General features: G+C 37.3%; 55 protein-coding genes and 1 pseudogene (2 of these 56 running past the window's edge). 49 read left to right on the forward strand and 7 right to left on the reverse strand.

All coding sequences use genetic code 11. The features are described from left to right. The 14 genes from ileS2 to pyrE all read left to right on the forward strand — a co-directional run. A protein-coding gene (gene ileS2, locus ABH961_RS13005; RefSeq protein ID WP_098079052.1) for an isoleucine--tRNA ligase crosses the window boundary here: on the forward strand, positions 1-1,479 show its 3' portion. It extends 1,287 nt beyond the left edge of the window; only the last 1,479 of its 2,766 coding nucleotides appear in the window; its start codon lies beyond the left edge, outside the window; its stop codon occupies positions 1,477-1,479. 157 nt (positions 1,480-1,636) lie between these two features. Then, positions 1,637-1,966 carry a TraR/DksA C4-type zinc finger protein gene (locus ABH961_RS13010; protein WP_001004658.1) on the forward strand — a complete coding sequence of 110 codons (330 nt, stop codon included), beginning with the start codon at positions 1,637-1,639 and terminating at the stop codon, positions 1,964-1,966. A gap of 124 nt (positions 1,967-2,090) precedes the next feature. After that, positions 2,091-2,549: a lipoprotein signal peptidase LspA gene (lspA, locus tag ABH961_RS13015; RefSeq protein ID WP_000642186.1), complete on the forward strand. Its 459-nt coding sequence runs from the start codon at positions 2,091-2,093 to the stop codon at positions 2,547-2,549. 4 nt (positions 2,550-2,553) lie between these two features. Continuing rightward, positions 2,554-3,462 carry an RluA family pseudouridine synthase gene (locus ABH961_RS13020; RefSeq protein ID WP_000005846.1) on the forward strand — a complete coding sequence of 303 codons (909 nt, stop codon included), beginning with the start codon at positions 2,554-2,556 and terminating at the stop codon, positions 3,460-3,462. 203 nt (positions 3,463-3,665) lie between these two features. After that, positions 3,666-4,208 (forward strand): bifunctional pyrimidine operon transcriptional regulator/uracil phosphoribosyltransferase, encoded by a 543-nt coding sequence (pyrR, locus tag ABH961_RS13025; RefSeq protein WP_001156490.1) that lies wholly within the window; start codon positions 3,666-3,668, stop codon positions 4,206-4,208. A 146-nt stretch (positions 4,209-4,354) separates the two neighbouring features. After that, positions 4,355-5,638, forward strand: a complete 1,284-nt coding sequence (gene uraA, locus ABH961_RS13030; RefSeq protein ID WP_141499128.1) for a uracil permease — start codon at positions 4,355-4,357, stop codon at positions 5,636-5,638. Between the two features lie 148 nt (positions 5,639-5,786). After that, the gene (gene pyrB / locus ABH961_RS13035) at positions 5,787-6,701 is read left to right on the forward strand and encodes an aspartate carbamoyltransferase (protein WP_098642758.1); all 915 of its coding nucleotides are present in this window, start codon (positions 5,787-5,789) and stop codon (positions 6,699-6,701) included. Further along, the gene (gene pyrC / locus ABH961_RS13040; RefSeq protein ID WP_001108374.1) at positions 6,685-7,971 is read left to right on the forward strand and encodes a dihydroorotase; all 1,287 of its coding nucleotides are present in this window, start codon (positions 6,685-6,687) and stop codon (positions 7,969-7,971) included. The genes pyrB and pyrC overlap by 17 nt, the downstream gene beginning before the upstream one ends. Further along, on the forward strand, positions 7,968-9,065 hold the full coding sequence (locus ABH961_RS13045; protein ID WP_098047865.1) for a carbamoyl phosphate synthase small subunit: 1,098 nt from the start codon (positions 7,968-7,970) through the stop codon (positions 9,063-9,065). Before pyrC ends, ABH961_RS13045 begins: the two co-directional genes overlap by 4 nt. After that, the gene (gene carB, locus ABH961_RS13050; RefSeq protein WP_098642756.1) at positions 9,050-12,268 is read left to right on the forward strand and encodes a carbamoyl-phosphate synthase large subunit; all 3,219 of its coding nucleotides are present in this window, start codon (positions 9,050-9,052) and stop codon (positions 12,266-12,268) included. Before ABH961_RS13045 ends, carB begins: the two co-directional genes overlap by 16 nt. Continuing rightward, a complete protein-coding gene (gene pyrK / locus ABH961_RS13055) occupies positions 12,265-13,044 on the forward strand; it encodes a dihydroorotate oxidase B electron transfer subunit (RefSeq protein WP_000983346.1) in 780 nt (259 codons plus the stop codon). Before carB ends, pyrK begins: the two co-directional genes overlap by 4 nt. Beyond that, positions 13,041-13,970 (forward strand): dihydroorotate oxidase B catalytic subunit, encoded by a 930-nt coding sequence (gene pyrD, locus ABH961_RS13060; RefSeq protein ID WP_001081053.1) that lies wholly within the window; start codon positions 13,041-13,043, stop codon positions 13,968-13,970. The genes pyrK and pyrD overlap by 4 nt, the downstream gene beginning before the upstream one ends. Then, positions 13,955-14,671: an orotidine-5'-phosphate decarboxylase gene (pyrF, locus tag ABH961_RS13065; RefSeq protein ID WP_048546062.1), complete on the forward strand. Its 717-nt coding sequence runs from the start codon at positions 13,955-13,957 to the stop codon at positions 14,669-14,671. The genes pyrD and pyrF overlap by 16 nt, the downstream gene beginning before the upstream one ends. After that, positions 14,668-15,300 (forward strand): orotate phosphoribosyltransferase, encoded by a 633-nt coding sequence (pyrE, locus tag ABH961_RS13070; protein ID WP_000711449.1) that lies wholly within the window; start codon positions 14,668-14,670, stop codon positions 15,298-15,300. Before pyrF ends, pyrE begins: the two co-directional genes overlap by 4 nt. A gap of 39 nt (positions 15,301-15,339) precedes the next feature. On the opposite strand, the pseudogene ABH961_RS13075 reads toward pyrE, so the two are convergent. The 3 genes and pseudogenes from ABH961_RS13075 to ABH961_RS13085 all read right to left on the reverse strand — a co-directional run bounded on the left by ABH961_RS13075 (position 15,340) and on the right by ABH961_RS13085 (position 17,846). Continuing rightward, positions 15,340-16,016: pseudogene (locus tag ABH961_RS13075) on the reverse strand (HAD family hydrolase). 22 nt (positions 16,017-16,038) lie between these two features. Continuing rightward, positions 16,039-16,293, reverse strand: a complete 255-nt coding sequence (locus ABH961_RS13080; protein WP_048546061.1) for a YbeF family protein — start codon at positions 16,291-16,293, stop codon at positions 16,039-16,041. Positions 16,294-16,460: 167 nt separating this feature from the next. Next, positions 16,461-17,846, reverse strand: coding sequence for a membrane protein (locus ABH961_RS13085; protein WP_048546056.1), 1,386 nt, complete (start codon positions 17,844-17,846; stop codon positions 16,461-16,463). 100 nt (positions 17,847-17,946) lie between these two features. Between ABH961_RS13085 and ABH961_RS13090 the strand changes: the two genes are divergently transcribed. Then, on the forward strand, positions 17,947-18,378 hold the full coding sequence (locus ABH961_RS13090) for a YoqO family protein (protein WP_176374054.1): 432 nt from the start codon (positions 17,947-17,949) through the stop codon (positions 18,376-18,378). A 15-nt stretch (positions 18,379-18,393) separates the two neighbouring features. Then, a complete protein-coding gene (locus ABH961_RS13095; RefSeq protein WP_048546051.1) occupies positions 18,394-18,762 on the forward strand; it encodes a YoqO family protein in 369 nt (122 codons plus the stop codon). A 33-nt stretch (positions 18,763-18,795) separates the two neighbouring features. On the opposite strand, the gene ABH961_RS13100 is transcribed toward ABH961_RS13095, so the two are convergent. The 3 genes from ABH961_RS13100 to ABH961_RS13110 all read right to left on the reverse strand — a co-directional run bounded on the left by ABH961_RS13100 (position 18,796) and on the right by ABH961_RS13110 (position 22,525). Next, entirely contained in the window at positions 18,796-19,320 is a 525-nt protein-coding gene (locus tag ABH961_RS13100; RefSeq protein ID WP_048546049.1) for a DinB family protein, read from the reverse strand. 82 nt (positions 19,321-19,402) lie between these two features. Beyond that, the gene (locus tag ABH961_RS13105) at positions 19,403-20,473 is read right to left on the reverse strand and encodes a M24 family metallopeptidase (protein WP_048546047.1); all 1,071 of its coding nucleotides are present in this window, start codon (positions 20,471-20,473) and stop codon (positions 19,403-19,405) included. A 342-nt stretch (positions 20,474-20,815) separates the two neighbouring features. Then, positions 20,816-22,525, reverse strand: a complete 1,710-nt coding sequence (locus ABH961_RS13110) for an Rqc2 family fibronectin-binding protein (RefSeq protein WP_048546045.1) — start codon at positions 22,523-22,525, stop codon at positions 20,816-20,818. 105 nt (positions 22,526-22,630) lie between these two features. On the opposite strand from ABH961_RS13110, the gene ABH961_RS13115 reads away from it, so the two are divergent. The 17 genes from ABH961_RS13115 to spoVM all read left to right on the forward strand — a co-directional run bounded on the left by ABH961_RS13115 (position 22,631) and on the right by spoVM (position 40,623). Continuing rightward, positions 22,631-25,354, forward strand: a complete 2,724-nt coding sequence (locus tag ABH961_RS13115) for a calcium-translocating P-type ATPase, SERCA-type (protein WP_048546043.1) — start codon at positions 22,631-22,633, stop codon at positions 25,352-25,354. Positions 25,355-25,453: 99 nt separating this feature from the next. Continuing rightward, the gene (locus ABH961_RS13120; RefSeq protein WP_048546041.1) at positions 25,454-26,329 is read left to right on the forward strand and encodes a YicC/YloC family endoribonuclease; all 876 of its coding nucleotides are present in this window, start codon (positions 25,454-25,456) and stop codon (positions 26,327-26,329) included. A 67-nt stretch (positions 26,330-26,396) separates the two neighbouring features. Beyond that, positions 26,397-26,660: an extracellular matrix/biofilm regulator RemA gene (remA, locus tag ABH961_RS13125; RefSeq protein ID WP_001251456.1), complete on the forward strand. Its 264-nt coding sequence runs from the start codon at positions 26,397-26,399 to the stop codon at positions 26,658-26,660. 13 nt (positions 26,661-26,673) lie between these two features. Beyond that, on the forward strand, positions 26,674-27,291 hold the full coding sequence (gmk, locus tag ABH961_RS13130) for a guanylate kinase (protein ID WP_001257740.1): 618 nt from the start codon (positions 26,674-26,676) through the stop codon (positions 27,289-27,291). A 2-nt stretch (positions 27,292-27,293) separates the two neighbouring features. After that, positions 27,294-27,506, forward strand: a complete 213-nt coding sequence (rpoZ, locus tag ABH961_RS13135) for a DNA-directed RNA polymerase subunit omega (RefSeq protein ID WP_000933965.1) — start codon at positions 27,294-27,296, stop codon at positions 27,504-27,506. A gap of 172 nt (positions 27,507-27,678) precedes the next feature. Continuing rightward, a complete protein-coding gene (coaBC, locus tag ABH961_RS13140) occupies positions 27,679-28,884 on the forward strand; it encodes a bifunctional phosphopantothenoylcysteine decarboxylase/phosphopantothenate--cysteine ligase CoaBC (protein ID WP_048546039.1) in 1,206 nt (401 codons plus the stop codon). Continuing rightward, the gene (gene priA, locus ABH961_RS13145; RefSeq protein WP_048546037.1) at positions 28,881-31,286 is read left to right on the forward strand and encodes a primosomal protein N'; all 2,406 of its coding nucleotides are present in this window, start codon (positions 28,881-28,883) and stop codon (positions 31,284-31,286) included. The genes coaBC and priA overlap by 4 nt, the downstream gene beginning before the upstream one ends. 11 nt (positions 31,287-31,297) lie before the next feature. Further along, positions 31,298-31,768 carry a peptide deformylase gene (gene def / locus ABH961_RS13150; RefSeq protein ID WP_000279468.1) on the forward strand — a complete coding sequence of 157 codons (471 nt, stop codon included), beginning with the start codon at positions 31,298-31,300 and terminating at the stop codon, positions 31,766-31,768. A gap of 23 nt (positions 31,769-31,791) precedes the next feature. Beyond that, positions 31,792-32,736: a methionyl-tRNA formyltransferase gene (gene fmt, locus ABH961_RS13155; protein ID WP_098047857.1), complete on the forward strand. Its 945-nt coding sequence runs from the start codon at positions 31,792-31,794 to the stop codon at positions 32,734-32,736. Continuing rightward, positions 32,733-34,067 (forward strand): 16S rRNA (cytosine(967)-C(5))-methyltransferase RsmB, encoded by a 1,335-nt coding sequence (rsmB, locus tag ABH961_RS13160; protein WP_001249653.1) that lies wholly within the window; start codon positions 32,733-32,735, stop codon positions 34,065-34,067. Before fmt ends, rsmB begins: the two co-directional genes overlap by 4 nt. A gap of 4 nt (positions 34,068-34,071) precedes the next feature. After that, a complete protein-coding gene (gene rlmN / locus ABH961_RS13165) occupies positions 34,072-35,160 on the forward strand; it encodes a dual-specificity RNA methyltransferase RlmN (protein ID WP_000450539.1) in 1,089 nt (362 codons plus the stop codon). Between the two features lie 4 nt (positions 35,161-35,164). Beyond that, positions 35,165-35,917: a Stp1/IreP family PP2C-type Ser/Thr phosphatase gene (locus ABH961_RS13170; RefSeq protein ID WP_000648694.1), complete on the forward strand. Its 753-nt coding sequence runs from the start codon at positions 35,165-35,167 to the stop codon at positions 35,915-35,917. 8 nt (positions 35,918-35,925) lie between these two features. Further along, entirely contained in the window at positions 35,926-37,899 is a 1,974-nt protein-coding gene (gene prkC, locus ABH961_RS13175) for a serine/threonine protein kinase PrkC (protein ID WP_048546028.1), read from the forward strand. A gap of 268 nt (positions 37,900-38,167) precedes the next feature. Next, complete coding sequence (gene rsgA / locus ABH961_RS13180; RefSeq protein ID WP_001113945.1) at positions 38,168-39,049, forward strand: ribosome small subunit-dependent GTPase A; 882 nt, start codon at positions 38,168-38,170, stop codon at positions 39,047-39,049. Positions 39,050-39,051: 2 nt separating this feature from the next. Further along, a complete protein-coding gene (gene rpe, locus ABH961_RS13185) occupies positions 39,052-39,696 on the forward strand; it encodes a ribulose-phosphate 3-epimerase (RefSeq protein ID WP_000589963.1) in 645 nt (214 codons plus the stop codon). Positions 39,697-39,795: 99 nt separating this feature from the next. Next, positions 39,796-40,476: a thiamine diphosphokinase gene (locus ABH961_RS13190; RefSeq protein ID WP_048546025.1), complete on the forward strand. Its 681-nt coding sequence runs from the start codon at positions 39,796-39,798 to the stop codon at positions 40,474-40,476. A 66-nt stretch (positions 40,477-40,542) separates the two neighbouring features. After that, complete coding sequence (spoVM, locus tag ABH961_RS13195) at positions 40,543-40,623, forward strand: stage V sporulation protein SpoVM (RefSeq protein ID WP_001213599.1); 81 nt, start codon at positions 40,543-40,545, stop codon at positions 40,621-40,623. A 73-nt stretch (positions 40,624-40,696) separates the two neighbouring features. On the opposite strand, the gene rpmB is transcribed toward spoVM, so the two are convergent. Next, on the reverse strand, positions 40,697-40,885 hold the full coding sequence (gene rpmB, locus ABH961_RS13200; RefSeq protein ID WP_000124776.1) for a 50S ribosomal protein L28: 189 nt from the start codon (positions 40,883-40,885) through the stop codon (positions 40,697-40,699). 375 nt (positions 40,886-41,260) lie between these two features. Between rpmB and ABH961_RS13205 the strand changes: the two genes are divergently transcribed. From ABH961_RS13205 to rimM, 16 genes are all read left to right on the forward strand, one after another. Continuing rightward, the gene (locus tag ABH961_RS13205) at positions 41,261-41,623 is read left to right on the forward strand and encodes an Asp23/Gls24 family envelope stress response protein (protein WP_000021109.1); all 363 of its coding nucleotides are present in this window, start codon (positions 41,261-41,263) and stop codon (positions 41,621-41,623) included. Positions 41,624-41,645: 22 nt separating this feature from the next. Next, positions 41,646-43,322 (forward strand): DAK2 domain-containing protein, encoded by a 1,677-nt coding sequence (locus ABH961_RS13210; RefSeq protein ID WP_000027123.1) that lies wholly within the window; start codon positions 41,646-41,648, stop codon positions 43,320-43,322. 287 nt (positions 43,323-43,609) lie between these two features. Then, positions 43,610-45,658 carry an ATP-dependent DNA helicase RecG gene (gene recG, locus ABH961_RS13215; protein WP_001006889.1) on the forward strand — a complete coding sequence of 683 codons (2,049 nt, stop codon included), beginning with the start codon at positions 43,610-43,612 and terminating at the stop codon, positions 45,656-45,658. Between the two features lie 88 nt (positions 45,659-45,746). Continuing rightward, positions 45,747-46,340 carry a transcription factor FapR gene (gene fapR, locus ABH961_RS13220; RefSeq protein ID WP_048546022.1) on the forward strand — a complete coding sequence of 198 codons (594 nt, stop codon included), beginning with the start codon at positions 45,747-45,749 and terminating at the stop codon, positions 46,338-46,340. Then, positions 46,337-47,329, forward strand: coding sequence for a phosphate acyltransferase PlsX (plsX, locus tag ABH961_RS13225; protein ID WP_098047855.1), 993 nt, complete (start codon positions 46,337-46,339; stop codon positions 47,327-47,329). Before fapR ends, plsX begins: the two co-directional genes overlap by 4 nt. 14 nt (positions 47,330-47,343) lie before the next feature. Further along, positions 47,344-48,288 (forward strand): ACP S-malonyltransferase, encoded by a 945-nt coding sequence (fabD, locus tag ABH961_RS13230; protein ID WP_098079060.1) that lies wholly within the window; start codon positions 47,344-47,346, stop codon positions 48,286-48,288. Continuing rightward, complete coding sequence (gene fabG / locus ABH961_RS13235) at positions 48,288-49,028, forward strand: 3-oxoacyl-[acyl-carrier-protein] reductase (RefSeq protein WP_048546017.1); 741 nt, start codon at positions 48,288-48,290, stop codon at positions 49,026-49,028. The genes fabD and fabG overlap by 1 nt, the downstream gene beginning before the upstream one ends. A 69-nt stretch (positions 49,029-49,097) precedes the next feature. After that, the gene (acpP, locus tag ABH961_RS13240) at positions 49,098-49,331 is read left to right on the forward strand and encodes an acyl carrier protein (protein ID WP_000786062.1); all 234 of its coding nucleotides are present in this window, start codon (positions 49,098-49,100) and stop codon (positions 49,329-49,331) included. 59 nt (positions 49,332-49,390) lie between these two features. Beyond that, on the forward strand, positions 49,391-50,128 hold the full coding sequence (gene rncS / locus ABH961_RS13245) for a ribonuclease III (RefSeq protein ID WP_001146867.1): 738 nt from the start codon (positions 49,391-49,393) through the stop codon (positions 50,126-50,128). A gap of 147 nt (positions 50,129-50,275) precedes the next feature. After that, the gene (smc, locus tag ABH961_RS13250; protein WP_404519491.1) at positions 50,276-53,845 is read left to right on the forward strand and encodes a chromosome segregation protein SMC; all 3,570 of its coding nucleotides are present in this window, start codon (positions 50,276-50,278) and stop codon (positions 53,843-53,845) included. Positions 53,846-53,860: 15 nt separating this feature from the next. Further along, the gene (gene ftsY, locus ABH961_RS13255; protein ID WP_404519493.1) at positions 53,861-54,844 is read left to right on the forward strand and encodes a signal recognition particle-docking protein FtsY; all 984 of its coding nucleotides are present in this window, start codon (positions 53,861-53,863) and stop codon (positions 54,842-54,844) included. 139 nt (positions 54,845-54,983) lie between these two features. Then, positions 54,984-55,316, forward strand: a complete 333-nt coding sequence (locus tag ABH961_RS13260; RefSeq protein WP_000891061.1) for a putative DNA-binding protein — start codon at positions 54,984-54,986, stop codon at positions 55,314-55,316. 12 nt (positions 55,317-55,328) lie between these two features. Continuing rightward, positions 55,329-56,678 (forward strand): signal recognition particle protein, encoded by a 1,350-nt coding sequence (ffh, locus tag ABH961_RS13265; RefSeq protein WP_048546014.1) that lies wholly within the window; start codon positions 55,329-55,331, stop codon positions 56,676-56,678. A 100-nt stretch (positions 56,679-56,778) separates the two neighbouring features. After that, entirely contained in the window at positions 56,779-57,051 is a 273-nt protein-coding gene (gene rpsP / locus ABH961_RS13270) for a 30S ribosomal protein S16 (protein WP_000268750.1), read from the forward strand. Positions 57,052-57,065: 14 nt separating this feature from the next. Continuing rightward, the gene (locus tag ABH961_RS13275) at positions 57,066-57,293 is read left to right on the forward strand and encodes a KH domain-containing protein (protein WP_000737397.1); all 228 of its coding nucleotides are present in this window, start codon (positions 57,066-57,068) and stop codon (positions 57,291-57,293) included. 121 nt (positions 57,294-57,414) lie between these two features. Further along, on the forward strand, positions 57,415-57,671 hold the beginning of the coding sequence (rimM, locus tag ABH961_RS13280) for a ribosome maturation factor RimM (RefSeq protein ID WP_048546010.1). It continues 259 nt past the right edge of the window; 257 of the gene's 516 nt are visible here — the first part of the coding sequence; it begins with the start codon at positions 57,415-57,417; its stop codon lies beyond the right edge, outside the window.

Genomic DNA, 57,671 nt, shown 5'->3' on the forward strand with positions numbered 1-57,671 from the left:
TGGGTACCAGCATGGGGAGAAACTCGTCTTCATAATATGGTTCGTGACCGTGGTGACTGGTGTATTTCTCGTCAGCGTGCATGGGGTGTGCCAATCCCTGTATTCTATGCAGAGAATGGTGATCCAATTATTACAGATGAAACAATTAACCATGTAGCAGATTTATTCCGTGAGCACGGTTCTAACGTATGGTTTGAGCGTGAAGCGAGAGATCTATTACCAGAAGGATTTACACATACAGGTAGCCCAAATGGTGAATTCCGTAAAGAAACAGACATCATGGATGTATGGTTCGATTCAGGTTCTTCTCACCAAGCAGTATTAGAAGAGCGCGAAGACTTACAACGTCCAGCTGATTTATATTTAGAAGGATCGGACCAGTATCGTGGTTGGTTTAACTCTTCATTATCAACAGCAGTTGCTGTAACAGGTAAAGCTCCATATAAAGGCGTACTAAGCCATGGTTTCGTATTAGATGGTGAAGGGCGTAAAATGAGTAAGTCGATTGGAAACATCGTCGTACCGAAGAAAATTATGGATCAATTAGGTGGAGATATTTTACGCTTATGGGTATCTTCTGTTGACTATCAATCTGATGTACGTATTTCAGATGATATTTTAAAACAAGTAGCAGAAGTGTATCGTAAAATCCGTAACACATTCCGTTTCTTATTAGGAAACTTAGATGACTTTAAGCCAAGTGAAAATACAGTAGCTGTAGCTGAACTTCGTGAAGTAGATCGTTATATGTTAGTGAAATTAAATGACTTAATTACAAAAGTAAAAGAAGCATATAAAACATACGACTTCGCTGCTGTGTATCATGCAATTCATAACTTCTGTACAATTGATTTAAGTTCATTCTACTTAGACTTTGCAAAAGACATTTTATACATTGAAGGTGCAAACCATGAAGATCGTCGTGCAATTCAAACTGTATTATATGATGTTCTTGTTGCATTGACGAAACTTGTAACACCAATCTTACCGCATACAGCTGATGAAGTATGGCCATACATTCCGGGTGTAACAGAAGAAAGTGTACAATTAACTAATATGCCAGAAGCTGTACAATTAGATGGTGCGGAAGCATTAAAAACAAAATGGGATGCATTTATGACGCTGCGTGATGACGTATTAAAAGCGTTAGAAGTAGCTCGTAATGAGAAAGTAATCGGTAAGTCATTAAATGCAAGTATTACGCTATATCCGACTGTAGAAATGAAAACTATGTTAGAGTCTATTAGCGAAGACTTAAAGCAATTATTCATCGTTTCTGAGTATAAACTTGGTGGTATGATGGAAGAAGCGCCAGCAGATGCGCCGAAGTATGAGCATACAGCGGTTGTTGTTGCTCAAGCAACTGGTGAAACATGTGAACGTTGTTGGGTAGTTTCAGAAACAATTGGTAAAGACGCTGAACATGAAACATTATGTGAGCGTTGTGCAACAGTTGTTAAAGAAAACTATGTAAAATAATAAAAAAACTGACTGTGCGTAAGTACAGTCAGTTTTTTTATTGATGATATATTAAAATAACTTTCACTCTCTTTCCTATGAAGGAAAAATGTGTGTGAGGTAAGCATAGAAATTTCGGACACACTAATCGTACATTGCAGCTGGGAGGAATGTACACGTGAATGAAATGTATATGGAAATCAAAGAAGAATTGCAATTGATGCGAAAAGAGTTACAAGAGAGGCTAGCTAAAGAGGTCATGCACAAATATGATACAGAGTTTAGCGAAGAGCTTGGATATGAAATTAAGGAAGAGATAAAGAAAAAACTCCTATTACATGATATAAAAGAGGACTTAAAAGATGTAGAACGTGCATTATTTAAAATGGAAATAGATATGTATGGTATTTGTGAAGAAACGGGGAGAGCAATTTCGGTAAAACAAATGAAGACGATGCCGACTGCCCGTACCATTCATGAATTTTTCTATGAAAAAGTAAATGTATGAATGCGCACAACGATATTATATTACCTTTTTTTAATTTATTTTATTCTTCTATAAAGGTTCATTGTGAAAAGGTTGCAGCTATGCTAAAATTTTGAGGTACACTGTCTTTGTGGGGGAAATGAAAATGATATATTATGTAATAGCGTTATTTGTCATTGCCATCGATCAAATATCGAAATGGCTAATTGTAAAGAACATGGAATTGGGTACGAGCATTCCGATTATCGATAATGTATTATACATAACATCACATCGAAATAGAGGAGCTGCCTGGGGGATTTTAGAAAATAAAATGTGGTTTTTCTACATTATTACAGTCGTTTTTGTAGTATTTATCGTAATTTATATGCAAAAATATGCGAAAACAGACAAACTTCTAGGGATTTCATTAGGTCTAATATTAGGCGGAGCAATTGGTAATTTCATTGATCGTGTATTTAGACAAGAAGTAGTGGATTTCATTCACGTGTATATTTTCTCGTACAACTATCCAGTATTCAATATAGCTGATTCAGCATTATGTATTGGTGTTGTATTAATTATTATTCAAACATTATTAGAAGGCAAGAAAACGAAGGAGTAATTGAATGAGTGAAGTAGTACAAGTAACAGTTGCAGAAGAACAAAAAAGTGAGCGAATTGATAAATTCGTTGCAGAAATAAACAGTGAATGGTCACGTTCACAAGTACAACAATGGATTAAAGATGATGTCGTTACAGTTAATGGAAAATCGGTAAAAGTGAATTATAAAGTTAAAGAAAACGATGAAATTACAGTAACGATTCCTGATCCAGAAGAGTTAGATATCCAAGCAGAAGATATGGGCTTAGAAATTTATTATGAAGATGCAGATGTACTCGTTGTAAATAAGCCACGTGGTATGGTTGTACATCCAGCTCCAGGGCATACAAGCGGTACGCTTGTAAACGGACTTATGCACCATTGTACAGACCTGTCAGGTATTAACGGTGTAATGCGTCCTGGTATTGTGCATCGTATTGATAAAGATACATCTGGACTATTAATGGTTGCTAAAAATGATGTGGCGCATGAGTCACTTGTAAATCAACTTGTAGCAAAAACAGTAACAAGACGTTACAAAGCGATTGTACACGGTGTGATTCCGCATGATAAAGGAACGATCGATGCGCCAATTGGTCGCGATAAGAAAGAACGTCAAAGCATGACAGTTGATGAAAATGGTAAGAATGCTGTTACACACTTCCAGGTGTTAGAACGCTTTAAAGATTTTACACTTGTAGAATGTCGCTTAGAAACGGGACGTACGCACCAAATTCGTGTTCATATGAAATATATTGGCTATCCACTTGCAGGAGATCCGAAGTATGGTCCGAAGAAAACATTAGACATGAATGGACAAGCACTTCACGCAGGTATTTTAGGGTTTGACCATCCTCGTACTGGTGAATATATTCAGTTTGAGGCACCGATTCCAGAAGTGTTTGAAGACGCATTAAATATTTTACGGAAATAGTATTGACAAATCATAAGAAAACTGAGATACTGACAACAGTTAAATAATGATCCTTTAACACAGCCCCGTGAGGTTGAGAAGGTAACGGTTTGAAATACATAGGGTATGCTGTACCCTTTTTTCAAAAGTCCTCTCGCACACGCTGAGAGGACTTTTTTTATACCATTACTCTCACGCAAGAAAAAAGCTTGGAGGTGTAGAGCATGCAAGAGAAAGCTGTTGTTTTAGATGACCAAATGATTCGCCGCGCTTTAACACGAATTAGTCATGAAATCGTGGAACGAAATAAAGGTGTCGATAATTGTGTTCTTGTCGGAATTAAAACTCGTGGAATTTTTATTGCACAACGTTTGGCAGAACGAATTGGTCAAATTGAAGGAAAAGAAATGGAAGTTGGAGAGCTAGATATTACGTTATATCGTGATGATCTAACACTACAATCGAAAAATGAAGAACCACTTGTAAAAGGTTCTGATATCCCTGTAGATATTACGAAGAAAAAAGTTATCCTTGTGGATGATGTATTATATACAGGAAGAACAGTTCGAGCAGCAATGGATGCTCTTATGGATTTAGGTAGACCATCACAAATCCAACTGGCGGTTCTTGTTGATAGAGGTCATCGTGAACTACCAATTCGCGCTGATTATGTAGGAAAGAACATTCCAACATCAAGTGAAGAGCGTATCGAAGTTGATTTGCAAGAGACAGATCAACAAGATCGAGTAAGCATATACGATAAGTAAAGCCCTTTTAAATGTAGTCCTGTGAGGCTGCCAAAGGGTCTTGGCTTTCATATGTCAAATTTGGCATACGAAAGTGTAGGACTCTTTGTGCACAGGCACAAAGAGTTTTTTTATTGCAAAGATTTAAACTGAAGGAGGATGTAACAATGGAACAAAAGCCAGTGTTAGACGTTAATGAAGTACCGAAACCGGGAAAATGGTTATTTTTAAGTATACAACATTTGTTCGCGATGTTTGGATCAACAGTGCTTGTTCCGTTTTTAACAGGATTGAATCCGTCAGTAGCATTAATATCAAGTGGATTAGGAACGCTAGCGTTTCTTCTTATAACGAAAGGTCAAGTACCTGCCTATCTAGGATCATCATTCGCCTTTATCGCACCGATTATAACAGCGAAAACAGCAGGTGGACCTGGAGCAGCAATGCTTGGTGGTTTGTTTGCAGGACTTGTGTACATCTTAATCTCACTCGGAATTAAGAAGTCAGGATCAGAGTGGATTATGAAATTACTTCCGCCAATCGTAGTTGGTCCAGTCGTAATGGTAATCGGTCTAGCTTTAGCACATACAGCAGTTAACATGGCGATGAACGGTGCGGATGGCAAATATAGCTTTACACACTTTTCAGTAGCATTAGTAACATTAGCAATTACAATTATCTGCTCTATATTCGGAAGAGGGTTTTTCAGTATCATACCAGTGTTACTGGGCATTGTCGGCGGATATATCTTTGCTTACTTCCAAGGGCTAGTAAACTTAAAGCCGGTAGCTGAGGCAAAATGGTTTGTTGTACCAGATTTCACAGTACCATTTGTAACATATACTCCGGAGTTTTCGTGGAAGATTGTACTCTTGATGGTACCAGTAGCATTAGTAACAATTTCAGAACATATCGGACATCAAATTGTACTAGGAAATGTTATTAAAAGAGATTTAATTGAAAAACCAGGTTTACATCGCTCAATCTTCGGTGATGGAATAGCAACATTGATTGCATCACTAATAGGTGGACCACCGAATACAACGTATGGTGAAAACATCGGTGTGTTAGCAATTACGAGAGCATACAGTGTATACTTATTCATCGGCTCAGCGGTGTTTGCAATCATGTTCGGATTTATCGGTAAGATTTCTGCACTGATTCATTCGATCCCAACACCAGTTATGGGTGGTGTATCAATCTTACTATTCGGTGTAATTGCATCAAGCGGATTACGCATGATGGTAGATGATAAAACAGACCTAAGTGACAAACGAAACTTAATGATTGCATCAGTAATACTAGTAATCGGTATTGGTGGAGCGGTACTCCACGTAGGAGAATCGTTCCAAGTAGAAGGAATGGCACTAGCAGCAATTGTAGGTGTACTATTAAATCTACTACTACCAGAAACGAAACAAATAAAACAATCTAAGCAGATTGCTTCATAATAATAACCTTTTAATTCAGTCCTGTGAGACCGGAAAGGGTGGCTTCTTCCTTGCACCCTAGTCTCAAATGACTAGGGTATTTTTATACAAAAGTTGTTATAAAAATACAAAAGTGGTAACATAAAAATCAGAAAGATGAGGGATGACGATGAGCCATTTGTTAACGATGAGTGAATTATCGGAAGTAGAAATTTCAGAAATCCTAAAAGACGCAGAAGATTTCGCGAATGGAAAAGAGAGCAAAACGACAGAGCAAACTTTTGTTGCGAACTTGTTCTTTGAGAATAGTACGAGAACGAGATTTAGCTTTGAAGTTGCTGAGAAGAGATTAGGAATTGAAGTTTTAAACTTTTCAGCGGATGCATCAAGCGTACAAAAAGGAGAAACTTTATACGATACGATAAGAACACTAGAATCAATCGGAACAAAAGCGGTGATCGTCCGCCATGAGCAAGATCGCTACTTCGATGAACTAAAAGAACAGGTAAATATCCCAATCTTAAACGCTGGAGATGGATGTGGAAATCATCCAACGCAGTGCCTACTCGATCTTCTTACAATTAAACAAGAGTTTGGAAGATTTGAAGGATTAAAGATTGCGATAGTAGGAGATATTCGTCATAGCCGAGTAGCACGTTCTAATGCAGAAGCATTAACGAAACTGGGTGCAACAATTTACTTTGCAAGTCCAGAAGAGTGGAAAGATGAAGACAGCACGTTTGGAACATACAAACCATTAGATGAACTTGTTCCAGAAGTGGATGTAATGATGTTACTTCGTGTACAACATGAGCGTCATGATCATTATGAAACAGACATTATGAAAGAGTATCATGAGAAACACGGATTAACAGTGGAAAGAGAAAAGCGTATGAAAGAAGGAAGCATTATTATGCATCCAGCTCCTGTAAACCGTGATGTTGAAATTGCAAGTGAACTTGTTGAGTGTGAGCGTTCACGCATATTTAAACAAATGGAAAATGGAGTTTACGTAAGAATGGCTGTACTAAAACGCGCCTTACCAAATGTATTAGGAGGAATGAAACATGAATTACTTGTTTAAAAATGGTCGTTATATGAATGAAGAAGGAAAAATCGTAGCAACAGATCTTCTCGTACAAGACGGTAAAATCGCTAAGGTAGCAGAAAATATTACGGCAGATAATGCTGAAGTAATCGATGTGAACGGAAAGTTAATCGCACCTGGATTAGTAGATGTACACGTACATCTTCGTGAACCAGGTGGTGAACATAAAGAAACAATTGAAACAGGTACACTAGCAGCGGCAAAAGGTGGGTTCACTACAATTTGTGCAATGCCAAATACACGCCCAGTACCAGATTGCAGAGAACATATGGAAGACTTGCAAAATCGTATTAAAGAAAAAGCGCATGTCAACGTACTACCATACGGAGCAATTACAGTACGCCAAGCTGGTTCTGAAATGACAGATTTCGAAACATTAAAAGAACTTGGAGCATTTGCTTTCACTGATGACGGTGTAGGCGTACAAGATGCTAGCATGATGTTAGCTGCTATGAAGCGTGCAGCGAAATTAAATATGGCAGTAGTTGCGCATTGTGAAGAGAATACTCTTATTAATAAAGGTTGTGTACATGAAGGGAAGTTTTCTGAGAAACACGGATTAAACGGTATCCCATCAGTATGTGAATCTGTACATATTGCAAGGGATATACTGCTTGCTGAAGCGGCAGATTGTCACTATCACGTATGTCACGTAAGTACGAAAGGTTCTGTACGCGTAATTCGAGATGCGAAACGCGCTGGAATTAAAGTAACAGCAGAAGTAACACCTCATCATTTAGTGTTATGTGAAGATGATATCCCATCAGCTGATCCTAACTTTAAAATGAACCCGCCGCTTCGTGGAAAAGAAGATCACGCAGCACTAATTGAAGGTTTATTAGATGGAACAATTGATATGATCGCAACTGATCATGCACCGCATACAGCGGAAGAGAAAGCGCAAGGAATTGAAAGAGCACCATTCGGAATTACTGGTTTTGAAACAGCATTCCCACTTCTATACACAAACCTTGTGAAAAAAGGAATTATTACATTAGAGCAGTTAATTCAATTCTTAACAGAAAAACCAGCTGATACATTCGGCTTAGAAGCAGGTCGCCTGAAAGAAGGTAGAACAGCTGATATTACAATCATTGATTTAGAACAAGAAGAAGAGATTGACCCAACAACATTCTTATCAAAAGGAAAAAATACACCATTCGCAGGTTGGAAATGCCAAGGATGGCCGGTAATGACAATCGTTGGTGGTAAGATCGCATGGCAAAAGGAGAGTGCATTAGTATGAAAAGACAACTTATCTTAGAAGATGGAACAGTATTAATTGGAAAAGGTTTCGGAGGAGAAATCGAAAAGTCAGGTGAGGTTGTATTTACAACAGGAATGACTGGATATCAAGAAACATTATCTGATCCATCATATTGCGGTCAAATCGTAACATTCACGTACCCATTAATCGGAAACTACGGCATTAACCGTGATGATTTTGAATCAATTCACCCATCTGTAAATGGTTTAATCGTAAACGAAATTTGTGATCATCCATCAAACTTCCGTAATGAAATTTCGTTAAATGATTACTTAAAAGAAAGAAATATCCCAGGGTTAGCAGGAATTGATACAAGAAAATTAACGAGAAAAATTCGTCAATACGGTACATTACGTGGACGTATATGTAACATGGATGCAGATGTAGAATACATCGTGAGCCAATTAAAAGCGACAGTATTTACAGATCACGTGAAACGCGTATCAACGAAAGATCCATACCCAAGCCCAGGCCGTGGACACCGAGTTGTACTTGTAGACTTCGGAATGAAACATGGTATTTTACGAGAATTAAATAAACGTGACTGTGATGTAATTGTAGTACCTTACAATACAACAGCAGAAGAAATTTTACGTCTTAGCCCAGATGGAATTATGTTAAGTAACGGACCTGGAGATCCAAAAGATGTACCAGAAGCAATTGAAATGTTAAAAGACATTATCGGTAAAGTTCCTTTATTCGGAATTTGCTTAGGACATCAACTATTCGCTCTAGCATCTGGTGCGAATACAAGTAAGTTAAAATTCGGTCACCGTGGTTTAAACCATCCGGTAAAACATCTTGCAACTGGAAAAGTAGCAATTACATCTCAAAATCATGGTTACGCAGTAGAAGAAGAATCAGTTAAAAATACAGAACTTGAAATTACACATGTTGCTTTAAATGATGGAACAGTAGAAGGTCTTCGTCATACGAAGTTCCCAGCATTTACAGTGCAATACCATCCAGAAGCTTCTGCAGGACCAGAAGATGCAAACGATTTGTTCGAAGATTTCTTAGCAATGATTGAAAACTTCAAGAAAGAAGGGGAAGAGTTATGCCAAAACGCCTAGACATTAACACAATTTTAGTAATCGGATCAGGACCAATTGTAATTGGGCAAGCAGCAGAGTTTGACTACTCTGGTACACAAGCTTGTCAATCTCTTAGAGAAGAAGGTTACAAAGTAATCCTTGTTAACTCTAACCCAGCAACAATTATGACAGATACTGCAACGGCAGATAAAGTATATATAGAACCATTAACACTAGAATTTGTAAGCCGTATCATTCGTAAAGAACGTCCAGATGCAATCTTACCAACATTAGGTGGTCAAACAGGCCTGAATATGGCTGTTGAACTTGCGAAATCAGGCATACTTGAAGAGTGCGGAGTTGAAATTTTAGGAACAAAATTATCAGCAATCGAGCAAGCGGAGGATCGTGATTTATTCCGTACCTTAATGCAGGAATTAAATGAACCAATTCCATCTAGTACCATTATTCATACGCTAGAAGAAGCACATGAATTTGTAAAAGAAATTGGATATCCAGTTATTGTTCGCCCAGCATTTACAATGGGGGGAACAGGTGGCGGAATCTGTAGTAATGAAGAAGAACTAGTTGAAATCGTATCAGGTGGATTAAAACATAGTCCGGTAACACAATGTTTATTAGAAAAGAGCATTGCTGGTTGTAAGGAAATTGAATATGAAGTAATGCGTGATTCAAATGATAACGCGATTGTAGTATGTAACATGGAAAATATCGATCCAGTTGGGGTTCACACAGGTGATTCTATCGTTGTAGCACCGAGCCAAACATTAAGTGACCGTGAATATCAAATGTTACGAAACACTTCATTACGAATTATTCGTGCATTAGGAATTGAAGGTGGATGTAACGTTCAGCTTGCACTTGATCCATATAGCTTCCAATATTATGTAATCGAAGTAAACCCGCGTGTAAGTCGTTCATCTGCACTAGCATCTAAAGCAACTGGATATCCAATTGCGAAGCTAGCGGCAAAAATTGCAGTCGGTTTAACATTAGATGAAATTATAAATCCAGTAACACAAAAAACATATGCTTGTTTCGAACCAGCATTAGACTATGTTGTTTCAAAAATTCCACGCTGGCCATTTGATAAGTTTGAATCAGCAAACAGAACACTGGGTACACAAATGAAGGCAACTGGTGAAGTTATGTCAATCGGACGTAACTTAGAGCAATCATTATTAAAAGCGATTCGTTCTTTAGAACTTGGTGTTTATCACTTAGAGTTAGAGCATTTAAAAGAGCTTGATAAAGAGACAATGAAAAAACGCATTATAAAAGCTGATGATGAGCGACTGTTTATTGTAGCAGAAGCAATTCGTCAAGGTGTAACGAAAGAAGAAATCAACAATTGGTGTGAAATGGACTTCTTCTTCTTACAAAAAGTTGAAAATATCGTAAACATGGAACGCGAAGTAAAAGCAAATGTAGGAAATATGGAAGTATTACAATCAGCGAAAGAAATGGGCTTCAGTGACCATTACATCGCCAATGCTTGGAACAAAACAGAGCGTGAAATTTACGATATGCGTAAAGAAAGCAACATAACTCCTGTTTATAAAATGGTAGATACTTGTGCGGCAGAGTTTGAATCTGCAACACCCTACTACTACAGCACATATGGTGACGAGAATGAATCAGTTAGAACAGATCGTAAGAGTGTTGTCGTACTAGGATCTGGTCCAATCCGTATCGGTCAAGGTGTTGAGTTTGACTATGCAACAGTTCACTCTGTATGGGCAATTAAAGAAGCGGGATATGAGGCAATCATTGTTAATAACAATCCAGAAACAGTTTCAACAGACTTCAGTATTTCTGACAAATTATACTTTGAACCATTAACAATTGAAGATGTAATGCACATTATCGATTTAGAAAAACCAGAAGGTGTTATCGTCCAATTCGGTGGACAAACGGCAATTAACTTAGCTGCTAAATTAGAGGCTCACGGTGTGAAAATCTTAGGAACATCACTTGAAGATTTAGACCGTGCAGAAGATCGTGATAAGTTTGAAGCAGCTCTAACACAACTTGGTATTCCGCAGCCAGTTGGTAAAACAGCAACGACTGTAGAGCAAGCGGTAGCAATCGCTGACAAAATTGGTTACCCAGTATTAGTAAGACCATCTTACGTACTAGGTGGACGCGCGATGGAAATCGTATATCGTCAAGAAGAACTGCTGCACTACATGAAAAATGCGGTTAAAGTTCACGCAGATCATCCAGTATTAATCGATCGTTACATGGTTGGTAAAGAAATTGAAGTAGATGCAATTTCAGACGGTGAGAATGTATTCATTCCAGGTATTATGGAACATATTGAACGCGCTGGAGTTCACTCTGGTGACTCAATCGGAGTATATCCACCGCAAAGCTTATCTGCAAAACTGAAAGAACAAATTATTGAACATACAATTGCACTTGGAAAAGGTTTAAACATTGTTGGATTACTAAACATTCAGTTTGTAGTATTCAAAGATGAAGTGTATGTAATTGAAGTAAATCCACGTGCGAGCCGTACAGTACCATTCTTAAGTAAAATTACAGGCGTACCGATGGCGAATGTTGCAACGAAAGTTATTTTAGGTCAAGATCTTGTAGAACAAGGATATGGAACTGGTTATCACCCAGAAGAGAAAGAAGTGTATGTAAAAGCACCGGTATTCTCATTTGCGAAGCTACGTTCAGTTGATACAACATTAGGACCTGAAATGAAATCAACAGGGGAAGTAATGGGTAAAGACTTAACACTTGAAAAAGCATTATACAAAGGGTTAGTTGCTTCAGGAATTAACATCCCAACGCACGGATCAGTAATCATCACTGTAGCGGATAAAGATAAAGAAGAAGCAATGGAAATTGCAAAACGTTTCCACGAAATCGGCTATAACTTATTAGCAACAGCTGGAACAGCACAATCGTTAGCAGAGCAAAACATTCCAGTGCAAGTTGTAAATAAAATTGATTCTGAAGAATACAACTTACTTGATATTATCCGTCAAGGAAAAGCACAGTTTGTAATCAATACATTAACAAAAGGCAAACAACCAGCGCGTGATGGTTTCCGCATTCGCCGTGAATCAGTAGAAAATGGTGTGGCTTGCTTAACATCACTTGATACAACGAGAGCAATCTTACGAGTATTAGAATCTATGACATTCTCAGCTCATTCAATGAAAGAAATTACGCAAACGAAGCGTCACGAGGTGGTACATGCATGATGCAAAAGCAAAATATGATCGTCGTTAACCAAAAAGAAATCGCAAAAAACATTTACGAATTAGTGCTTCAAGGGGATCTAGTGCAGCAAATGAACGATCCAGGGCAGTTTGTACACATTAAGGTAGCAGAGGGCATTACGCCCCTTCTGCGCCGCCCAATTAGTATTTGTAATGTCGATCAAGACAAGAACGAATTTACAATGCTATATCGTGCGGAAGGACAAGGAACAAAAACATTAGCGAAAAGAAAACAAGGCGAACTTGTAGATGTGTTAGGACCACTTGGACATGGTTTTCCTGTAGAAGAAGCGGAAGCTGGACAAACGGCTCTATTAGTTGGAGGGGGAATTGGTGTACCACCACTATATGAATTGTCACAGCGTCTTGTAGCAAAGGGAGTACGCGTTATTCACATCTTAGGTTTCCAAACGAAAGATGTTGTCTTCTATGAAGAGAAATTCGCAGAGCTTGGTGATACGTATGTTGCAACAGTTGATGGTACGCATGGTACAGAAGGCTTTGTAACAGATGTAATTGATAGCTATGGAATCGACTTTGACATTCTATACTCATGTGGACCTTTAGCGATGCTTCGTGCATTAGAAGGACGCTATAAAGAGAGAAAAGCCTACATTTCATTAGAAGAGCGTATGGGCTGTGGCATTGGAGCATGTTTTGCATGTGTATGCCATTTACAAGCAGATCCGAGTGGACATTCTTACAAGAAGGTGTGTAGTGACGGACCAGTATTTCCAATCGGGGAGGTTGTACTATGAACAGATTGCAAGTTGAATTACCAGGGTTATCATTAAAAAATCCAATCATCCCAGCATCTGGTTGCTTCGGATTTGGTCGTGAGTATGCACAGTTCTATGATTTAAGTGTACTTGGATCAATTATGATTAAAGCGACAACAGAACAGCCTCGTTACGGAAACCCAACGCCTCGTGTTGCGGAAACACCAGGCGGAATGCTAAATGCAATCGGGCTTCAAAATCCTGGATTAGAAAAGGTAATGAATTCTGAATTACCTTTTCTCGAGCAATTTGATCTTCCGATTATTGCGAATGTTGCTGGCTCACAAGCTGAGGATTATGTAGCAGTTGCGAAAGAAATTTCAAAGGCACCTAATGTTCATGCGCTAGAATTAAATATTTCTTGTCCAAACGTAAAAACGGGTGGTATCGCTTTTGGTACGAATCCTGAAATTGCTGCTGATTTAACGAAGCGAGTAAAAGAGGTTTCTGAAGTACCGGTATATGTGAAATTGTCACCGAACGTGGCAAACATTGTGGAGATTGCAAAAGCAATTGAAAATGCGGGTGCGGACGGTTTAACGATGATTAATACATTGCTTGGTATGCGTCTAGATTTAAAAACAGCTAAACCAATTTTAGCAAACCGTACAGGCGGATTATCAGGTCCTGCGATTAAGCCAGTAGCAATTCGTATGGTACATGAAGTAAGTCAAGCGGTTAACATTCCGATTATCGGAATGGGTGGTATTGAAACTGCGGAAGATGTAATTGAATTCTTCTATGCTGGCGCAAGCGCGGTTGCAGTTGGAACAGCGAACTTTATCGATCCGTTCGTATGTCCGACAATTATTGAAGAATTACCAGCATTACTAGATGAATTAGGATTTGATCACATTTCGGAATGTCAAGGAAGGAGCTGGAAACAAACATGTCACAGTCGTTAATCGTTGCACTAGATTTTCCAGGGAAACAAGATGTAGAACAATTCTTACACCACTTTGAAGGGGAAGAGCTATTTGTCAAAGTAGGTATGGAGTTATTTTACAAAGAAGGCCCTGCGATTATTACGTACTTAAAAGAAAAAGGGCATAAGATCTTCCTAGATTTAAAACTTCATGATATTCCGAATACAGTAAAAAGCGCTATGCGTAGCCTAGCTAGTCTAGATGTTGATATGGTAAATGTTCATGCTGCTGGGGGAAGCAGTATGATGAAAGCTGCGATTGAGGGATTAGAGGAAGGTACGCAAGAAGGAAAAGAGAGACCGATTTGTATTGCAGTTACACAACTAACAAGCACTTCGGAAGCTATGATGAAAAAAGAGATTGGCATTGAGAAAACGTTAGAAGAAGCGGTTGCTCATTATGCAAAACTAACGAAAGAAAGTGGACTTGATGGTGTTGTTTGTTCAACACTTGAAGTTCCGAAATTACGTGAAGTATGCGGAAATGAATTTGTAACAGTAACACCGGGGATTCGTCTTGCAAGCGATGATATAAATGACCAGGTGCGCGTAGCAACACCGAAACGTGCGAGGGAACTTGGCTCAAGCTACATCGTAGTTGGACGTAGTATTACAAAAGCGGAAAATCCGCTTGAAGCGTATAAAACAGTAAAACAACAGTGGGAAGGTGTAACAGTATGAAAAAAGAAATCGCATCGCATTTATTAGAAATTGGAGCAGTATTTTTACAACCGAATGATCCATTCACTTGGTCCTCAGGTATGAAATCACCAATTTATTGTGATAATCGTTTAACTTTATCTTATCCAAAAGTACGTCAAGCGATTGCAGCTGGATTAGAAGAGTTAATTAAAGAGCACTTCCCAACTGTAGAAGTTATTGCAGGAACAGCAACGGCTGGTATTGCGCACGCTGCATGGGTAAGCGATCGTATGGATTTACCAATGTGCTACGTACGTAGTAAAGCAAAAGGTCACGGTAAAGGGAACCAAATTGAAGGAAAAGCTGAAAAAGGTCAAAAAGTAGTAGTAGTAGAAGACTTAATTTCAACTGGCGGTAGTGCAATTACATGTGTAGAAGCACTTCGCGAAGCTGGATGTGAAGTATTAGGAATCGTATCAATCTTCACATACGAGCTAGAAGCAGGAAAAGAAAAACTAGAGGCAGCTAACGTAGCATCATACTCTTTAAGCGACTACAGTGCATTAACTGAAGTAGCAGCAGAAAAAGGTATGATCGGACAAGCTGAAACGAAAAAATTACAAGAGTGGCGTAAAAATCCAGCAAACGAAGCTTGGATTACAGCGTAACACGAAAAAAACGACCGCGGGGGAACGCGGTCGTTTTTTTTATATTATTGTTATAATTTCATGTAAAGAACAGATAGTAGGAACATCACATTTGAGTTGCAAGTTATCACGATTTAACCATATCCCTTGCATTCCAGCTGCTGTACTACTAATTGCATCTGTTTCTAATCGATCACCAATATAATAGCAATCTTTCATTGCAAGACTAGATTGTAATACAGCTCTTTGAAAAATTTCAGGGTCTGGTTTCGATTTCCCAATTTCACTAGAAGTAAATATATATTTAAAATATTGTAGAATGTTTAGAGTAGTTAACTTTTCGATTTGTTGTTCATAGTCACCATTGCTAATGATACCTAATGTGTGCCCTTCTTGCTGCAAGGCATGTAATGTATAGTGTACATCTTCAAACACGGCCCAGTTGTTCTTGTATAGTTCTATATATTGATTGAATCTGTGCTGAGATTCCTCGGGTGATAAGTTTACTCCATATGCTTTAAATAAATGATACATTCGCATCCTTTGTTGTTCTTGAAAAGATAATTCCTTGGATAAAAATTTGTTGAAATATACCTCTGATAATTCATGCCAGACTTCTGTTGCTTCTAATTCATTGCCTAAAAAATAGTATTATATATTTGAAAAAAATCTATAATACCATGTCTTTCAGCAGTCTCATAATCAAGTAAAGTTCCATCAATATCAAAGAAAATCATATTCTAATCTCCTTGCTAACAACTATTTAGCGTTTTCCGCAACTTCATATCCTCTTACAAACAATAGAGTCATATAAGAAACAATGAACGAGAAGATGCTGTACATGCCAACCCAAAAGAAAAATTTTGGAGTAAAGGCGATAACACCTATTATTAAAAAACTAGCAAACGTTACAATTGGCATTACGTAATACGTTTTCGTCTTGCGTGTTCCAATAACAGAAATGATAAAGATAAGTAATGGACAAATTAATAAGACGAAAATCAATTCATTCATAGTTATGTCCCCTTTTCTAATGGAAGTAATCTGTTTCTCGTAAACGTTTTGGAATAAATACTCTCTTAATATAATTTCGCTAACATATACATAACTCCTTTTGAAAGCCAGTAATTCATGATGAAATTTACAATAAAAAAACATAAGCAAGAGAACACTTGCTTATGTTATAGAATAAACATCGCAACGATTGTGGTGACTATTAAGCCAATCACAACCGGTAAAAAATTTCGGCGTGCAAGTTCAAATGGATCCACTTTACAAATGGCAGCGGCAGGAATAAGCGCCCAAGGAATTAAAGTCCCGCCTCCGGTCCAGATTGCAGCAATTTGCCCGAGAGCTGTTAATGTAGCTGTTCCATGCCCAAGTGCTGCTCCGAAAAGATTGGCAATCGAACCAGCAAGCGATATACCAGAAAAGCCAGATCCATCTAAACCTGTTATGACACCAACGATAGTTAATGTTCCCGCCGATACATATTGATTTAAAGGAACTGTTTGAGACAAAGCGATTCCTAAGTCGTTAATGATTCCGTGTGAACCTTTCGGTAAATAGTCCCCGATAATTTTTACAAAACCGCTATCCCCTAAATAAAAGAGTGCAGCAATTGGGATAACTGGACCAAAGATTTTAAATCCGAATTGGAGCCCTTCTATAAAATAATCGGTCGTTTTATTTAGTCCATTACCTTTGTAGGCGATGAGAGAAATGATGATAATTATAATAACAGTCGTCCCGCCGATAAGTGCAGTTGCGTCGCTTCCTTGTAGTTTAAATTGAATCATGCAAAGGATATCGATGGCATATACGATCGGAATGCAAATAGCGAGCCATTTTTTTGTCCGAGGAGATAATGAAGTGAGCGTTTTAGAAGACGCAGTTGATGGAATAGATTCTTGTATGGATAAGCCTGTATGAAATTCTTTTCGTAAGAAGAAAAACGCGACGGAAGTTGTCACAATGCCCATAACAATTACGAGAGGAACACTGGCAGAAACAACGCTGGAAACAGGAAGACCAGCAGCGTCTGCAGTTAATTTTGGTGCACCTTGAATAACGAAGTCACCAGATAAGGCGATGCCGTGTCCGAATAAATTCATAGCAATTGCCACTCCGATTGGAGGAAGACCAACGCGTACAGCGACCGGTAATAAAATAGCTCCCATTAAGGCGACAGCGGGAGAAGGCCAAAAGAAGAAAGAAATTGTCATCATTAAAAGGCCGATCATCCAATAGGCGAGGGTAGGTGTACGAATCATCTTTGTAAATGGTGAAATCATCGTGTCATTTATGCCAGTATGAACGAGTAGATTACTCATTGATACGATAATGGAGATGATTAATATAGTTGGTAATAGTTCAGTAATAGCGTAAATGAAACTTTGAAAAATACCGCTAATGGCAAGAGGGATAGAACTTGTAGCAGTTAATGCTAACAAAAAGATAAAAACGATACAAATAATCGTCGTATCTTTCCGGAGAATAAAAAAAGTAATAATAGTGAGTAAACAAAGAATATAGAGAGCGTGTAACAGCGTTAATTCAACTCCCATAACATTCACATCCTTTAGGCGTTCGTGTAGTTTATTGTATGAAAGCAGTGAAAGTATGTGAGTATAGGAAAAAGAAAAAAGTGAAATTTCATGTACTGTAATGGTAAGAACAACAAATGGATGTTACAATACAATTAATCCTAAAAATGGAATTAAAGGAGGGCTTATGCACAAAAAAATTGGATTTTGGGGATTCGTTATATCTTGTAGTCTATTAATCATTTTAAACTTGTTTACAAACAATGAATGGATCAGTATCATACCTGTTTTCGGGTTTGTATTTATCCTTTTATATAACTGGGATGATATGAAACAATATAGTAAGAAAAGTATCGGAATTATGATAGGTATCATTGTTATTTGCGCATTTTTCGTAGGGTTTATTTTAATAGAAGGGCAGAAGCAAATGGAGAAAATGTCTATTTTTCAAGAATGGATGTCTTCTGCAAAAGGTCTTTATCTTGTAATTGTCGTTGTTGTTTTTCTAAGAATTGTTATAAGCGTAGCAAGTTACATATTAAAGGGAAAGTAGAATGGGGGAGTACGATTGAGAGAGAAAATAGGGTACTATGGCGTGCTCGTTTGTTTACTATTATCAGTTGTTTCAGGGCAATTTCTTAAAAGTGAATGGGTGCCAGTTATATTATGTATAGGAGTATTGATTTTTGCACCTATGTATCGCTGGAAAGAATGGAAGGCATATAGCCGAAAAAAGAAAATTGTTTTCAGCATCGAGTTTATCATTGTAATAAGCACGATTCCATTTTTGTTATTGAAAGGAAATGAGATAATAGATGGAATTGTAATGTTTCAAGGCTGGTTATTTATTGCGAAATTGATATATTTAATATGCATTTTAATGTTGGTAGCGGTAGTCGCCAAAAAAGTAAATGAAAAGCTATTCGCTAATGAATAAAAGAAAATGCCACCCTTATTCGGTGGCATTTTCTCATTTTACTGAATGAGATTTTTGCATCTTTTTAACTAAACGAATTTGTCCGCGATGATTGATTTCATCTTCAAATACATGAAACCACTTAAAGTAGTTATTTGCTGGTTTGTCATACCAAAAGTCTGTCGTTTGAAATAGCCATTCATCAGGTAACGATTGAAAAGTCTCGATCGTTTTGGAACGTACTTCTTGTAATGTGTTTATGTAAAATTCTATAGAGTTTCCTTTTATTTTCTCGCGGCCAAGAGCTCCTAACTCAATAGCAGGTAACCAACGTTCTAATTCAGCTTCCGTTGGTTCACGGTCTTCAAAAGTATGAATCTGGTAGTAAAATTCAATAGCGGCCATATGGTACAAAAGCATGCCAATTGAGTTTGCTTCCTCATCATATAAATAATCAAGTTCTTCAATTGATAAACCTTCCACCGCTTGCATTGTTGTGTAGCGAGCGTAATTCATCATGGAAACAAGTTTGGAAAATTCAGGCTGTAAACCATCTATTTTATCAATTACAAAATTCAATTAAAATTCCCCCTCTTTAAACGATTACTCCAGAGAAAGAATTCTATGTGCAACGAAAAACTCCTTTAAAAAGGCTATGATTTTAACAAGGGATAACAATTAGTTCCCGATTTGATTTTGTAATAACTTCATATCCGTCTTTTGTAATGACAATATCATCTTCAATTCTACAACCGCCCCAGTTTGGTATGTAAATACCAGGTTCCACTGTAACAACCATACCTTCTTCTAAAGTAGCTTTACTTTCTTGGGATAAGCGGAGAGGTTCATGAATTTCTAACCCAAGACCATGACCAGTAGAGTGTCCAAAATATTGACCGTATCCATGTTCTGTAATGTAATCTCTCGTTATATCATCGATATTTTTCGCAGTTTCCCCAGGTTTAATTGCTTCCGTCCCACGTTTTAACGCTTCTCGTACAATATTGTATATCTTTTTGAATTCTTCTGACGGTTCCCCAATTGCTACAGTACGTGTTATATCGGAACAATATCCATTATAAAGTGCACCGAAATCTAATGTAACGACGTCGCCTCGTTCGATTATTTTATTTGATGCAACTCCATGAGGAAGTGAAGAACGGACGCCAGAAGCTACAATGATTTGGAAGGAAGAGGATGTAGCCCCTTTTTTTCGCATGAAAAATTCTAACTCATCTCGTACATCATTTTCACTAATTCCTGGTTTTAGAAACGTAAGGATGTGGTGAAATGCTTCGTCAGCAATATTAGCTGCGATTTTCATTGTTTCTATTTCAGGCGTGTCTTTAATAATACGAATATTTTCGATGATTTCGCACACTTGAACCATTTCCGCATGTACGTATTTTTGTAAGTTTTTATATTGTTGCAATGTCATGTTGTTTTCTTCAATTCCGAGTTTTTGAATGTTTAATTTCGATACTTGAGTTGCAATTTCTTTTTCTAAATTTCCTGTATGCATAATAATTTCAGCATCTTTTATTTGTGATTTCGCTTGATCTACATAGCGAAAATCAGTGATGAAAACAGCTTTATCCGCAGAGATTAAGACGACGCCAGCACTACCTGTAAAGCCTGTTGCATATTGGCGATTTTCTTTTTTTGTAATAAGCAATCCGTCAATTTCATAGTTTTGTAGTTGATTTTGGATTTTATTAATTTTTAAAGTCATGTTAATTCCCCCTATTCATAGTATTGAATAAAGCAAATAGCGTGCCAAAATGTATATTTGAAGAAAGGATAGTAGGGGAAACATATATTTTAGGGGAGATAAAAAATAGCCCGCAATTTGTGGGAGACTTTTTGTTCATAAAATCCAGATTGCTTCAATAAATGGCAGAGGATGAAAAAATATTGATTGGAGTTACACGTGCACTTTATTTATATGCTGTAAAAAAATTTATACAAATGTGAAATGAAACTGTCAATTTTTTTGACAATATTGAATGGATATAGCAACTAAATTGAAAAAATATAAAAAATGCGTTACTTATAAGCAACGCATTTTTTATATTTACGCTTTTAATTTCATTACAGTATCAGCATCCGGTGTTACATATACGGTTTGTTGATTGTCGTACGTAACAAAACCAAGTTTTGCACCACTCGGTTTTTTGACATGGCGTATTTTGGTGAAATCTACAGGAACAGAACTAGAATCTTTTGCTTTACTGAAATAGGCAGCGATTTTAGCTGCTTCTAACACAGTGTCTTCGGTAGGTTCAAGAGAACGAATGACAACATGAGACCCAGGGATATCTTTCGTATGTAACCAAATTTCATCACGACGGGCAAATTTCGTTGTTAAGTAATCGTTTTGTTTATTGTTCTTACCGACGAAAATTTCTGTGCCATCACTTGCTACATATTTATCTAATACTGGTTTAGTAGGCTTTTTCTTTGCGTTTTTCGTTTTACGATTGCGCACATAGCCTTCTTCAGCTAATTCCTCACGAATTTCTTCAATATCTTTTGAAGAAGCAGCTTCCATTTGTTGAAGTAAGCTATCAAAATAAAGAATTTCTTCATTTGTTTTTTCAATTTGTTCTTCTACAACAACAACTGAATTTTTTGCTTTTTGGTACTTTTGGAAATAGCGTTGCGCATTGTCAGATGGTGTTTTTAAAGGATCTAATGTAATTTTTACAGTTCCGCCATTTTCGTCGTAATAGTTAACGACTTCAATATCTTTATCACCTTTTTTCAAAGCGTACATATTGGCTGTAAGTAGTTCTCCGAATAGTTGATATTTATCTGCTTTTCCGGCATCTTGTAATGTTTTTTCTAGTTTAATGAGTTTCTTCTCATTTTTATTTTTTTCGTTTTGCATAAAGCGCTCTAAATCATAAGCTTGTTGTTTTACACGGTCGCGCTCTGCTTTTCCGAAAAAGAAACGGTCTAGCAATTCACTAACAGATGAGAATGTCTTGTCTTCTCCTGCTAAGTGCGCAAGAGGGAAAAGATAAAAGAATTCTTTCCCATTTGAAGTAGTCATAGTTGGTGAATATGTATGAGTTAGTAATGGTTTTTGTATGGAGAAAAATGCGTCCGCTAATGCTTTTTCATTTACCATACCTGCTTTTTTCACTACTTCTTTTGCGAATAACGGCGAAATTCCCGTGAAGGTGCCGACAAGCTGTTTATCCATGTTTCCAGATAGAAAGTCTAGCGGTCTAATAAATTCATCATTTGTTTCAATCTGGAGTGGGTTAATTTTATGTTGTGCTGGTGGTGCAATGTACTCCGCTCCAGCATATACAGTTCGATGTCTGTTTACCGCTAAAGAAACGTGTTTTAAGCTATCTAAAATATTGTTTGTTTTTGTGTCTACTAAAATGATGTTACTATGTCGTCCCATTATTTCAATTACTAATGTTTTTAGCGATTCGTCACCAATTTCATTTCTGCTACGAACGGTAATTTGAATAATGCGCTCTAAATCAATTTGTTCAATTTTTTCAATGAACCCACCTTCTAAATGCTTACGAAGAAGCATACAAAACATTGGCGGAAGTGCAGGTGAATCGTAATTTTGATTTGTTAAGTGTAAACGTGCATATGTCGGATGAGCGGAAAGAATTAGTTTTTGATTTTTTCCGTTTGCTCGAATATGTAATAAAATCTCGTATTTTGAAGGTTGATATATTTTGGAAATTCTTCCTGTGTAAAGAGAATTTGCAATTTCATGTGTAATTGCTCTTGTAAATAATCCATCGAATGCCATAAATGAACACTCCTTTCTAACTAAAAGTTAATTATAGCATTTTTTTGGACGAGGCTGAATAAGCTTTCAATAGAGTATGTCTGGAATCAGGAGGTCGATAGCGGGATGAACTGGTATGGAATGCGTGCACACGAAGTGGAAGAAAGAACGAATACGAATGTGAAGGTTGGGCTTACAGAGAAGGAAGCAGAAGGGCGAATAAAAAAATTTGGTACAAATGAATTAGATGAAGCCAAAAGGCCTTCTGCACTGATGGTATTTTTGGCGCAGTTTAAAGATTTTATGGTACTTGTTTTATTTGGTGCAACAATAGTTTCAGCTTTTTTAGGTGAATACATTGATTCTATTGCGATTGTTGCGATTGTTATTATCAATGGTATTCTTGGCTTTTTTCAAGAAAGAAAGGCTGAAAAGTCACTGGAAGCTTTAAAAGAGCTAGCCGCCCCGCAAGTTACTGTAATGCGGAATGGAAATTGGGTAAAAGCACCGTCTAAAGCACTTGTTTTAGGTGATATCATTAAATTTTCTAGTGGTGATCGTATTGGGGCGGATGTACGTCTTGTTGAGGCATCAAGTTTATATATCGAAGAATCAGCTTTGACAGGAGAGTCAGTACCGGTGCAGAAGAAGGTAGAAGCTCTGCAGGGGCAAGATGTTTCAATTGGTGATCAAAAAAATATGGCTTTTATGGGTACGATGATTACACGAGGAGCTGGAACAGGGGTCGTTGTAGCAACTGGTATGAATACAGCGATGGGCCAAATTGCAAATATGTTACAAAATGCAGAGCAAATGGAAACACCACTGCAAAGAAGATTAGAGCAACTCGGGAAAATATTAATTATTGTGGCTCTTATTTTGACAGCGCTTGTCGTATTAGCCGGTGTGTATCAAGGGAATGAAGTGTATCATATGTTTTTAGCAGGCGTGTCGCTAGCTGTTGCTGCTATTCCTGAAGGATTACCAGCAATTGTTACAGTAGCTTTATCGCTTGGTGTACAGCGTATGATTAAAAAGAGAGCAATTGTAAGGAAGTTACCAGCGGTAGAAACGTTAGGATGCGCTTCTGTTATATGCTCTGATAAAACAGGAACAATGACGCAAAACAAAATGATGGTAACGCATATGTGGTCAGGTGGGGAATTATGGAAAGTTACAGGTCAAGGATATGAACCTAATGGCTCTTTTTTGAAAGGTGAAAAAGAATGCGATCCAGCTAAAACAAAAGCACTGTATCAACTACTAACATTTGGTTCACTTTGTAATAACGCAAATATTATTCAAAAGAAAAAGGCGTATGTATTAGATGGAGATCCAACTGAGGGAGCACTTGTAGCTGCAGCAATGAAAGCGGGGATAACGCGTGAGGCACTGAAAGGGAAATTTGAAATTATTCGTGAATTTCCATTCGATTCAACTCGAAAAATGATGAGTGTTATTGTGCGAGATAGAGAGGGGAAAAAGTTTCTTGTTACGAAGGGAGCACCAGATGTCCTCCTGCAAATGAGTCAAACGATTTTATGGGGGGATAAGCAACAACCGTTAAGTGAGTTGTATAGAAAAGAAGTACAGGCGGCTATTCATAGTTTAGGTAGTCAAGCGCTCCGAACAATTGCAGTTGCATTTAAGCCATTAAAAGTAACAGATTCTATTGAACATGAAAGAGACGTTGAAAAAGATTTTATGTTGGTCGGGATACAGGGAATGATTGATCCGCCAAGACCAGAGGTAGAACAGGCTGTAAAAGAGTGCAGAGAAGCTGGTATTCGAACAGTGATGATTACAGGAGATCATAAAGTGACAGCAATGGCAATTGCGGAACAATTAGGGGTTTTACCACCTGGTGGACGTGTTGTTGAAGGAGTAGAACTCGCGAATATGGATGTAGAGGAACTAGAAAGTGTTGTAGAAGATACGTATGTATTTGCTCGAGTATCACCTGAACATAAATTGAAGATTGTTAAGGCGTTGCAAAATAAAGGGCATATAGTAGCGATGACAGGTGATGGAGTAAACGATGCTCCGGCTATAAAAACAGCGGATATTGGGATAGCGATGGGAATTACAGGGACAGACGTTGCGAAAGAAGCTTCTTCTCTTGTTTTACTAGATGATAATTTTGCTACGATTAAATCAGCAATTAAAGAAGGTAGAAATATATACGAGAATATACGTAAGTTTATTCGTTATTTATTAGCATCGAACGTAGGAGAAATTTTAGTCATGTTATTTGCAATGTTACTTGCATTACCGCTGCCGATGGTTCCCATTCAAATTTTATGGGTGAACTTAGTGACTGACGGATTACCGGCGATGGCATTAGGATTGGATAAGGCGGAAGGAGACGTTATGAAGAGAACGCCGCGTCATCCGAAAGAAGGGGTATTTGCTAGAGGGCTTGCCTGGAAAATTATAAGCCGTGGCTTTCTAATTGGAGCAGTGACGTTAGTGGCGTTTATTATTGCATATAATCAACATCCAAATGAACTGAAATATGCACAAACTGTGGCGTTTGCGACGTTGGTACTTGCACAACTTATTCATGTATTTGATTGCCGGAGTGAACATTCTATCTTCCACCGTAATCCGTTTGGGAACGTGTATTTAGTAGGAGCGGTTATTATTTCTTTACTGTTAATGTTAGTGGTTATATATTACCCACCACTACAACCGATCTTTAGTACAATGCCAATACAAGCGAGAGATTGGTTGTTAATTGGAGGTTTGTCATCAATTCCGACCTTCTTGTTAGTAGGTTCTTTATTAACAGGGAAAAAGGGGAAGAAGGAAAAGCCAGTATTATATAAGAAGGGATTAAACTTGAAATAGTCAATGATATGAAAATGTGATATAATTTACAGAAGGTAGTAGAGCCTTGTCTCTATTACCTTTTTCATTGAGTTATTTCATGGCTTGGATGTGATAAAAATGATTTGTAGTATGACAGGATTTGGAAGATCGAAAGTAGAAAATGATACTTTTCAAATTACAGTAGAAATGAAATCGGTGAACCACCGTTTCCTAGAGATGAGTATTCGACTTCCGAAGCAAATGATGATATTTGAAGAAAAAATTCGTAAAATAATTGCAGAACAAGTTCGGCGTGGACGCATTGAAGTGTCTATTAGTATAACGGGTGAAGGGCTTGTTGAAAGAAAATTAAGTGTGAATTGGTCGCTTCTTGAGCAGTACCGATCGATTATGGAAGATATAAAAGGAAAATTTCAATTACAAGATTCTATTACACTTCAGCAATTAATGGAAATGCCAGAAGTAACAGCGATTGAAGAAGTAGAAAATGTAAATGAACAATTTGAGAACGGTTTATATGAGGCTGTTCGCCAAGCTGCTCATATGTTAAAAACGATGAGAGATGGCGAAGGAGAACGATTACATAAAGATATAGCGTATCGTTTACAAGAGATTCACAATTGTGTAAATGCAATTATTCCGCATGTACCGATTGTTACACAAAAATATCGTGAACGATTAGAAAATCGCTTAAAAGAATTACATAATCAAGATCTAGATGAACAAAGATTGTTAACAGAAGTCGCAATCTTTGCAGAGCGTTGTGATATTCACGAAGAGTTAGTTCGTTTGCAAAGTCATTTAGAGCAATTTCGTGAAACACTGCAGATTGAAGAGCCTGTTGGAAGGAAAATGGATTTCATCGTGCAAGAGATGCATAGAGAAATTAATACGATTGGTTCTAAGGCAAATGACTTAACAATTTCAAAATATGTTGTAGAAATGAAAAATAACCTTGAAAAAATTCGTGAACAAGTACAAAATATTGAGTAGCTTTCAAAAAATATATAAAGTTATACGTGGTGGAGAAATCGGATAGACTTACTAGGAGGCGCAAACTATGGCCATGCGGTTTTTAAATATTGGATACGGAAATATTGTATCTGCTCATCGAATTATTGCTATTGTAAGTCCGGAGTCAGCTCCTATTAAACGAACAGTACAGGAAGCACGCGAACATAATGCTTTGCTTGATGCTACGTATGGGAGAAAAACAAGGGCGGTTATTGTTATGGATGATGGGCATGTGGTATTAAGTCCAATTCAGCCAGAGACGATTGCACATCGTTTGAATAATAAAGAAGATTTAAGTGAGGAAGGGTAGGTTTTACATATTTATGAGAAGTAGAAGAGGATTGCTCATCGTTCTTTCAGGACCTTCTGGGGTTGGTAAAGGAACGGTTCGAAAAGAGCTGTTTAGTCATGAGGATACACGTTTTCAGTACTCCATTTCAGTAACGACACGTAAGCCACGTGAAGGTGAAGTAGATGGTGTAGATTATTTCTTTAAAGAGAGAGAAGAATTTGAGGAAATGATTCGTAATGAAAAATTACTTGAGTGGGCTGAGTTCGTAGGTAATTATTACGGAACACCGATTGACTATGTTGAAAAAACATTACAAGAAGGAAAAGATGTATTCTTAGAAATTGAAGTGCAAGGGGCAATTCAAGTTAAGAAAGCTTTCCCAGAAGGTGTATTTATTTTCTTAGCACCTCCAAGTTTATCTGAACTAAAGAACCGTATTGTCGGCCGTGGTACAGAAACTGAAGATGTTATTGAAAATCGTTTAACGGTAGCGAAAGAAGAAATCGAAATGATGGACGCTTACGACTATGTTGTAGAAAACGATCAAGTTGAATTAGCTTGTGAAAGAATTAAAGCAATTGTGGTTGGTGAACATTGCCGCCGCGAAAGAGTAGCAAAATATTATAAAGAAATGACGGAGGGTCTATAATTATGTTAAATCCATCAATTGATTCATTATTAACAAAAATCGATTCTAAATATACACTTGTAACAGTAGCTGCAAAACGTGCGCGTGAAATGCAACTTGCTGATAACTGTGTTATCGAGCAACCTGTTTCTCATAAATGTGTAGGTAAATCATTAGAAGAAATCGATGCAGAAGTATTAAAATATGTACCAAGCGAAGGCAAAATCATCGATTAAGACATTCTTTTCGACAAATTAAAACATAGACTTTATAATTTTCTATGTAACGGTAACAACCTATTTACAAGTAGGTTGTTATTTTTTTACGATAGGGAAGAAATATTGGTACTGATGAGCTGGGAATTCTGTTTCAGTATTATAAGTTTGAAAAAGAAAGAGGACGAGCCATATGCTAAAAGGGAAAAAGATACTTCTATGTGTAACAGGAGGCATTGCGGTCTTTAAAGCGGCTGCGTTAACTAGTAAATTGACACAAGCTGGTGCTATTGTAAAAGTAATGATGAGTGAGTCGGCAATGAAGTTTGTTACGCCTCTTACATTTCAAGCACTTTCTCGCCATGACGTATATACAGATACATTCGATGAGAAGGACTCGGCTGTTATTGCACATATCGATTTAGCAGATTGGGCAGATGTAGTACTTGTTGCACCTGCTACTGCCAATTGTATTGGGAAGTTAGCTGGTGGTATTGCAGACGATATGATTACAACTACTTTGTTAGCTACTACAGCCCCAGTGTGGATTGCACCTGCTATGAATGTGCATATGTATGAAAACAAAATTGTACAAAAAAATATGATGACGTTGAAAACGTTAGGATATACATTTATTGAGCCTGGAGAAGGTTTTTTAGCGTGTGGTTATGTTGCGAAGGGAAGACTAGAAGAACCGGAAGCAATTATTGCACGGTTAGAAGAGGCTTTTTCCGAACAAAAACCGTTGCAAGGAAAAAAAATATTAATAACTGCTGGCCCAACTCGTGAAAAGATTGATCCAGTGCGTTTTATGACCAATTTTTCTTCTGGGAAAATGGGATATGCAATTGCGGAAGTGGCAGCGAACTTAGGTGCTGATGTCATACTTGTTTCGGGACCGACAGCATTAAATCCACCATTACATGTAAATACGGTACAAGTGGAATCTGCACAAGATATGTTAGAAGTAGTTCTGCAACAGTATAAAAACGTAGATGTTGTCATTAAAACAGCAGCAGTTGCAGATTATCGCCCGAAATATGTTCATGATAATAAAATGAAAAAGAAAAATGGAGATGCTGTAATCGAACTCGAGAGAACAGTAGATATTTTAAAAACGTTAGGTGAGATGAAGGATCAACAGTTACTTATCGGTTTTGCGGCTGAAACGACAAAGGTAGAAGAATACGCAACAAAAAAATTACGTGAGAAAAATGCGAATATGATTGTTGCGAACGATGTAAAGGCACAAGGAGCTGGATTTGGTACAGATACAAACATTGTAACAATGTATAGAAAAGATGGAGAAGTTATCGAGTTACCACTTTTAACGAAGAAAGAGGTTGCTCGTGAAATATTAAAGCAAATTGAAATGATGTTAGAAGATGATCGTCTATGAAATTTGCAAGTGTAATTGTTGATGTACCTGCACGTCAGACAGATCGACCATTTGATTATATTATCCCTAAAAAGTGGGAAGATATTGTCCAGATAGGCATGCGTGTAGTAGTTCCATTTGGCCCAAGGAAATTGCAAGGCTTTATTATTGGGATTAAAGATTCGGCTGAAGTAGAAAGTAAGAAGCTAAAGACAATCCATGAAATATTAGATGTAACACCAGTTTTAAACGAGGAATTATTAAAGCTTGGATATTGGCTTACAAGCGAAACGTTATGTTATATGATTTCAGCCTTTCAAGTCATGCTTCCAACGGCGATAAAAGCTACGTATAAAAAGCGTCTACAACTTCGTAAACAAGAAGAAGTAGCACCTGAACTACTGTTTTTATTTCAGGAAAAAGAAGCGATAGATTGGGAAGCTATTGAGACGCAGCCGCATCTATACCGCACGATTCAACAAGAAATTAAAAATGGCACGATTGAAGTTGTTTATCAGGTAAAAGATAAAGTGCAAAAGAAGAAACAAAGAGTCGTTCAACCGGAGTTGCCAGAAGATAAATTGGAATTAGCAGCATTTGAACTGAAAAGTAAAAAACAACAAGATGTACTCTATTATTTTGTGGAAAATTATAAAAGTGTGCCGTTGAAAGTGATAACAGAAGAGTTGCAAATAACAGACGCTCCGATTAAAGCACTTGTTAAAAAGGGGCTAATTTCAGAAAAGTATGTGGAAGTGTACCGAAATCCGTATGACGATGATGATTTTGAACAAACGAAACCATTCCCACTTACGGAGGAACAAAAGCAAGTTATTGCACCGATTTTATCATCAATTACAAATGAAACTTACAATCCATTTTTACTATATGGTGTTACAGGAAGCGGAAAAACAGAAGTATATTTACAATCTATAGCAGCGGTGCTCGCGAAAGGGAAAGAAGCTATTGTACTTGTTCCTGAAATTGCACTAACGCCTCAAATGGTAGATCGTTTTAAAGGCAGATTTGGCTCGCAAGTTGCGGTTCTTCATAGTGCGCTGTCTGTTGGAGAAAAATATGATGAATGGCGTAAGATTTTAAGAAAAGAAGTGAAAGTTGTAGTTGGTGCACGTTCAGCTGTATTTGCTCCTTTTGAAAATTTAGGGATTATTATTATTGATGAGGAGCATGAATCGAGCTATAAGCAAGAAGATAATCCGAGGTATCATGCAAGGGATGTAGCTGTCTGGAGAGGGCAATATCATAAATGTCCTATCGTTCTTGGTAGTGCAACACCGACACTTGAATCGTTTGCAAGAGCGAAAAAAGGTGTGTATGAATTACTAACGATGGAAAAACGTATGAATAAACAAGCGTTACCAACAGTAGAGATTGTTGATATGCGTGAGGAACTTCGTGACGGGAATCGTTCCATGTTTTCGAAGGCATTACATGAAAAAATAGCAGATCGATTAGAAAAGAAAGAACAGATGGTACTCTTTTTAAATAGAAGAGGTCATTCTACATTTGTTATGTGCCGTGATTGTGGGTATGTTGTACAATGTCCGCATTGTGATATCTCGCTGACATATCATAAAATGAACCATCGTTTAAAATGTCATTACTGCAGTCACGAAGAGAATATGCCGACTGCGTGTCCTGCTTGTCAAAGTACATATATTCGTTTCTTTGGTACAGGTACACAAAAGGTAGAAGAAGAAATTACAAAACTATTTCCAGAGGCACGAGTTATTCGAATGGATGTAGATACGACAAGTCGCAAAGGAATGCATGAAAAATTATTAAAGGCGTTCGGGGAAGAAAAAGCAGATATACTACTTGGAACACAAATGATTGCGAAAGGATTAGATTTTCCTAAAGTAACGCTTGTCGGGGTTTTAACTGCAGATACGATGCTTCACTTGCCTGATTTTCGAGCGAGTGAAAAGACGTATCAGTTATTGACGCAAGTAAGTGGACGAGCAGGCAGACATGAATTGCCAGGGGAAGTTATAATTCAAACGTATACGCCAGAACATTATAGTATAGAGTTAGCAAAGAACCAACAATATGATGTGTTTTTTGACCAAGAAATGCAAATGAGACGAACAAGACAATATCCACCTTATTACTATGTTGTACTTGTAACAGTATCTCATCCAGAATTATTAAAGGCAGTGCAAGTGACGGAAAAAATTGTCGGTCATTTACGGGCGCACTGCACAGAGCAAACGATGGTGTTAGGACCGGTTGCTTCAGCAATTCCAAGGATAAAAGATAGATATCGTTATCAATGCATGATAAAATACAAACGGGAACCAAACTTAAAGAACGTGCTCAAAATGGTAAATGAACATTATCAAGCAGAAATGCAAAAAGAGCTACAAATCTCAATTGATTTTAATCCAACAATGTTAATGTAGCGGAGGGAAATATGGCAGTTTTAGAAATAGTAAAGCATCCAAATGAAGTGTTAGAAACACCATGCGAAAGAGTGATTAACTTTGATAAAAAGTTAGTGAAATTGTTGAAAGATATGCATGAAACAATGTTAATTGCGGACGGAGTCGGTTTAGCTGCGCCTCAAGTAGGTGTAAGCTTGCAAGTTGCGGTAGTTGATATCGGTGATGATACGGGGAAAATCGAGTTAATCAATCCATCGATACTAGAAAAACGTGGTGAACAAGTAGGTCCCGAAGGCTGTCTAAGCTTCCCGGGACTTTATGGTGAAGTGGAACGTGCGGATTATATTAAAGTACGTGCTCAAAATCGCCGAGGTAAAGTATTTTTACTAGAAGCAGAAGGATTTTTAGCACGTGCAATTCAACATGAAATCGATCATTTACACGGTGTGTTATTTACATCGAAAGTGACAAGATATTATGAGGAAAACGAATTAGAATAGGTATCAAAAGGAGCGGTTTTTGAATGATAAAAGTAGTATTTATGGGAACACCGGACTTTTCAGTGCCGGTGCTTCGTCGTCTTATCGAAGATGGCTATGATGTAATAGGTGTTGTGACGCAGCCTGATCGTCCGGTAGGTAGAAAAAAAGTATTAACACCTACACCTGTTAAAGTTGAAGCAGAAAAACATGGTATTCCGGTGTTACAACCGTTAAGAATTCGTGAAAAAGACGAATATGAACAAGTCTTGGCATTAGAGCCAGATTTAATTGTAACAGCTGCTTTCGGTCAGATTGTACCAAATGAAATTTTAGAAGCACCGAAGTATGGATGTATTAACGTCCACGCGTCTTTACTACCTGAACTTCGTGGTGGTGCACCAATTCATTATGCAATTATGGAAGGTAAAGAAAAAACGGGTATTACAATTATGTATATGGTAGAGAAATTGGATGCTGGTGATATCTTAACGCAAGTAGAAGTCGAGATTGAAGAGCGTGAAACGACAGGCTCTTTATTCGATAAGTTAAGTGAAGCAGGGGCACACCTTCTATCTAAAACAGTACCTTTATTAATTCAAGGTAAGTTAGAACCAATTAAACAAAACGAAGAAGAAGTAACGTTTGCATATAATATAAAACGTGAGCAAGAGAAAATTGATTGGACAAAAACAGGTGAAGAAGTATACAATCACATTCGCGGATTGAATCCATGGCCAGTCGCTTATACGACTTTGGTAGGACAAGTTATTAAAGTATGGTGGGGAGAGAAGGTCTCTATTACAGAGAAAGCTGAACCAGGTACAATAGTAGCTCTTGAAGAAGATGGATTTGTTGTTGCAACAGGGAATGAGACAGGGGTTAAAATCACTGAATTGCAACCTTCTGGTAAAAAACGTATGAGTTGTTCGCAATTTTTACGTGGCACAAAACCTGAAATTGGAACGAAGTTAGGAGAAAATGCATGAGACAAAATGTTCGTGAGTTAGCTCTTGATGGCTTAATTCAAGTAGAAAAAAGTGGTGCATACAGTAACTTACTTCTAAATAATCTAATTGAAAAAAATGCAATTGATAGAAAAGATATTGGTTTGTTAACTGAAATTGTATATGGAACGATTCAACGTCGTGACACATTAGATTATTATTTACAGCCTTTTTTAAAAAAGAAGGTTGAGGCGTGGGTAAGAGTATTACTTCGCTTATCTTTATATCAAATGATTTATTTAGACCGAGTGCCAGAAAGAGCGGCTATTCATGAAGCAGTTGAAATTGCAAAGCGTCGCGGGCATAAAGGGATTGCTGGTATGGTAAACGGGGTATTACGTTCGATTCAGAGAGAAGGGGTACCTTCTGTAGATGAAATCAAGGATCCAATAGAACGTTTGGCAATTGCAACAAGTCATCCAATGTGGCTTGTGCAAGACTGGGCTTCTGAATATGGTTTAGAGACAGCAGAGAAAATGTGTGAAGTGAACATGTTACCCCCGGTACCAACAGCGCGTGTAAATGTTGATAAAATAACAGTAGAAGAAGCAATAGAGTTGTTGGCTGGTGAAGGTATAGAAGCGAAGCGCGGCGATTTATCAGAGGATGCAATTCAAATTGAAAGAGGGAATGTAGCGCATACAGATGCGTTCAAAAAAGGTTTTCTTTCTATTCAAGATGAAAGTTCTATGCTTGTAGCACGCGCTTTAGAACCGAATGAGGGAGATGAAGTTCTTGATAGTTGTGCTGCTCCGGGCGGAAAGACAACGCACATTGCAGAGCGATTAAAAGGAACAGGTCAAGTTATGTCTCTTGATTTACATGCACACAAAGTACGTTTAATTAAACAACAAGCGGAGAGACTTGGTCTAGAAAATGTCGAAACAAAAGCACTAGATGCTAGAAAAGTGCAAGAACACTTTGCGAATGAAACATTTGATAAAATATTAGTAGATGCACCATGTTCTGGATTTGGTGTTATTAGACGTAAACCTGATATTAAGTTAGGTAAAAATAAAGGCGATAGTGAAAGATTATCGACGATTCAACTTGCAATACTAGAAAAAATAGCACCGTTATTAAAACAAGGTGGTCGCCTTGTTTATAGTACGTGCACAATAGAAAAAATAGAAAATGAACAAGTAATAAAGCAATTTTTACAAGAGCATCCTGAATTTGAATGGGATACTACGATAAAAGATCGCATGCCAGAAAAGTTAAATCCGTATATTGATGAAGGTCAAGTGCGAATTTTACCGCATTATTTTGCAACAGATGGCTTTTATATTGCTTGTTTAAGGAAGAAGGTGTAGCATCGTGGAAACGACTGTGAGAAAACAAAAGAAAAATCTAGAAACGAAGAAACCATCAATTTATTCTTTACAACTTCATGAAATGCAAGATTGGTTAAAGGAACAAGGAGAACCTAAATTCCGTGCAGGACAAATCTTTGATTGGCTATATAAAAAACGTGTAAAAAATTATGACGACATGTCGAATCTTTCTAAAGGATTACGCGATAAATTGTCGAATTCCTTTGATATTACTACTTTAAATACATTAGTAAAACAAACATCTTCTGATGGAACAATTAAATTTTTATTCCAATTATATGATGGTTATTCTATTGAAACAGTGTTAATGCGACACGAATATGGAAATTCTATTTGTGTAACAACACAGGTTGGATGCCGTATTGGTTGTACGTTCTGTGCATCTACACTTGGTGGGTTAAAACGAAACTTAGAGGCTGGAGAGATTGTAGCGCAAGTAGTAGAAGTGCAACGTGCACTTGATGAAACAGAAGAACGTGTAAGTTCGCTTGTTGTTATGGGAATTGGAGAGCCGTTTGATAATTACGACAATTTAATGTCATTCTTACGCATTGTAAACCATGAAAAAGGAATTCATATTGGTGCAAGACATATGACAGTTTCAACAAGTGGAATTGTTCCAAAAATTTATAAGTTCGCTGAAGAAGATATGCAAATTAATTTTGCGATTTCATTGCATTCTGCAAATACAGAGTTACGTTCAAAATTAATGCCGATTAACCGTGCTTATAAGCTACCAGACTTAATGGAAGCTGTTAAATACTATGTAAATAGAACAGGGCGTCGTATTACGTTTGAATATGGCTTATTTGGAGGAGAAAATGACCAAGTTGAGCAAGCTGAAGAACTTGCTGCGCTTTTAAAAGGTGTAAAATGTCATGTAAACTTAATTCCGGTAAACTACGTACCTGAACGTGATTATGTACGTACGCCACGTGAACAAATTTTCTTATTTGAAAAAACGTTAAAAGATCGTGGAGTGAATGTAACAATTCGCCGTGAACAAGGTCATGATATTGATGCAGCCTGCGGTCAGTTACGTGCGAAGGAGCGTAAAGAAGAGACGAGGTGACGAGATGAAAGCCGTGTTTCTATCAGATAAAGGAAAAGTTCGTCAACATAATGAAGATAGTGCGGGAGTTTTTCACAATTTAGATGGAAATATTTTAGCGGTAGTAGCAGATGGAATGGGAGGTCATCGAGCTGGTGATGTAGCTAGCTCGATGACCATTCAATTATTTCATGATTATTGGAAGCAAACGCATAATATGAATGAACCAAAAAAAGTAGAAGAGTGGTTACATACGAGTGTTGGGATTATTAATGAGCGTATATATGAGTACTCTAAGCAACATGTAGAATGTAATGGCATGGGAACAACACTTATAATAGCGATTTGTACGCCAAACTTTGTGACAATAGGTCATATAGGAGATAGTCGTTGTTATATGGTATCAGAGGGAGAAATATCGCTTGTAACGGAAGATCACTCACTTGTAAATGAACTTGTAAGACATGGTGAAATTTCAAAAGAAGACGCAGAATATCACCCGAAAAAGAATGTTTTGTTAAGGGCGTTAGGAACAGAAGAAAAAGTCGGATTAGATGTTAAAACATTGGTGCTTGAGGAAGATGATCAGTTACTTCTTTGCTCGGATGGGTTATCTAACAAAGTTTCTATTGCTGATATGCAACAAATTTTACAGTTAAATGAACAGCTTGAAACTAAGGGACAACGTCTCATTCAATTGGCGAATGATCGTGGCGGGGAAGATAATATCACCCTTGTTCTTATTGATTATGCGGGTTCGACAAACGAAAGTAGGTGAAGTGCAACGTGCTGATTGGAAAACGCTTAAATGACCGTTATAAGCTGCTGAAAATGATTGGTGGTGGTGGAATGGCCAATGTGTATTTAGCTCATGATGATATACTTGGCCGAGATGTAGCGGTAAAAATATTAAGACTCGACTATTCAAATAATGAAGAGTTTATTAAACGTTTCCATCGAGAAGCGCAGTCTGTTACAACGTTGTCGCATCCAAATATTGTGAATATGTATGATGTCGGAGAAGAAGATGGTATATATTATCTTGTAATGGAGTATGTACCAGGACAAACATTGAAGCAATACATAATTGAGCGAGGGATGTTACCTATAGGAGAAGCTCTTGATATTATGGAGCAGTTAACATCCGCCATGGCACATGCCCATCATTTTGAAATTGTGCACCGTGATATTAAACCGCACAATATTTTAATTCGAGCTGATGGAGTAATAAAAGTAACAGATTTTGGAATTGCGACAGCTACAAGTGCAACAACAATTACACATACAAATTCGGTACTCGGTTCGGTACATTACTTATCACCAGAACAAGCACGCGGCGGGATAGCAAATAAACAATCAGATATTTATTCCCTAGGAATCGTTATGTTTGAGTTGTTAACAGGAAGACAACCGTTTTCTGGCGAATCTGCTGTTGCTATAGCTTTAAAACATTTACAAAGTGAAATTCCGTCTCCAAAGAGATGGAATGAAAATATTCCGCAAAGTGTTGAAAATATTATATTAAAGGCAACTGCGAAAGATCCGTTTCACCGATATCAATCTGCCAATGCGATGAAACGAGATATTGAAACTGCGCTATATCCAGAGAGGATAAATGAGCAGCCATTTTACATACCGGAAGATATGGAAGCGACAAAAGCGATTCCGATTATTCAACAAGAACAATTATTCGAAAATGTAACTGATGAAACAATTGTTTTAAAAGGAAGTAAAGTGGATGAACAGAAAAGAAAAGAAGAAACGGAATTATATAAGAAGAAAAAACGAAGTAATAAATGGATCAAAGTTTTAATTACGACATTTTTACTTTTAGCAATTGGAATAACGTTAGCGCTTACTGTTATTCCGGGATTCTTTATTCCAAAAGATGTAAAAGTCCCTGATGTGGCTGGTATGAAGTATACGACAGCAGTAAATACATTAGTTGAAAAGGGTTTTGAGGTTACGGAACCTAATATTGTATATACAGATGATGTTGAAACCGGTGATGTGATAAAAACAGACCCTGTGGCAGGTAGAGTCGTGAAAGAAAACTCTAAAATTACTATCTATCAATCAGGTGGAAAAAAGAAAAGTAAGATGAGTGATCTCACAGGAAAAGATTTTGAGAGTATAAGGAATGAATTAGAAGAAAAATATAAGCAAGTTACAATAAATTATATTGAAAATGATAGGCCAAAAGGTGAAATCGTAGAGCAAATTCCGACGCCTGATCAAATGGTAGTAGAGGCGGAACAAGAACTGAAAATTTGGGTAAGTAAAGGTCCTTATCAAATTAGACCAGGTGATTTTTCAGGATGGACTGAAAATAGCGTAAATGGTTATTTGAATGAGAGAAAACTAACCCCAGATATAAAACGAGAGTATTCCGATACTGTTGATAAAGGACTTGTAATTTCGCAATCTCCAAAACCAGGAACGCCGTTAAAAGAAGGAGATAAAGTGACGATTATCATCTCAGAGGGGCCTAAGCCGAAAATAACGAAAACAGTGAAAGTGGATAATATTTCTATTCCGTATGAGTCTTCTATAATTGGTGAGAAAAAACCGCAAACAATAGAAATTTATAAAGAAGATATGCAACAAAAAATGGATAGACCAATTGAAACTAGAACAATTTCAGAGTCGGCAACTATTTCTTTAGAATTTGTAATTCAAGAAGGTACAAAAGGACACTATAAAATTGTACGAGATGGTGTAACGATTATCGACAAAGAAGTACCATACCCAACTCAATAATAATGACTTCCATTTTCTTTTTAGAGGGGATGGAATGTATTACTCTTGCCTGTTATGCTGTCTACATATAGTGGACTGTATAACAGGCAAAAATATATGATTCAAAAAGCTATAAAAGTGATACTGTTATAAATAATATTTTAAATTTGATGGTAGATTAAATATATTAACTTGTATATATGACGGGTTTTGAAATAAGTATTTAAAGAATTTTAAACCATTTAATATTAATGACAGCTTCACTTTATACAAAATAAAGGAGAATTATATGCCAGAAGGAAAAATTGTAAAAGCTCTAAGTGGATTTTATTATGTGCAGCATGAAGAAGGGATTACACAATGCCGTGGGCGTGGTGTGTTCAGAAAAAATAAAATTACGCCACTGGTAGGAGACCAAGTTGTCTTTCAAGCAGATAATCCAACTGAAGGATATGTGCTTGAAGTATTTGATCGGAAAAATGAACTTGTTAGGCCTCCTATTGCTAATGTTGATCAAGCAATTCTCGTTTTCTCTGCAGTAGAACCAGATTTTAATCCGGGACTATTAGATCGATTTTTAGTGCTGATTGAATATCATAACATTAAGCCGATTATTTGCATTAGTAAGATGGATTTAGTGGATGAAAAAATGAGAGAGACTGTTGAATCTTATGCAAATGACTATCGTGAGATGGGATATGATGTATTATTTACTTCTATAAATACATCGGAAAGTATTGATATTTTAAAACCATTCTTAGAAGGTTGTATTTCTGTCGTTGCAGGGCAATCTGGTGTTGGGAAATCTTCTATGCTTAACGTTTTACGTCCAGAGTTAGAATTGAAAACGAATGATATTTCCTCGCATTTAGGACGCGGGAAACATACGACAAGACACGTGGAATTAATTGCGGTTGGAAGCGGACTAGTTGCAGATACACCTGGTTTTAGTTCACTGGATTTCATAGATATAGAGGTAGAAGATCTTACATATTGTTTTCCAGAGTTGAAAGAAGCGAGCCAATACTGTAAATTTAGAGGGTGTACACATCTTTCTGAACCGAAATGTGCTGTGAAGACAGCAGTTGAAGAAGGGAAGATTACAGAATATCGTTATAAAAATTACAAACAATTCGTAGAAGAAATTAGAGAGAGAAAGCCGAGGTATTAGTTATGATTAAAATTGCACCATCGATCTTATCAGCAGATTTTTCAAAATTAGGGGAAGAGATTAAAGATGTAGAAAAAGGTGGAGCGGATTACATTCACGTCGATGTAATGGATGGACATTTCGTACCAAATATTACGATTGGACCATTAATTGTAGAAGCTATCCGTCCAATTACATCTTTACCATTAGATGTACATTTAATGATTGAAAATCCTGATAACTATATCCCGACTTTCGCAAAAGCGGGAGCAGATATTATTACTGTTCATGTAGAGGCGTGCCCTCATTTGCATCGTACAATTCAGCTAATTAAGTCTCATGGCATTAAAGCGGGAGTTGTATTAAATCCGCATACGCCAGTTTCGACGATTGAGCATGTATTAGAAGATATCGATATGGTATTGCTTATGACAGTAAACCCTGGATTTGGTGGACAGAAATTTATCCATTCTGTATTACCGAAAATTAAACAAGTGGCAGAAATGGTTAAAGAGCGTAATCTAGAAGTAGAAATTGAAGTTGATGGTGGTGTAAACACTGAAACAGCACGACTTTGTGTTGAAGCAGGAGCAAATGTACTTGTAGCTGGATCAGCAGTATACAATCAAAAAGACCGTGGTGAAGCAATTCGTGTCATTCGTGGATAATGAATGAACGAGTCTTTATCCTAGTGAAACTGCTAGTGTAGTAAGTTTTCACTATTTATAAAGGATAGAGAAAAAATATGTAAAAAGGCAATCTACCGAATGGCAGATTGCCTTTTTACAATAGAAGGGGAAGGAAACATGATTATTCATATTTTAGCGGGTGGACCTGCGGAATATTGTGCAGATTTTTCTCGATATGAAAATGAGAAAGTAGTGTGGGCGGCAGTTGATAGAGGAGTATATCGTCTATTAAAAGGAGGGATTACTCCAGCTGTTGCATTTGGAGATTACGATTCAGTTACTGAAGAGGAATTAGTATGGATGGGTCAGCAAACAAATGACTTACATATTGTTCCTCGTGAAAAAGATCAAACAGATTTAGAAATTGCGATTAATTGGGCGTTAGAACAAAATCCGACATTGATTCGTATTTTTGGTGCCACCGGTGGAAGGCTGGATCACGGTTTAGCAAATATACAGATGCTTTTAAGAGGGTTAGAAGTAGGGGTAGAAATGTGTATTGTAGACAATAAAAATGAAATAAGCGTAAAAAAAGTGGGTACACATATAATTGAAGAAAATAAAAATTTCCCTTATGTATCTTTTGTGCCGGTTACTGAAATAGTAGAAGGGATTACATTACTTGGTTTTAAGTATCCTCTAACTAATAAAACAATAGAATGGGGATCAACACTTTGTATTAGTAATGAACTCGTTGAGGAAAAAGGTACTTTTTCATTTACTTCTGGCATATTAATGGTGATAAGAAGCACTGATTAAAGAAACAATTTTGCTCCTTACATCATATAGTGAACAAGTGGAGTAATGGGGATTAGGAGGGAAACCATGAGATTTTATACAATTAAGTTACCTAAATTTCTTGGTGGAATTGTTCGTGCCATGTTAAATACCTTCAAAAAAGATTAAAAAAAGCACCTATTACCGGTGCTTTTTCCATTGTCATAGTAAAAAAAGAGCCTAGCGGCTCTTTTTTTTATTATTAAACACGTTCGATTTTGCCAGATTTTAATGCTCTAGCAGAAACGTAAACACGTTGAACTTTTCCGTCGATGCGTACGCGAACTTTTTGAAGGTTAGCGCCCCATTTACGTTTTGTAGCGTTCATTGCGTGAGAACGAGAGTTACCAGAACGAGCTTTTCTTCCAGTGATAGCACAAACACGAGCCATTTATATTTCCCTCCCTTGATACCTTACCATACGTAATTTTTCAATGTTAGTCTTTTTTGCGATGCTAAAAACACTACTATAATTTAACACAACTAAAAAGAGAATGCAACACCGTAGAAAAAAGAAATCAAGAAAAATTACTTGACACCATATGTCGATGATGAAAAGTTGAAATCAAGAAAAATTGCTTGACATATTATAGTGGTACATGTTGTATAATAACAATGGACTATTTTGCTCATCATAAAAAATGTGATTTAAAACATAAAATATGAGAGTGAAAAGAAAGAACGATGGAATTTTCTTTAAAAAGATTATATGATAGTAACTAAAGTAGTCTAGCTCACTTTCACCATTTATGAAGGGGGAAACGAGATGTCAATTGAAATTAAAACGAAGTATGGTCAAATTGATATTAGTACAGATGTAATTGCAACAATTGCTGGAGGTGCCGCAGTAGATTGCTACGGTATCGTAGGTATGGCATCAAAAAATCAGTTAAAAGATGGTTTAACAGACATTTTACGAAAAGAAAACTTCACTAGAGGTGTTATTGTTCGTAAAGATGAAGATGAAGTACATATTGATATGTATATTATTGTGAGCTATGGTACGAAAATTTCAGAAGTAGCACATAACGTGCAGACGAAAGTGAAATATACATTAGATCAAACTGTAGGACTAGCAGTAGATTCTGTAAACATCTACGTACAAGGAGTTAAAGTAATAAACTTGTAATGTGCATTAAGGAGGAAAATCTGTGTCAATTCAAAAAATTGATGGGAAACGTTTATCACAAATGATCATGCAAGGAGCGAATAATTTAACAAATAATGTTCAGCTTGTTGATGCATTAAACGTATTTCCGGTTCCAGATGGCGATACCGGTACAAACATGAACTTATCAATGACTTCAGGCGCACGTGAAGTGAAAGCAAATCCTTCACAGCATGCTGGTAAAGTCGGCGTAAGTTTAGCCAAAGGATTATTAATGGGAGCACGTGGTAACTCTGGAGTTATTTTATCTCAGTTGTTCCGTGGTTTCTCTAAATCCATTGAACAAAAAGAAGAATTAACAACAGTTGATTTTGCTGCAGCTTTAGATGCTGGGGTAGAAGCGGCTTACAAAGCGGTTATGAAACCGATTGAAGGAACGATTTTAACGGTTGCAAGAGAAACGGGTAAATATGCAGTGACAGTTGCGAAAAAACAGCGCGACTTTGTTTTGTTTATGGAAGACGTTGTGAAAGAAGCGAATGCATCGTTAAATCGTACGCCGGATTTATTACCTGTATTAAAACAAGTTGGCGTTGTAGATAGCGGTGGTAAAGGTCTTGTTGTTGTATACGAAGGATTTTTAGCTGACTTAAAAGGAGAAACGATTTCTTCTAATGTGTCTGCCCAACCATCTATGAATGACATGGTACGCGCAGAACATCACCGTAGTGTACAAAGCCAATTGAGTACAGAAGATATTAAGTATGGATATTGTACGGAATTTATGGTGAAATTAGAGCCTGAAAAAATGAAAGAACATAATTTCTCTGAACAAAAATTCCGTGAAGATATTAGTGTGTACGGAGATTCACTACTTGTTGTATCAGATGATGAGGTTGTTAAGGTTCATATTCATGCGGAACATCCTGGAGATCCTATGAATTATGGACAACGCTATGGTAGTTTAATTAAGATTAAAGTAGAAAATATGCGTGAACAGCATACTGCTTTATTAGATGAGCCTACTATGATGCCTGAGCCAACTAGCCAGTCTAAAGAGAAACAACCGTACGGTATCGTAACTGTTGCTATGGGATCTGGTATCAAAACTTTATTTGAGAGCATTGGCGCGACGAAAGTTATCGAAGGTGGCCAAACGATGAATCCAAGTACGGAGGATATTGTGAAGGCGATTGAAGAAGCGAATGCTGAAAAAATCATTATTTTACCGAACAACGGAAATATCGTGATGGCAGCAGAACAAGCAGCGTCAGTTGTGGATCAAGAAGTGATTGTAATTCGTTCAAAAACAGTTCCTCAAGGTATGGCTGCAATGTTAGCTTTTAATCCAGTTGGAACGTTAGAAGAGAACGAAGAAAACATGAAAGAAGCTTTATCTCATGTGAAAACCGGTCAAATTACGTATGCTGTACGTGATACGGAAATTGATGGTGTAGCGATTCAAAAAGATGATTTCATGTGTATTGCAGATGGAAAAATTGTATCAACAAATGCTGCAAAAGTAGGAGCTGCAAAGCAATTACTAGAAGCACTTATTGATGAAGATTCTGAAATTGTAACGATTCTACAAGGTGAAGATGCAACTGATGAAGAAGTAGCTGAGTTAGTTGCATTTGTAGAAGAGAATTTTGAAGATGCAGAAGTAGAAGTACATGCTGGAAACCAACCGGTGTATTCGTTCATCTTCTCTGTAGAATAAGAAAAAATTCGTTTTGAAAATAAATGGATTACTTACTTACTTGCTAATGGATAAGAAGTAGTAATATGAAGTTTATTACTAGTTTTTATTCAAAAGGCTAGCATATTGAAGATAAAAAAGAGCCTTGCTGCTAATAGTGAGGCTCTTTTCTTTCGTATTGTTTATGAGGGATTTGAGTAGTTTCTCTAAGAATGCCTATGATAGAATATATAGGGTGAAAGAGAGCGATTACAGATGTCAATAGTATGAATGAATCAAAGAAAATAATGTGACGGAGCGTGAGAATCTTGAATGAAGTTGTACAAGTTCCTGTTACGGATGTAAAGGGAATCGGAGGAGAAACATCTGAATTACTACACGAGATGGGGATTTATACAGTTTCTCATCTATTAGAACATTTTCCGTACCGTTATGAAGATTATGCGATGAAAGATCTTGCTGAAGTAAAGCATGATGAACGTGTAACAGTTGAGGGAAAGGTTCATAGTGCTCCTTTACTGCAATATTATGGGAAGAAGAAGTCTCGTCTTACGGTTCGTGTCCTCGTCGGTCGTTATTTAATTACAGCTGTATGCTTTAATAGGCCGTACTATAAGCAGAAGTTAAATTTAAATGAAACAGTAACGATTACTGGTAAATGGGATCAGCACCGTCAAACGATTGCGGTATCAGAGCTTCATTTTGGACCAGTTGTACGTCAACAAGAAGTAGAGCCTGTATACTCAGTGAAAGGGAAACTTACAGTAAAACAGATGCGCCGTTTTATTGCCCAAGCGTTCAAGGAGTATGGAGAATCTATAGTTGAAGTGTTACCTGATGGATTGCTAAGTCGATATAAATTATTGCCGCGTTATGAAGCGCTTCGGGCGTTGCATTTTCCAGCAGGACAGGAAGATTTAAAACAAGCACGTCGCCGTTTTGTATATGAGGAGTTTTTCTTATTCCAGCTAAAAATGCAAACATTACGGAAAATGGAGAGGGAAAATTCGAAAGGGACGAAAAAAGAAATTCCTTCAGCAGAATTGCAAGAGTTTATTGATGCACTTCCGTTTCCATTAACTGGTGCACAGCGTCGGGTAGTAGATGAAATTATGAAAGATATGACATCTCCTTATCGGATGAATCGTCTGTTGCAAGGTGATGTAGGTTCTGGGAAAACAGTCGTTGCAGCGATTGGCCTTTATGCAGCGAAGTTAGCACATTATCAAGGTGCTTTAATGGTTCCTACAGAAATTTTAGCAGAGCAACATTATCAATCGCTTGCAGAGACGTTCTCGCACTTTGGTATGAATGTTGAATTGTTAACCAGTTCTGTTAAAGGTGTAAGGCGTCGAGAGATTTTGGCAAAATTAGAACAAGGAGAAATAGATATCCTTGTTGGAACACATGCTTTAATTCAAGATGAAGTTATCTTTCATAGGTTAGGTCTCGTTATTACTGATGAACAACATCGATTTGGTGTAGCGCAGCGACGAGTTTTAAGGGAGAAAGGTGAAAGTCCGGATGTTTTATTTATGACGGCGACGCCAATTCCGCGTACGTTAGCAATTACTGCATTTGGAGAGATGGATGTTTCTATAATCGATGAGATGCCAGCTGGTAGAAAGGTAATTGAAACATACTGGGCAAAACATGATATGTTAGATCGAGTTCTCGGTTTTGTGGAGAAGGAGATAAAAAAAGGAAGACAAGCATATGTTATTTGTCCCCTTATTGAAGAATCTGAGAAACTTGATGTACAAAATGCGATTGACTTACATAGTATGCTGACTCATCATTATCAAGGGAAATGTCAAGTCGGATTAATGCATGGCAGACTCTCATCTCAAGAAAAAGAAGAGATAATGGGACAATTTAGTGAAAATAAAGTGCAAATTCTTGTGTCGACAACAGTTGTTGAAGTAGGTGTGAACGTACCGAATGCGACTGTAATGGTTATTTATGATGCAGAGCGTTTCGGTTTATCGCAGCTCCATCAGCTCAGGGGACGTGTTGGGCGTGGTAGTGAACAATCATATTGTTTATTAATCGCGGATCCAAAATCGGAAACGGGAAAAGAGCGAATGCGTATTATGACCGAAACGAATGATGGATTTGTATTGTCAGAAAAAGATTTAGAGTTAAGAGGTCCTGGAGATTTCTTTGGAAGTAAGCAAAGTGGTTTACCAGAATTCAAGGTTGCTGATATGGTACATGATTATCGAGCGTTAGAAACAGCTAGACAAGATGCGGCGTTACTAGTAGAATCAGAAGCGTTTTGGCATAATGATCAGTATGCTTCGCTGCGTACTTATCTTGACGGGACAGGTGTGTTCCAAGGAGAGAAGCTCGATTAAAGGGAGGCAACGAAAGTTTTTGTTGCATTCTACTTTTAATGATTATATACTACTGTTAGTACCTAGTCATAAAAATGGATGGTGCGGTATGAAAAAAAGAAGAAGTAAAAAAGAAAGACAACAATTATTACAACAAACAATAGAAACGAATCCTTTTATTACGGATGAAGATTTAGCAGAAAAATTTCAAGTGAGTATACAAACCGTACGTCTTGACCGTATGGAATTATCTATTCCTGAATTAAGAGAAAGAATTAAACATGTAGCTACAAAGCAACATGAAGAAGATGTGAAATCTTTACCGTTAGAAGAGGTTGTCGGAGAAATTATCGATATAGAATTAGATAGACATGCGATTTCTATCTTTGAAGTGAAGGTAGAACACGTATTTAAAAGAAATCAGATTGCCCGTGGGCATCATTTGTTTGCACAAGCAAACTCACTAGCTGTTGCGGTTATTGATGAAGAATTAGCTTTAACTGCAAAGTCTACCATTCGATACATTCGTCCTGTAAAATTAGGAGAGCGTGTTGTTGCAAAAGCGCGCGTTGAAGATGTAGAGAATGATAAAGGACGGACCGTTGTCAAAGTGCGTAGCTTTGTTGGAGAAGAACTTGTTTTTACAGGCACTTTTGAAATGTATCGATCTAGTAATTATAGTGAGGAAGGTAACAACTTATGAAAATCGCAATAGATGCAATGGGCGGCGATCATGCTCCAAAGGCTGTCGTATTAGGAGCAATGAAAGCTATTAAGGAATATTCTGATTTACATATTACGTTAGTAGGGAAAGAAGAGGAAATTCGTCAATACTTAACGAGTGAAGAACGAATTACTATACTTCATACAGATGAAAAAATCGAATCGACAGATGAACCAGTAAGAGCGGTTCGACGAAAAAAACAAGCCTCAATGGTACTAGCAGCGCAGCAAGTGAAAGACGGCGTAGCGGATGCTTGTATATCAGCTGGTAGTACAGGAGCTTTAATGGCGGCTGGATTGTTCGTTGTAGGTCGTATGGAAGGAATTGAGCGACCAGCTTTATCCCCCACAATGCCAACGATTGATGGAGAAGGTTTTGTTATGTTAGATGTTGGAGCGAACGTTGATGCAAAACCAATTCATTTATATCAATATGCAGTAATGGGATCTGTATACGCTGAGAAAGTAAGAGGAATTAAAAATCCTCGTGTTGGACTTTTGAACGTTGGAACAGAAGATGGCAAAGGGAACGAGCTTTCAAAACAAGTCTTTGCAATGCTTAAGGATGCCCCAATTCATTTTGTTGGGAACGTTGAATCAAGAGATTTATTGCAAGGTGTAGCAGATGTTGTTGTATGTGATGGTTTTACAGGGAATGTAGCGCTAAAATCATTAGAAGGAACAGCACTTGCGTTATTTTCTATGTTAAAAGAGCAGTTAATGAGTTCGTTTACGAGCAAATTAGCAGCAGCGGTATTAAAGCCAAAACTTATGGTATTAAAAGATAAAATGGATTATTCGGAGTATGGAGGAGCGGCATTATTTGGATTGAAAGCTCCAGTCATTAAGGCTCACGGTTCTTCCAATGACCAATCAATATTTAGTGCGATTCGTCAAACGAGAGAAATGGTAGCGAAAGAAGTTATTCCTACTATTTCAAGCGTAATGGAGAAAGAGCCACTCCAATAAGAGGAGGATTTGAAATGGGAAAACTAGCATTTCTTTTTCCGGGCCAAGGTTCACAGGCAGTTGGAATGGGTAAACAGTTAGCGGAGAATAATAAAGAGGTTGCAAATGTGTTTGCGAAAGCAGATGAGGTGTTGCAAGATTCACTTTCAGAAGTGATTTTTGAAGGGCCGCAGGAAAAGCTTACGTTAACGACAAATGCGCAGCCGGCCTTATTAACAACGAGTTTTGCTATTTTGACAGCTTTGAAAGAGTATGATATTACACCAGACTTTGTTGCAGGGCATAGTTTAGGTGAATATAGCGCTCTTGTAGCAGCGGGTGCAATAACTTTTGAAGACGCTGTATATGCTGTAAGAAAACGTGGGGAATATATGGAAGAAGCTGTTCCTGGTGGAGAAGGTGCAATGGCGGCTATTTTAGGTGCTGATCCACATATGCTGAAACAAGTTACAGAAGAAGTAACAAGTGAAGGATATGCAGTGCAAATCGCTAATATGAATAGTAAGAAGCAAATTGTGATTTCTGGAACAAAGCAAGGAGTTGAGATTGCTTCTCAAAGAGCGAAAGAAAATGGTGCAAAGAGAGCAATTCCGCTTAAGGTAAGTGGACCGTTCCACTCTTCGCTTATGAAGCCAGCCGCGGAGAAGTTCCAAAGTGTCTTAAAAGAAATTACAATTCAAGATACGAATATTCCTGTTATCGCAAATGTAACAGCAGACGTTATTACAAGTGGTGCACTTATTCAAGAAAAGCTAATTGAACAGCTCTATTCGCCTGTCTTATGGTACCCGTCCATTGAAAATATGGTGAATCAAGGGGTAGATACATTTATTGAGATTGGACCTGGGAAAGTGCTTGCTGGACTTATGAAGTCAATTGATTCATCAGTGAAAGCATATGCGATATACGATGAAGAGACATTAAAAGATACCATTTCAAATTTGAGAGGAGAAAACTGATGTTAAAAGGGAAAGTAGCATTAGTAACTGGCGCTTCACGTGGAATTGGTCGTGCGATTGCGATTGATTTAGCGAAACAAGGGGCAAATGTTGTAGTAAATTATGCTGGTAATGAGCAAAAGGCGAATGAAGTAGTTGATGAAATAAAGAAATTAGGTTCGGATGCACTTGCAGTAAGAGCAGATGTTGCAAATGCTGAAGACGTTACAAATATGGTGAAACAAACTGTAGATACATTTGGACAAGTTGATATTCTTGTAAATAATGCAGGTGTAACAAAAGATAATTTATTAATGCGTATGAAAGAAGAAGAATGGGATACAGTTATTAATACAAATCTAAAAGGTGTATTCTTATGTACGAAGGCAGTATCTCGATACATGATGCGCCAGCGTCATGGACGTATTATTAATATCGCTTCTGTTGTTGGAGTGACAGGTAATCCAGGACAAGCAAACTATGTTGCTGCTAAAGCGGGTGTAATTGGATTAACAAAAACATCAGCAAAAGAATTAGCGAGCCGTAATATTACTGTAAATGCAATTGCTCCAGGTTTTATTGCGACTGATATGACGGATATATTAGATGAAAATATAAAAGCCGAAATGTTAAAGTTAATTCCTGCAGCTCAGTTTGGTGAAGCGCAAGATATCGCAAATACTGTAACGTTTTTTGCTTCTGATCAAAGCAAATATATTACAGGGCAAACGTTAAATGTTGATGGCGGAATGGTAATGTAATAAAAGAATTGATTTCAACTAGTTTTTTTGGCCAATATTTAATATAATATTTGAGGGGAGGTGAATGGAATGGCAGATGTTTTAGAGCGTGTAACAAAAATCATCGTTGATCGTTTAGGTGTAGAAGAAACTGAAGTAGTACCAGCTGCGAGCTTTAAAGAAGATTTAGGTGCAGACTCCCTAGATGTAGTAGAACTTGTAATGCAATTGGAAGATGAATTCGAAATGGAAATTTCTGATGAAGATGCTGAAAAGATTGCTACTGTTGGCGATGCTGTGACTTACATAGAGAGTCATCTATAATGCTTAAGTGAAGTCCCGTTTTTTTAGCGGGGCTTCTCGGCTTATATCTGGAGGGACTTATGCCGTACCGAAAACATAGAGAAAAAAAATACGAAACAAAATATCGTGAAGCGTTTAAAGTATTTCAAGAAGAGATAGGTATTACGTTTTCAGATGAAAAATTATTGATTCAAGCATTTACGCATTCATCGTATGTGAATGAGCATCGAAAAAAACCGCATGAAGACAATGAGCGTCTCGAATTCCTTGGAGATGCAGTATTGGAACTTACTGTGTCACAGTATCTGTTTCAAAAATATCCGACAATGAGCGAAGGAGAGTTAACGAAACTACGTGCAGCTATTGTATGTGAACCATCTCTTGTTCGTTTTGCAAACGAGTTGTCATTTGGTAGCCTTGTTTTATTAGGAAAAGGTGAGGAAATGACAGGTGGACGTGAACGACCAGCTTTATTAGCGGATGTCTTTGAAGCGTTTATTGGTGCCCTTTATCTTGATCAAGGGTTAGAAACAGTATGGGGCTTCTTAAAAGAAATTGTATACCCTAAAATTAATGAAGGTGCTTTTTCTCATGTGATGGATTATAAGAGTCAATTACAAGAGTTGATTCAGCGTGATGGTAGTGGCAATATTGAGTATCAAATTTTGCAGGAAAAAGGACCGGCCCACAATCGAGAATTTGTGTCACGTGTTACGTTAAATAACGTGGCTTTAGGTCTTGGTAGTGGTAAGTCGAAAAAAGAAGCAGAGCAACAAGCTGCTGCAGAAGCATTGAAAAAATTAAAAGAACAACTATAAGGAATCCCCCTTTGAATGAGGGGGATTCCTTATGCATAGAATGAAACTTTCTTTTTGTTTGTGAATAAAAGGAAGGGAAATCCGTATAATAGCTTGTTTTTGTATAGACAACAGTTATAACAACGGAGAATAGGAGGAAGGCCTTTCGTGTTTTTAAAAAGATTAGAAATAGCAGGGTTTAAGTCTTTTGCTGAGCGTGTATCTGTTGATTTTGTCCCAGGTGTAACTTCCGTAGTAGGACCTAATGGAAGTGGGAAAAGTAATATTACTGATGCGATTCGCTGGGTACTTGGTGAACAATCTGCAAAATCATTACGTGGTGCAAAGATGGAGGATATTATTTTTGCAGGCAGTGATACGAGAAGAGCAGTTAATGTTGCTGAAGTAACAATAACTTTAAATAATGAAGATCAACGTTTACCGATTGAATATAATGAGGTGTGTGTAACGCGTCGTGTATCTCGTTCTGGTGATAGTGATTTTTATATTAATAAACAATCATGTAGATTGAAAGATATTATCGATTTATTTATGGACTCTGGTATGGGAAGAGAAGCTTTTTCGATTATTAGCCAGGGGAAAGTTGAAGAGATTTTAAGTAGTAAATCAGAAGAACGTCGTGGTGTATTTGAAGAAGCTGCGGGAGTGCTGAAATACAAACTTCGTAAAAAGAAAGCTGAAGTGAAATTAGCAGACACACAAGAAAACTTAAATCGTGTACAAGATATCATTCACGAATTAAGTAGTCAAGTAGAACCTTTAGAAAGACAAGCTTCTATTGCGAAAGATTATCTCGAGAAAAAAGAAGAATTAGAGAAAGTAGAAGCGGCGCTTATTGTACATGAAATTGAAGAATTACATGAGAAATGGGAAGCGCTTCGAAATCAGTTTGGGCATAATAAAAACGAAGAAGTTAAAATGTCAACGCATTTACAAAAAGGTGAAGAAGAGCTTGAGGAATTACGAGGACAATTACAAGCAGTAGATGAGTCTGTAGATTCCTTACAAGAAGTGCTGCTTCTTTCTAGTAAAGAGCTAGAAAAGTTAGAAGGACAGCGCGAGTTATTAAAAGAGAGAAAACAAAATGCAACGACGCATTGTGCACAACTCGAACAGTTAATTGTTGAATTAACAGAGAAAGCTACAAGTTATGATGGTGAAATTGAATCCAGTACAGAAGTGTTGATGCAATTTGTAAATCAAGTAAAAGAGTTGGAGACAAAATTGCATGATAATGAGCTACTGCTTGCAACTTTTGCTGACAATTTAGAGGAACAAATTGAGAATTTAAAAGGTGACTATATTGAACTTTTAAATCAACAAGCTAGTCATCGTAATGAGTTATCTATGATTGAAGAACAATCTAAACAACAAAACTCAAAAAATGAACGACTCGATGAAGAAAATGCAAAATATGTAGAAATACGCATGGAAATTACAGCGAAAAAGACAAAACTTGTGGAAAGTTATGAACAAGTGAAAGAAAAAGTAGCTGGTATCCTTTCGAATATACAAAAGACAGAAGCGGCACTTGGGAAATGCAAGACGCAGTATAGTGAAAATGAAACAAAACTGTATCAAGCGTATCAATTTGTACAACAGGCACGTTCTCGAAAAGAAATGCTAGAAGAGATGCAAGAGGATTACTCTGGTTTCTATCAAGGGGTACGTGAAGTATTAAAAGCTAGAGAAGATAGGTTGCAAGGTATCGAGGGTGCTGTTGCAGAACTGCTAACGGTACCGAAAGAATATGAAATTGCAATGGAAATTGCTCTAGGTGCAGCGATGCAGCATATTGTCGTACAAAAAGAAGAACATGCTCGTAATGCAATTACGTTTTTAAAACAAAATAAACATGGACGAGCAACGTTTTTACCGCAAGCTGTTATTAAAAGTAGATCGTTATCATTTGAACAATTACGTATTGTAAATCAACACCCATCGTTTGTAGGTGTGGCGGCAGAACTTGTGCAATATAACAATAAATATGAAAATGTAGTTTCAAATTTATTAGGTACTGTTATTGTTGCGAAAGATTTACGTGGGGCGAATGAGTTGGCGAAACAACTGCAATACCGTTATCGCATTGTAACAATCGAAGGTGATGTAGTGAACCCTGGTGGTTCTATGACTGGTGGAGCGGTAAAACAGGCGAAATCTTCTTTATTAGGACGTCAACGTGAGCTAGAAGAGTGGACGAACAAGTTAACTGATATGGAAGAAAAAACGACAAAGTTAGAAAACTTTGTTAAAGCAGTAAAGCAAGAGATTCAAGAAAAAGAAGTGAAAATACGGGAACTAAGGCAAAGTGTAGAAGTAGAGCGTGTAGATGAACAGAAATTAAGAGAAGAAATTAGTCGCTTAGAATTAGAAGAACATCGTATTAATGATCGTTTATCTATTTACGATTTAGAGATTGAAGGATTCTTACAAGATCAAGTGAAAATACAGGGACGTAAAGAAGAGCTAGAAAAGATTTTAGCAACGCTTCAAGCGGAGATTACGGAATTAGATAGCAAAATTATCGCTTTAACAAAACAAAAAAGTGAGCAGCATTCTTCGAAGGAAAAAGTGCAAAAAGAAATGACTGAGTTAAAAGTGTTGGCGGCTGAAAAGCAACAACGCTTATCTAATCAAAAAGAAAAAGTTGAACGATTGACGAAGGAAAAAGAAGAAACGGATGCAACGCTTGTCAAAACGAAAGAGGATTTAGCATTCTTAAAACAAGAAATGACATCTAATTCAAGTGGTGAAGAACAGATTACGAATATGATTGAGAAGAAAGCATATGATCGTAATCAAACTTCAGAGTTAATTCGCTCTCGTCGTGAACAACGCGTATCGTTACAAGAGAGAGTAGAACATTTAGAACGTAATCTGAAAGAAACAACAGGTAAACATAAATACATTCTTGAGATGCTGAAAAATCAAGAAGTAAAAATAAACCGACTTGATGTAGAGTTAGAAAATAGATTACAACATTTACGTGAAACATATACGATTTCATTTGAAGCAGCAAAACTGAAGTATACAATGATGATGCCTGCAGAGGATGCACGTAAAAAGGTGAAACTAATTAAATTATCCATCGAAGAGCTAGGCACAGTGAACTTAGGGGCAATTGAAGAGTATGAGCGTGTAGCAGAGCGTCATACATTCTTACTAGAGCAAAAAGATGACCTAGAAGAAGCGAAAGCGACATTGCACCAACTTATTACCGAAATGGATGAAGAAATGAAAAAACGTTTTTCTACTACGTTTGAAGGAATTCGAATGGAGTTTCAATCGGTATTCTCTGAATTATTTGGAGGCGGTAGAGCGGATTTAGTCATGACGAATCCAGAGGACTTATTAAATACTGGTATTGATATTGTAGCGCAACCGCCAGGGAAGAAACTGCAAAACTTAGGTTTACTTTCTGGTGGGGAGCGTGCTTTAACAGCGATTGCGCTGTTATTCGGTATTTTAAAAGTGCGCCCAGTCCCATTCTGTGTATTAGATGAGGTAGAGGCGGCTCTTGATGAGGCGAATGTTGCCCGTTTTGCGCAGTATTTAAAGAGATTTAGTGATGAGACACAGTTTATTGTCATTACACATAGAAAAGGTACAATGGAAGAGTCTGACGTATTGTACGGTGTCACAATGCAAGAGTCAGGGGTATCTAAACTTGTTTCGGTTCGTTTGGATGATGGAGAAGAACTAGTTGCAAGTAATTAGGAAGGATGGGACAGTATGAGTTTTTTTAAAAAATTAAAAGAAAAAATTTCAAAACAAACAGATACGGTAACAGAGAAATTTAAACATGGATTAGAAAAAACGAGAAATTCGTTTGCAGATAAAGTAAATGATTTAGTTTATCGTTATCGTAAAGTAGATGAAGATTTCTTTGAGGAATTAGAAGAAATTTTAATTGGTGCAGATGTCGGAGTTTCGACGGTAATGGAATTAATTGATCAATTGAAAGAAGAAGTGCAACGTCGTAACATCCAAGATCCAAAAGAAGTACAAGCTGTTATTTCAGAAAAGTTAGTAGGAATTTACAAAGGCGACAGTGAATTTAGTAACGAAATTAATATGCAAGAGGATCAATTAACAGTTGTTTTATTTGTCGGTGTTAACGGTGTAGGGAAAACGACGACGATTGGTAAACTAGCACATAAATTCAAATCAGAAGGTAAGTCTGTCCTATTGGCGGCAGGAGATACATTCCGCGCAGGAGCGATTGAACAATTAGAAGTATGGGGCGATCGCGTTGGTGTAGAAGTGATTAAACAAGGGTCAGGATCTGATCCAGCGGCGGTTATGTATGACGCTGTACAAGCCGCGAAAGCACGTAAAGTAGACGTATTACTATGTGACACAGCAGGACGCTTACAAAATAAAGTAAACTTAATGAAAGAGTTAGAGAAAGTGAAACGTGTAATTGAGCGTGAAGTACCGGGGGCTCCTCACGAAGTATTACTTGTTATTGATGCAACAACAGGACAAAACGGTTTAAGTCAAGCGAAGACATTCCGTGAAGCAACGAATGTTACTGGTATTGTTTTAACGAAGTTAGATGGAACTGCTAAAGGTGGTATTGTATTAGCGATTCGTAACGAAATGGATGTACCAGTGAAATTTGTTGGATTAGGAGAGCAAATGGATGACTTGCAGCAGTTTGATCCAGAACAATATGTGTATGGTTTATTTGCGAACTTAGTAGAAACAGAATAAGTGTAAGTGAAAGAAGCGGTCTTTTCCGCTTCTTTTTCTATAAAAATATGTGATGTTAAGAAAAAAACTTGACACTCTTTTGTACTCCATGTAAACTAATTCATGTAAAGGGAAATCACTTAACAAAGGATGATCCAACATGCTCGAGAAAACAACGAGAATGAACTATTTATTTGATTTTTATCAATCGTTGTTAACGCAAAAACAAAGAAGTTATATGTCGCTTTATTATCTAGATGATTTATCTCTTGGTGAAATTGCGGAAGAATTTGATGTAAGTCGCCAAGCCGTGTATGATAACATTAAACGGACTGAAGCGATGCTTGAAGAATATGAAGATAAATTAGTATTACTTCAAAAGTTTCAAGAGCGACAGCGACTTGTTGCAAAGCTAAAACAGCTAATCAGCGAAGAAGAGCATGTGAATGAAGAAATGAAACAAGTTGTTGAAGCTATCGAAAAATTAGATTAGGAGGGCGGCAATATGGCATTTGAAGGATTAGCCGACCGACTTCAACAGACAATGCAAAAAATCCGCGGCAAAGGAAAAGTTTCTGAAGCCGATGTGAAAGAAATGATGAGAGAAGTTCGTCTAGCTCTTTTAGAAGCGGACGTTAACTTTAAAGTAGTAAAAGATTTTGTAAAGCGTGTGTCTGAACGTGCTGTCGGACAAGATGTAATGACAAGTTTGACACCTGGACAACAAGTAATTAAAGTCGTACAGGAAGAACTTACAGAACTTATGGGCGGAGAGCAAAGCAAAATTGCTGTTGCTAATAGGCCACCGACTGTTATAATGATGGTTGGTCTGCAAGGTGCGGGTAAAACAACGACGACAGGTAAGCTTGCGAATTTGCTTCGTAAAAAGCATAATCGTAAACCAATGCTTGTTGCAGCGGATATTTACCGTCCAGCAGCGATTAAACAGCTTGAAACATTAGGGAAGCAATTGGACATGCCTGTATTCTCTTTAGGAGATCAAGTAAGTCCTGTTGAAATTGCGAAACAAGCGATTGCAAAAGCAAAAGAAGATCATCACGATTATGTTTTAATTGATACAGCAGGTCGCCTGCATATTGATGAAGAACTAATGGATGAATTAGCGAAAGTGAAAGAAGTTGCGAAACCGGATGAAATTTTCCTTGTTGTCGATGCGATGACGGGACAAGACGCGGTAAATGTTGCACAAAGTTTCCATGAACAGTTAGGTTTAACAGGTGTTGTATTAACGAAATTAGATGGTGATACGCGCGGTGGTGCGGCATTATCTATTAAGGCGGTAACAAATACACCGATTAAATTTGTTGGTATGGGTGAAAAACTAGATGCGATTGAAGCGTTCCATCCAGAGCGTATGGCATCCCGTATTTTAGGGATGGGAGACGTCTTAACATTAATTGAAAAAGCGCAAGCTACAGTTGATGAAGAGAAAGCAAAAGAACTTGAGCAAAAAATGCGTACGCTTTCGTTTACGCTTGACGATTTCCTAGAACAACTTGGACAAGTGCGTCAACTTGGACCGCTTGATGAATTGTTAGGAATGCTTCCTGGTGCAAATAAAATTAAAGGTCTGAAAAATGCGCAAGTTGATGAAAAACAAATTGGGCATATTGAGGCAATTATTCGTTCTATGACTAAATTAGAGCGAGAACAACCGGAAATAATCAATGCTAGTCGCAAAAAGCGCATTGCCAAAGGTAGCGGTACAACGGTACAAGAAATCAATCGTTTAATCAAGCAATTTGATGATATGAAAAAGATGATGAAAACGATGACGGGAATGCAAAAAGGTAAGAAAAAAGGACTAGGTGGATTGAAGTTTCCATTCATGTAAGGAAAAAAGATGGCTCTGTTAAGAAAAAATACTTTACAAAGCAATAGTCTTTTTGCTAATATAATTATCTGTGTGAAATAAATTCGGAGGTGCTTTATAAATGGCAGTTAAAATTCGTTTAAAACGTATGGGAGCTAAAAAAACTCCTTTCTATCGTGTAGTTGTTGCAGATTCTCGTTCTCCTCGTGACGGACGTTTCATTGAGGAAATCGGTACTTACAATCCGGTTGCTCAACCAGCTGAAGTTAAGATCAACGAAGAAGCAGCATTAAAATGGTTAGGAAATGGTGCTAAACCATCTGATACAGTTCGTAACTTATTCTCTAACCAAGGTATCATGGAGAAATTCCACTTATCTAAACAAGGTAAGTAATTGAGGCAATGACAATGAAGAAGTTAGTCGAGACGATTGTCAAGCCTCTTGTCGATCATCCTGAAGATGTAAAAGTTACACAGGAACTTTACAACGGAGAGATAAAGTATCGATTAACTGTACATCCTGAGGATGTTGGAAAAGTCATTGGAAAGCAAGGGAAAGTTGCGAAAGCAATTCGAATGCTCTTGTATTCAGTGGGACATCATAATGATGAAAAAGTAACACTGGAAATTCAATAAACGTAAAAAGGGCGAGGAGTTATTTCCTCTCCCTTTTTTAACATTTAAAGAGAAGTTGCATGTTCCATATGTGAAATGGAGATGCTTAATTTATATAGAAACCAGGGGTGACATACTATTTATGACAAAATGGTTTAACGTAGGGAAAATTGTAAATACTCATGGCGTAAGAGGAGAAATACGTGTTATTTCTCGTACTGATTTTCCAGAAGAGCGATATAAAGTAGGAAACACGTTATACATAAGTAATGAGAAAAGTACAGACTACCTTCCAGTGAAAGTAACTTCTCATCGTCAACATAAGACATTTGATCTATTAACATTTGAAGGATACAATAATGTAGATGAAGCAGAGAAGTTTAAAGGTTCTTTAATAAA

The organism is Bacillus sp. RC251, from assembly GCF_044908765.1.
In the GTDB taxonomy this organism is placed as follows: Bacteria; Bacillota; Bacilli; order Bacillales; family Bacillaceae_G; genus Bacillus_A; species Bacillus_A wiedmannii.

Coding starts and splice junctions, on each gene's coding strand:
- lspA (WP_000642186.1), top strand. CDS start 2,091: ATGATATATTATGTAATAGCGTTATTTGTCATTGCCATCGATCAAATA.
- ABH961_RS13020 (WP_000005846.1), top strand. CDS start 2,554: ATGAGTGAAGTAGTACAAGTAACAGTTGCAGAAGAACAAAAAAGTGAG.
- pyrR (WP_001156490.1), top strand. CDS start 3,666: ATGCAAGAGAAAGCTGTTGTTTTAGATGACCAAATGATTCGCCGCGCT.
- uraA (WP_141499128.1), top strand. CDS start 4,355: ATGGAACAAAAGCCAGTGTTAGACGTTAATGAAGTACCGAAACCGGGA.
- pyrB (WP_098642758.1), top strand. CDS start 5,787: ATGAGCCATTTGTTAACGATGAGTGAATTATCGGAAGTAGAAATTTCA.
- pyrC (WP_001108374.1), top strand. CDS start 6,685: ATGAATTACTTGTTTAAAAATGGTCGTTATATGAATGAAGAAGGAAAA.
- ABH961_RS13045 (WP_098047865.1), top strand. CDS start 7,968: ATGAAAAGACAACTTATCTTAGAAGATGGAACAGTATTAATTGGAAAA.
- carB (WP_098642756.1), top strand. CDS start 9,050: ATGCCAAAACGCCTAGACATTAACACAATTTTAGTAATCGGATCAGGA.
- pyrK (WP_000983346.1), top strand. CDS start 12,265: ATGATGCAAAAGCAAAATATGATCGTCGTTAACCAAAAAGAAATCGCA.
- pyrD (WP_001081053.1), top strand. CDS start 13,041: ATGAACAGATTGCAAGTTGAATTACCAGGGTTATCATTAAAAAATCCA.
- pyrF (WP_048546062.1), top strand. CDS start 13,955: ATGTCACAGTCGTTAATCGTTGCACTAGATTTTCCAGGGAAACAAGAT.
- pyrE (WP_000711449.1), top strand. CDS start 14,668: ATGAAAAAAGAAATCGCATCGCATTTATTAGAAATTGGAGCAGTATTT.
- ABH961_RS13080 (WP_048546061.1), bottom strand. CDS start 16,293: ATGAATGAATTGATTTTCGTCTTATTAATTTGTCCATTACTTATCTTT.
- ABH961_RS13085 (WP_048546056.1), bottom strand. CDS start 17,846: ATGGGAGTTGAATTAACGCTGTTACACGCTCTCTATATTCTTTGTTTA.
- ABH961_RS13090 (WP_176374054.1), top strand. CDS start 17,947: ATGGTAAGAACAACAAATGGATGTTACAATACAATTAATCCTAAAAAT.
- ABH961_RS13105 (WP_048546047.1), bottom strand. CDS start 20,473: ATGACTTTAAAAATTAATAAAATCCAAAATCAACTACAAAACTATGAA.
- ABH961_RS13110 (WP_048546045.1), bottom strand. CDS start 22,525: ATGGCATTCGATGGATTATTTACAAGAGCAATTACACATGAAATTGCA.
- ABH961_RS13115 (WP_048546043.1), top strand. CDS start 22,631: ATGAACTGGTATGGAATGCGTGCACACGAAGTGGAAGAAAGAACGAAT.
- ABH961_RS13120 (WP_048546041.1), top strand. CDS start 25,454: ATGATTTGTAGTATGACAGGATTTGGAAGATCGAAAGTAGAAAATGAT.
- remA (WP_001251456.1), top strand. CDS start 26,397: ATGGCCATGCGGTTTTTAAATATTGGATACGGAAATATTGTATCTGCT.
- gmk (WP_001257740.1), top strand. CDS start 26,674: ATGAGAAGTAGAAGAGGATTGCTCATCGTTCTTTCAGGACCTTCTGGG.
- rpoZ (WP_000933965.1), top strand. CDS start 27,294: ATGTTAAATCCATCAATTGATTCATTATTAACAAAAATCGATTCTAAA.
- coaBC (WP_048546039.1), top strand. CDS start 27,679: ATGCTAAAAGGGAAAAAGATACTTCTATGTGTAACAGGAGGCATTGCG.
- priA (WP_048546037.1), top strand. CDS start 28,881: ATGAAATTTGCAAGTGTAATTGTTGATGTACCTGCACGTCAGACAGAT.
- def (WP_000279468.1), top strand. CDS start 31,298: ATGGCAGTTTTAGAAATAGTAAAGCATCCAAATGAAGTGTTAGAAACA.
- fmt (WP_098047857.1), top strand. CDS start 31,792: ATGATAAAAGTAGTATTTATGGGAACACCGGACTTTTCAGTGCCGGTG.
- rsmB (WP_001249653.1), top strand. CDS start 32,733: ATGAGACAAAATGTTCGTGAGTTAGCTCTTGATGGCTTAATTCAAGTA.
- ABH961_RS13170 (WP_000648694.1), top strand. CDS start 35,165: ATGAAAGCCGTGTTTCTATCAGATAAAGGAAAAGTTCGTCAACATAAT.
- rsgA (WP_001113945.1), top strand. CDS start 38,168: ATGCCAGAAGGAAAAATTGTAAAAGCTCTAAGTGGATTTTATTATGTG.
- rpe (WP_000589963.1), top strand. CDS start 39,052: ATGATTAAAATTGCACCATCGATCTTATCAGCAGATTTTTCAAAATTA.
- ABH961_RS13190 (WP_048546025.1), top strand. CDS start 39,796: ATGGCAGATTGCCTTTTTACAATAGAAGGGGAAGGAAACATGATTATT.
- spoVM (WP_001213599.1), top strand. CDS start 40,543: ATGAGATTTTATACAATTAAGTTACCTAAATTTCTTGGTGGAATTGTT.
- rpmB (WP_000124776.1), bottom strand. CDS start 40,885: ATGGCTCGTGTTTGTGCTATCACTGGAAGAAAAGCTCGTTCTGGTAAC.
- ABH961_RS13205 (WP_000021109.1), top strand. CDS start 41,261: ATGTCAATTGAAATTAAAACGAAGTATGGTCAAATTGATATTAGTACA.
- fapR (WP_048546022.1), top strand. CDS start 45,747: ATGAAAAAAAGAAGAAGTAAAAAAGAAAGACAACAATTATTACAACAA.
- plsX (WP_098047855.1), top strand. CDS start 46,337: ATGAAAATCGCAATAGATGCAATGGGCGGCGATCATGCTCCAAAGGCT.
- fabD (WP_098079060.1), top strand. CDS start 47,344: ATGGGAAAACTAGCATTTCTTTTTCCGGGCCAAGGTTCACAGGCAGTT.
- fabG (WP_048546017.1), top strand. CDS start 48,288: ATGTTAAAAGGGAAAGTAGCATTAGTAACTGGCGCTTCACGTGGAATT.
- acpP (WP_000786062.1), top strand. CDS start 49,098: ATGGCAGATGTTTTAGAGCGTGTAACAAAAATCATCGTTGATCGTTTA.
- rncS (WP_001146867.1), top strand. CDS start 49,391: ATGCCGTACCGAAAACATAGAGAAAAAAAATACGAAACAAAATATCGT.
- ftsY (WP_404519493.1), top strand. CDS start 53,861: ATGAGTTTTTTTAAAAAATTAAAAGAAAAAATTTCAAAACAAACAGAT.
- ABH961_RS13260 (WP_000891061.1), top strand. CDS start 54,984: ATGCTCGAGAAAACAACGAGAATGAACTATTTATTTGATTTTTATCAA.
- ffh (WP_048546014.1), top strand. CDS start 55,329: ATGGCATTTGAAGGATTAGCCGACCGACTTCAACAGACAATGCAAAAA.
- rpsP (WP_000268750.1), top strand. CDS start 56,779: ATGGCAGTTAAAATTCGTTTAAAACGTATGGGAGCTAAAAAAACTCCT.
- ABH961_RS13275 (WP_000737397.1), top strand. CDS start 57,066: ATGAAGAAGTTAGTCGAGACGATTGTCAAGCCTCTTGTCGATCATCCT.